General features: G+C 62.2%; 45 protein-coding genes and 1 riboswitch (1 of these 46 running past the window's edge). Of the genes, 22 read left to right on the top strand and 23 right to left on the bottom strand.

The window, feature by feature from the left end; translation table 11 throughout:
- Positions 1 to 650, bottom strand: the 5' portion of a protein-coding gene (rlmJ, locus tag MJ606_RS00225) for a 23S rRNA (adenine(2030)-N(6))-methyltransferase RlmJ (protein WP_243047338.1). Its footprint begins 232 nt before the window's first position; only the first 650 of its 882 coding nucleotides appear in the window; the start codon lies at positions 648 to 650; the stop codon falls past the left edge of the window.
- Between the two features lie 96 nt (positions 651 to 746).
- On the opposite strand from rlmJ, the gene MJ606_RS00220 reads away from it, so the two are divergent.
- From MJ606_RS00220 to MJ606_RS00210, 3 genes are all read left to right on the top strand, one after another.
- Positions 747 to 1,100, top strand: coding sequence for a hypothetical protein (locus tag MJ606_RS00220; RefSeq protein ID WP_243047336.1), 354 nt, complete (start codon positions 747 to 749; stop codon positions 1,098 to 1,100).
- Positions 1,101 to 1,182: 82 nt separating this feature from the next.
- Positions 1,183 to 2,916 carry a copper resistance system multicopper oxidase gene (locus tag MJ606_RS00215; protein WP_243047335.1) on the top strand — a complete coding sequence of 578 codons (1,734 nt, stop codon included), beginning with the start codon at positions 1,183 to 1,185 and terminating at the stop codon, positions 2,914 to 2,916.
- Complete coding sequence (locus MJ606_RS00210; protein ID WP_243047334.1) at positions 2,913 to 3,848, top strand: copper resistance protein B; 936 nt, start codon at positions 2,913 to 2,915, stop codon at positions 3,846 to 3,848. The genes MJ606_RS00215 and MJ606_RS00210 overlap by 4 nt, the downstream gene beginning before the upstream one ends.
- A gap of 59 nt (positions 3,849 to 3,907) precedes the next feature.
- Here the strand turns inward: MJ606_RS00210 and MJ606_RS00205 are convergent, their stop codons facing one another.
- Complete coding sequence (locus tag MJ606_RS00205; RefSeq protein WP_243047333.1) at positions 3,908 to 4,549, bottom strand: NAD(P)-dependent oxidoreductase; 642 nt, start codon at positions 4,547 to 4,549, stop codon at positions 3,908 to 3,910.
- Between the two features lie 168 nt (positions 4,550 to 4,717).
- Between MJ606_RS00205 and MJ606_RS00200 the strand changes: the two genes are divergently transcribed.
- Positions 4,718 to 5,617: a LysR family transcriptional regulator gene (locus MJ606_RS00200; protein WP_243047332.1), complete on the top strand. Its 900-nt coding sequence runs from the start codon at positions 4,718 to 4,720 to the stop codon at positions 5,615 to 5,617.
- Here the strand turns inward: MJ606_RS00200 and MJ606_RS00195 are convergent.
- The 6 genes from MJ606_RS00195 to MJ606_RS00170 form a co-directional block, all read right to left on the bottom strand.
- Complete coding sequence (locus MJ606_RS00195; protein ID WP_243047331.1) at positions 5,601 to 6,713, bottom strand: calcium:proton antiporter; 1,113 nt, start codon at positions 6,711 to 6,713, stop codon at positions 5,601 to 5,603. The genes MJ606_RS00200 and MJ606_RS00195 overlap by 17 nt on opposite strands.
- Positions 6,714 to 6,782: 69 nt before the next feature.
- The gene (locus MJ606_RS00190) at positions 6,783 to 7,712 is read right to left on the bottom strand and encodes a DMT family transporter (protein ID WP_243047329.1); all 930 of its coding nucleotides are present in this window, start codon (positions 7,710 to 7,712) and stop codon (positions 6,783 to 6,785) included.
- 61 nt (positions 7,713 to 7,773) lie between these two features.
- A complete protein-coding gene (locus MJ606_RS00185) occupies positions 7,774 to 9,942 on the bottom strand; it encodes an AsmA family protein (protein ID WP_243047328.1) in 2,169 nt (722 codons plus the stop codon).
- 112 nt (positions 9,943 to 10,054) lie between these two features.
- Positions 10,055 to 10,849, bottom strand: coding sequence for a siderophore-interacting protein (locus tag MJ606_RS00180; protein WP_243047326.1), 795 nt, complete (start codon positions 10,847 to 10,849; stop codon positions 10,055 to 10,057).
- Positions 10,850 to 10,884: 35 nt separating this feature from the next.
- Complete coding sequence (locus MJ606_RS00175) at positions 10,885 to 11,439, bottom strand: PadR family transcriptional regulator (RefSeq protein ID WP_243047324.1); 555 nt, start codon at positions 11,437 to 11,439, stop codon at positions 10,885 to 10,887.
- A gap of 154 nt (positions 11,440 to 11,593) precedes the next feature.
- Positions 11,594 to 12,541, bottom strand: coding sequence for a peptidylprolyl isomerase (locus MJ606_RS00170; protein WP_243047323.1), 948 nt, complete (start codon positions 12,539 to 12,541; stop codon positions 11,594 to 11,596).
- Between the two features lie 134 nt (positions 12,542 to 12,675).
- Here MJ606_RS00170 and MJ606_RS00165 point away from each other — a divergent pair, with 134 nt between their 5' ends.
- From MJ606_RS00165 to MJ606_RS00150, 4 genes are all read left to right on the top strand, one after another.
- A complete protein-coding gene (locus tag MJ606_RS00165; RefSeq protein ID WP_243047322.1) occupies positions 12,676 to 13,506 on the top strand; it encodes a plasmid replication/partition related protein in 831 nt (276 codons plus the stop codon).
- Positions 13,507 to 13,640: 134 nt separating this feature from the next.
- Positions 13,641 to 14,435: an SDR family oxidoreductase gene (locus tag MJ606_RS00160; RefSeq protein WP_243047321.1), complete on the top strand. Its 795-nt coding sequence runs from the start codon at positions 13,641 to 13,643 to the stop codon at positions 14,433 to 14,435.
- 143 nt (positions 14,436 to 14,578) lie between these two features.
- Positions 14,579 to 16,228: a M20/M25/M40 family metallo-hydrolase gene (locus tag MJ606_RS00155; RefSeq protein WP_243047320.1), complete on the top strand. Its 1,650-nt coding sequence runs from the start codon at positions 14,579 to 14,581 to the stop codon at positions 16,226 to 16,228.
- Between the two features lie 172 nt (positions 16,229 to 16,400).
- Positions 16,401 to 18,320: an AI-2E family transporter gene (locus MJ606_RS00150; protein ID WP_243047319.1), complete on the top strand. Its 1,920-nt coding sequence runs from the start codon at positions 16,401 to 16,403 to the stop codon at positions 18,318 to 18,320.
- Positions 18,321 to 18,422: 102 nt separating this feature from the next.
- Here the strand turns inward: MJ606_RS00150 and MJ606_RS00145 are convergent, their stop codons facing one another.
- From MJ606_RS00145 to MJ606_RS00125, 5 genes are all read right to left on the bottom strand, one after another.
- Entirely contained in the window at positions 18,423 to 19,253 is an 831-nt protein-coding gene (locus MJ606_RS00145) for an alpha/beta hydrolase (RefSeq protein WP_243047317.1), read from the bottom strand.
- 538 nt (positions 19,254 to 19,791) lie between these two features.
- Entirely contained in the window at positions 19,792 to 21,468 is a 1,677-nt protein-coding gene (locus tag MJ606_RS00140) for a hypothetical protein (protein ID WP_243047315.1), read from the bottom strand.
- 195 nt (positions 21,469 to 21,663) lie between these two features.
- On the bottom strand, positions 21,664 to 22,371 hold the full coding sequence (locus MJ606_RS00135) for a hypothetical protein (RefSeq protein WP_243047314.1): 708 nt from the start codon (positions 22,369 to 22,371) through the stop codon (positions 21,664 to 21,666).
- A gap of 262 nt (positions 22,372 to 22,633) precedes the next feature.
- Positions 22,634 to 23,518 (bottom strand): EamA family transporter, encoded by an 885-nt coding sequence (locus tag MJ606_RS00130; RefSeq protein ID WP_243047312.1) that lies wholly within the window; start codon positions 23,516 to 23,518, stop codon positions 22,634 to 22,636.
- Positions 23,519 to 23,671: 153 nt separating this feature from the next.
- Complete coding sequence (locus MJ606_RS00125) at positions 23,672 to 26,128, bottom strand: TonB-dependent receptor (RefSeq protein ID WP_243047311.1); 2,457 nt, start codon at positions 26,126 to 26,128, stop codon at positions 23,672 to 23,674.
- 348 nt (positions 26,129 to 26,476) lie between these two features.
- Between MJ606_RS00125 and MJ606_RS00120 the strand changes: the two genes are divergently transcribed.
- Positions 26,477 to 26,926 carry a DUF3574 domain-containing protein gene (locus tag MJ606_RS00120; RefSeq protein WP_243047310.1) on the top strand — a complete coding sequence of 150 codons (450 nt, stop codon included), beginning with the start codon at positions 26,477 to 26,479 and terminating at the stop codon, positions 26,924 to 26,926.
- 1 nt (position 26,927) lies between these two features.
- On the top strand, positions 26,928 to 28,520 hold the full coding sequence (locus MJ606_RS00115) for a hypothetical protein (protein WP_243047309.1): 1,593 nt from the start codon (positions 26,928 to 26,930) through the stop codon (positions 28,518 to 28,520).
- A 123-nt stretch (positions 28,521 to 28,643) separates the two neighbouring features.
- Here the strand turns inward: MJ606_RS00115 and MJ606_RS00110 are convergent, their stop codons facing one another.
- Positions 28,644 to 29,342 (bottom strand): MgtC/SapB family protein, encoded by a 699-nt coding sequence (locus MJ606_RS00110; protein ID WP_243047307.1) that lies wholly within the window; start codon positions 29,340 to 29,342, stop codon positions 28,644 to 28,646.
- Between the two features lie 729 nt (positions 29,343 to 30,071).
- Here MJ606_RS00110 and MJ606_RS00105 point away from each other — a divergent pair.
- The 3 genes from MJ606_RS00105 (at position 30,072) to MJ606_RS00095 (ending at position 32,720) form a co-directional block, all read left to right on the top strand.
- Positions 30,072 to 30,398, top strand: coding sequence for an RcnB family protein (locus tag MJ606_RS00105; RefSeq protein WP_243047305.1), 327 nt, complete (start codon positions 30,072 to 30,074; stop codon positions 30,396 to 30,398).
- Positions 30,399 to 30,795: 397 nt separating this feature from the next.
- Complete coding sequence (locus tag MJ606_RS00100) at positions 30,796 to 31,194, top strand: hypothetical protein (RefSeq protein ID WP_243047304.1); 399 nt, start codon at positions 30,796 to 30,798, stop codon at positions 31,192 to 31,194.
- A 212-nt stretch (positions 31,195 to 31,406) separates the two neighbouring features.
- Positions 31,407 to 32,720 (top strand): divalent metal cation transporter, encoded by a 1,314-nt coding sequence (locus MJ606_RS00095; RefSeq protein ID WP_243047302.1) that lies wholly within the window; start codon positions 31,407 to 31,409, stop codon positions 32,718 to 32,720.
- A 107-nt stretch (positions 32,721 to 32,827) separates the two neighbouring features.
- Here the strand turns inward: MJ606_RS00095 and MJ606_RS00090 are convergent, their stop codons facing one another.
- Positions 32,828 to 33,052 carry a hypothetical protein gene (locus tag MJ606_RS00090; protein ID WP_243047301.1) on the bottom strand — a complete coding sequence of 75 codons (225 nt, stop codon included), beginning with the start codon at positions 33,050 to 33,052 and terminating at the stop codon, positions 32,828 to 32,830.
- 91 nt (positions 33,053 to 33,143) lie between these two features.
- On the opposite strand from MJ606_RS00090, the gene MJ606_RS00085 reads away from it, so the two are divergent.
- Positions 33,144 to 33,506, top strand: a complete 363-nt coding sequence (locus MJ606_RS00085; RefSeq protein WP_343214796.1) for a DUF1428 domain-containing protein — start codon at positions 33,144 to 33,146, stop codon at positions 33,504 to 33,506.
- A 356-nt stretch (positions 33,507 to 33,862) separates the two neighbouring features.
- Here the strand turns inward: MJ606_RS00085 and MJ606_RS00080 are convergent, their stop codons facing one another.
- Together MJ606_RS00080 and MJ606_RS00075 are read right to left on the bottom strand one after the other, a co-directional pair.
- The gene (locus MJ606_RS00080) at positions 33,863 to 35,167 is read right to left on the bottom strand and encodes a voltage-gated chloride channel family protein (protein WP_243047298.1); all 1,305 of its coding nucleotides are present in this window, start codon (positions 35,165 to 35,167) and stop codon (positions 33,863 to 33,865) included.
- Positions 35,168 to 35,244: 77 nt separating this feature from the next.
- Positions 35,245 to 35,311, bottom strand: a riboswitch (Fluoride riboswitch).
- A 67-nt stretch (positions 35,312 to 35,378) separates the two neighbouring features.
- Positions 35,379 to 36,035, bottom strand: a complete 657-nt coding sequence (locus MJ606_RS00075; protein ID WP_243047297.1) for a nitroreductase family protein — start codon at positions 36,033 to 36,035, stop codon at positions 35,379 to 35,381.
- Between the two features lie 408 nt (positions 36,036 to 36,443).
- Between MJ606_RS00075 and MJ606_RS00070 the strand changes: the two genes are divergently transcribed.
- The gene (locus MJ606_RS00070; RefSeq protein ID WP_243047296.1) at positions 36,444 to 37,403 is read left to right on the top strand and encodes a carotenoid biosynthesis protein; all 960 of its coding nucleotides are present in this window, start codon (positions 36,444 to 36,446) and stop codon (positions 37,401 to 37,403) included.
- A gap of 134 nt (positions 37,404 to 37,537) precedes the next feature.
- Here the strand turns inward: MJ606_RS00070 and MJ606_RS00065 are convergent, their stop codons facing one another.
- The gene (locus tag MJ606_RS00065) at positions 37,538 to 38,485 is read right to left on the bottom strand and encodes an LLM class oxidoreductase (RefSeq protein WP_243047295.1); all 948 of its coding nucleotides are present in this window, start codon (positions 38,483 to 38,485) and stop codon (positions 37,538 to 37,540) included.
- A 112-nt stretch (positions 38,486 to 38,597) separates the two neighbouring features.
- Positions 38,598 to 39,800 carry an MFS transporter gene (locus MJ606_RS00060; RefSeq protein ID WP_243047294.1) on the bottom strand — a complete coding sequence of 401 codons (1,203 nt, stop codon included), beginning with the start codon at positions 39,798 to 39,800 and terminating at the stop codon, positions 38,598 to 38,600.
- 102 nt (positions 39,801 to 39,902) lie between these two features.
- Here MJ606_RS00060 and MJ606_RS00055 point away from each other — a divergent pair, with 102 nt between their 5' ends.
- Both MJ606_RS00055 and MJ606_RS00050 read left to right on the top strand, forming a co-directional pair.
- Complete coding sequence (locus MJ606_RS00055; RefSeq protein WP_243047293.1) at positions 39,903 to 40,805, top strand: LysR family transcriptional regulator; 903 nt, start codon at positions 39,903 to 39,905, stop codon at positions 40,803 to 40,805.
- Between the two features lie 139 nt (positions 40,806 to 40,944).
- The gene (locus MJ606_RS00050) at positions 40,945 to 41,232 is read left to right on the top strand and encodes a hypothetical protein (RefSeq protein ID WP_243047291.1); all 288 of its coding nucleotides are present in this window, start codon (positions 40,945 to 40,947) and stop codon (positions 41,230 to 41,232) included.
- Positions 41,233 to 41,532: 300 nt separating this feature from the next.
- On the opposite strand, the gene MJ606_RS00045 is transcribed toward MJ606_RS00050, so the two are convergent.
- The gene (locus tag MJ606_RS00045) at positions 41,533 to 41,832 is read right to left on the bottom strand and encodes a putative quinol monooxygenase (protein ID WP_243047289.1); all 300 of its coding nucleotides are present in this window, start codon (positions 41,830 to 41,832) and stop codon (positions 41,533 to 41,535) included.
- Between the two features lie 628 nt (positions 41,833 to 42,460).
- Here MJ606_RS00045 and MJ606_RS00040 point away from each other — a divergent pair.
- From MJ606_RS00040 to MJ606_RS00020, 5 genes are all read left to right on the top strand, one after another.
- Entirely contained in the window at positions 42,461 to 43,699 is a 1,239-nt protein-coding gene (locus tag MJ606_RS00040) for an MFS transporter (RefSeq protein ID WP_243047288.1), read from the top strand.
- A complete protein-coding gene (locus MJ606_RS00035; protein ID WP_243047287.1) occupies positions 43,689 to 44,891 on the top strand; it encodes a pyridoxal phosphate-dependent aminotransferase in 1,203 nt (400 codons plus the stop codon). Before MJ606_RS00040 ends, MJ606_RS00035 begins: the two co-directional genes overlap by 11 nt.
- A 454-nt stretch (positions 44,892 to 45,345) precedes the next feature.
- Positions 45,346 to 47,949, top strand: coding sequence for a TonB-dependent receptor (locus tag MJ606_RS00030; protein ID WP_243047286.1), 2,604 nt, complete (start codon positions 45,346 to 45,348; stop codon positions 47,947 to 47,949).
- A 1,215-nt stretch (positions 47,950 to 49,164) separates the two neighbouring features.
- Complete coding sequence (locus MJ606_RS00025; protein WP_243047285.1) at positions 49,165 to 51,480, top strand: ATP-dependent endonuclease; 2,316 nt, start codon at positions 49,165 to 49,167, stop codon at positions 51,478 to 51,480.
- A complete protein-coding gene (locus tag MJ606_RS00020; RefSeq protein ID WP_243047284.1) occupies positions 51,473 to 53,425 on the top strand; it encodes a UvrD-helicase domain-containing protein in 1,953 nt (650 codons plus the stop codon). Before MJ606_RS00025 ends, MJ606_RS00020 begins: the two co-directional genes overlap by 8 nt.
- Positions 53,426 to 53,470: 45 nt before the next feature.
- On the opposite strand, the gene MJ606_RS00015 is transcribed toward MJ606_RS00020, so the two are convergent.
- From MJ606_RS00015 to MJ606_RS00005, 3 genes are all read right to left on the bottom strand, one after another.
- Positions 53,471 to 54,579, bottom strand: a protein-coding gene (locus MJ606_RS00015; RefSeq protein ID WP_243047283.1) for an IS3 family transposase whose coding sequence is annotated in 2 segments (ribosomal slippage) — positions 53,471 to 54,318 and positions 54,318 to 54,579 — 1,110 coding nt in all. Because the reading frame shifts where the segments join, the coding sequence is not laid out codon by codon here.
- Positions 54,580 to 54,722: 143 nt separating this feature from the next.
- Entirely contained in the window at positions 54,723 to 56,444 is a 1,722-nt protein-coding gene (locus MJ606_RS00010; RefSeq protein WP_243047282.1) for a reverse transcriptase family protein, read from the bottom strand.
- A gap of 197 nt (positions 56,445 to 56,641) precedes the next feature.
- Positions 56,642 to 57,565: a hypothetical protein gene (locus MJ606_RS00005; protein ID WP_243047280.1), complete on the bottom strand. Its 924-nt coding sequence runs from the start codon at positions 57,563 to 57,565 to the stop codon at positions 56,642 to 56,644.
- Between the last annotated feature and the right edge of the window lie 106 nt (positions 57,566 to 57,671).

Here is a 57,671-nt window from a genome sequence, read left to right as displayed (position 1 = left end):
AATGGCTGCACCTGGCTGCGCAGCTTGATCGGATACCACACCGCGTAGACGCCGGTCGGCCAGCGCAGCATCGCTGCCTTGATCGCCTGCTCGATCACGCGATACTCGGCTTCCTGTGCCTCATAGGGCGGATCGATCAGCACCAGGCCACGCTTCTCCTTCGGCGGCAGCAGCCCCTTGAGCGCCTCGTAGCCGTTGCGCTGGTGCACATGCACGCGCGGGTCGTGGTGGAACAGCTCGCGCAGGCGCGTGGCTTCTTCCGGATGCAGCTCGCACAGCTGTGCGCTGTCGATGTCGCGCATGGCCTGTGCCACCTGCAACGGCGAGCCCGGATACAGCTTCAGGCCGTGCTCGTTGCCGGGCAGCTTGAGAATCGCGTCCAGCCAACGGCGCAACAGCGGCGGCAAAGCGGCGGTGTGCCCGCTGGACTGGTGCAGGTCGGGGAACAGCAGCCGGTTGATGCCATCCTTGTATTCGCCGGTCTTGCCCGCCTCGACGCCGTCCAGCGCATAGCAGCCGCTGCCGGCGTGCGTATCGACAAAACCGAACGGCGTGGGCTTGGTCTGCAGCGCTTCGATCAGCGCAAACAGCACCGAGTGCTTGAGGACATCGGCGAAATTGCCGGCGTGGTAGGCGTGGCGATAGTTCATGGCGGGCACCGGTGGGTGGGCAAGTATATAGGCGTAGCTTGCGTGGAGCCTGCTCCAGAGTTGAGCCGGGCTGCCTAGGCTGGCTATGCTCGGGGCATGTCCTGCCGCCTGTTCCATCGCCTGCGTCGCTGTCGCGCCCTGTTCGCGCTGGCGCTGTGTGCGTGGCTGACGCTGGCCGGCGTCGCCTGGGCGCAGCAGGGCTGCTGTGCATCGATGGGCGATTCGGCGGGCATGGGCATGGCTCACGCCATGGGCTCACCCGACCATGCGCCGGGCCATCCGGCCTCGCCGGCGTCGGACGGTGCCTGTGCCCACGTGACCGCCAGCGTGCCACCGCTGCTGGCGCAGCAGCTGCCGCCGTCGTCGCCCCCAGGCCCGCATTGGCGGGTCTATCGGGAAGCGGCGCCGCAACCGCTCTACGAACCTCCCTTGCGGCCACCGGTCGCCTGACGCTCCGTTCGCTATGAAAGGCCGACCTGTCGGCCGGCTTGACGTGTCCGCCTCGCGGGCGTGAATGACGGAGTCATCGAAGATGGACAAGCAAGAACCGCGCGGCTTTCAGCTGCCGCGTCGGCGTTTCGTGCAAGGGCTGGCGCTGGGTGGCGTGGCCGCCGGGCTCGGGTTGTGGCGTGGCAACGCGCTGGCCCAGGCCGCCGCACCGCGCAGCGAACTGCGCGGCAATGATTTTGAACTGGAGATCGGCGAGCTGCCGGTGGATTTCACCGGGCGTCGCCGCATTGCCACGGTGGTGAACGGGCAACTGCCCGCGCCGCTGTTGCGCTGGCGGCAGGGCGAGACGGTGACGATACGCGTGCGCAACCGCTTGCCGGCCACCAGCTCGGTGCATTGGCACGGCATCGTGTTGCCGGCCGACATGGATGGCGTGCCCGGGCTGAGCTTCGATGGCATTCCGCCGGGTGGCGAGTATGTCTATCGCTTCACCGTGAACCAGGCGGGCACGTACTGGTATCACAGCCACTCGCGTTTCCAGGAGCAGACGGGCCTGTACGGCCCCATCGTGGTCGAGCCGCGCGACGGCGAGCGCCATGCCGTGCAGCGCGACTACGTGGTGTTGCTGAGCGACTGGACCGATACCGATCCGGAAACCATCTACGCCAACCTCAAGAAGCAGAGCGGCTACTACAACGTCGGCAAGCGCACCGTGGGCGATTTCCTGCGCGACGCTGGCCGCGATGGCATCGCGCAGGCGCTGGCGCAGCGGCAGATGTGGAACCGCATGCGCATGGACCCCACCGACCTTGCCGATGTCTCCGCCGCTGCCTATACCTATCTGATCAACGGTCATGCGCCGGCGGCCAACTGGACGGGGCTGTTCGAAGCGGGCGAGCGGGTACGCCTGCGCTTTATCAACGGCGCGTCGATGACCTTCTTCGACGTGCGCATCCCCGGGCTGAAGATGACCGTGGTGGCGGCGGACGGACAGGCGATCGAGCCGGTAACGGTGGACGAATTCCGCATCGGCTCGGCCGAGACCTACGACGTGATCGTGCAGCCCTCGGCCGATCGCGCCTGGACCATTTTTGCGCAGAGCATGGACCGCTCCGGCTTTGCCCGCGCGACCTTGACGCCGCGCGTGGGGCTGGTCGCCGACGTGCCCCCCGTCGATCCGCGCCCGTTGCTCAGCATGGGCGACATGATGGGCGTGATGGACCACGGCGGGATGCATCACGCCATGCAAAGCATGGAGATGATGGGCATGCCAGGCATGGACGCGCTGCCGATGGGGCACGAGGCACCCGCGCCGGTGCTGAAAACCGGGCCGGAAGTGGATATGCGCGTGGCCACGCCGCGCAGCAACCTCGACGATCCGGGCGTGGGCCTGCGCGACAACGGCCGGCGCGTGCTCAGCTATGCCGACCTGCACGCAGTCGATGCGCCGATCTCGCCACGCGTGGATCGCGAGCTGACCTTGCGCCTCACCGGCAATATGGAGCGCTACCTGTGGTCGTTCGATGCCACGCGCGCATCCGCCGCCGAGCCGCTGCGCCTGCGCCACGGCGAGCACGTGCGGGTGGTGCTGGTGAACGACAGCATGATGACCCACCCCATCCACCTGCATGGCATGTGGAGCGAGCTGGAATCGCCCGACGGCGCCTTCCAGGTGCGCAAGCACACCGTCGTGGTGCAACCGGCGCAGCGCGTGAGTTACCGCGTGAGCGCGGACGCCATGGGGCGCTGGGCCTATCACTGCCACCTGCTCTATCACATGGAGGCGGGCATGTTCCGCGAGGTGGTGGTGGCATGAACATCCGCCGCTATCGCACACGCGCCCTGGCTATCGCGTGGCTGGCGCTGCCGTGCGCTGCTTTGGCGCAAAGCATGGGTATGGATGCCATGCCGGGCATGTCGATGCCCATGGGCAGTGCGCAGACCGATCCCCATGCGGGCCATGGCGACAACCCGCCGATGAATCATGCGGGTCACGACGCCGCCATGGATGGCAATACGCTGCCCCCCAATGACCATGTCCCGCCACCGCCGCCGCAAATGGCGCCGCCCGCCATGTCGCCGACGCAGATGGCCGACGTGATGCAGATGGATGATGCGGGAACGCGAAGCATGCTGTTGATGGATCGGCTGGAGCGCAGTGCCAGCACCTCCGGCGACTACGCGACCGCCTGGGAAGCCGAAGGCTGGTGGGGCAGCGACGTCAACCGCCTGTGGCTCAAGACCGAGGGCGAGCGTGGCAGCGATGGCACCCAGGATGGTCGCCTCGAAGCGCTATGGAGCCACGCCTGGACCAGCTTCTGGGATTGGCAGGTCGGCGCGCGGCAGGATTTCGGCCAGGGCCCCAACCGGTCATGGGCTGCGTTGGGCGTGGAGGGCCTTGCGCCGTACTGGTTCGAAACGCAGGCCACCTTCTACGTGGGCGAGCAAGGCCGCACGGCCGCCCGCTTCGAAACGAGCTATGAGCTGCGCTTCACCCAGCGACTGATCCTGCAGCCGAAGCTGGAGTTGAATCTCTACGGCAAGGATGACCCGCAACGCGGCATCTCGTCCGGCCTGTCGGATCTGCAGGCGGGCTTGCGGCTGCGCTACGAGTTCAGTCGCAAGTTTGCTCCCTATGTCGGCGTGAACTGGACGCGCCGTTTTGGAAGCCACGACAACGTGCCGGGTGCGCTTGACCTGCATGCGCGCGAGACGACCTGGCTGGCCGGCGTCAGGTTCTGGTTCTGAGGCGATCGTGCATGTCGCATGACGGACGGCCTCGGCGATCCGTCATGCGACGCCACCGATCAATAGGCAACCGTGATGCGGTGCCGGCGTGCGTCGTTCTTCTCGATGCGATCGAGCAGGGCGATGGCGTAATCCGGCACGCTGATCTGGCTCTTGCCGTCGGCATCGACCAGCAGCTGGTCGCCGCCCACGCGATACTTGCCGGTGCGCGGGCCGTCATCAAGCAGGGCGGCCGGACTGATATACGTCCATTCCAGCTCGGACTTGCTATCGCGGAAAACCTCCAGCGCCTTGGCCTGGCCGGTGGCTTCGGGCTTCCAGGCATCGGGGAAATGCGGATCGTCGATGACGCGCACGCCCGGAGCGGTCTCCAGCGAGCCGGCGCCGCCCACCCATAGCAGGCGCTTCACGCCCGCACGCGGCAGGTTGTCCAGCAGCGTGGAGGCATGGGCCGGGATGCCGTGGGGCGTGCCATCGCGTCGCGCCGACAGGCTGGCGACCACGGCATCGGCACCGCGCACCGCATCGAGCCAGCTCTCCGGCTTGGACACGTCGCCAGTGACGACCTTGAGGCGGGCATCGTGGGCCGCCAGGCGCGACGGGTCGCGCACGATGGCGGTCACGTCGTAGCCGCGCGCGAGGGCTTCGTCGAGGATGGCGTGGCCCACATGGCCGGTGGCGCCGAACAGGGCGATCTTCATAACGGTTGTTCTCCTTGGGGGGCGGGGGATATCGGCAGACGATGTCGCGGGGAACGTGAAAGCTTCGCCAGCGCCGTTGACAGGCGGCAAGCATGCGCCAATCGATAGGCGCGGATAAACGCATCAAATGGGAATTCACTGTAAAGTCTTGCTTGACAGTGAGGTGGTATGGCGAGCGAGGTCAATCTCAACCGCTTGGCGGTTTTCGTGGCGCTGGTGCGGGCCGGCTCGTTTACGGCTGCCGCCGAGACGCTGGGCATGACCAAGGCGATGGTCAGCCAGCACGTGGCGCGGCTGGAACGCGAGCTTGGCGTCACCCTGTTGTTGCGCAGTACGCGTCGCATGACGCTGACCGAGGCGGGCAATACTTTTCACGCGGCCTGCGTGCGCATTCTCGCCGAGGCGGAAGCGGCCATCGAGCAGGTGGGCCGCAGCCAGGAGATGCCCAGCGGCACCTTGCGGCTGACTGCCACCGGTGACTACGGCACGCCGGTAGTGGCGCCCGCGCTGGCCCAGTTCATGCGCATGCATCCGCAGCTGCAGGTGGATCTGGTGCTCACCGACCATGTGAGTGACCTGATCGCCGAGCGCTTCGACCTGGCCATACGCATGGGCCGACTGCGTGACTCGGATCTGCGCTCGGCGCGCCTGGGCGGATTCCGCCAGCTGGTGGTGGCCTCGCCGGCCTATCTGGCGCGGCATGCCGCGCCGCGCACGCTGGGCGACCTGGCGACACACGACTGGGTGGCGCTGACATTGCTGTCCTCGCCATTGCGCTGGACCTTCAACGCGCCCGACGGGTCGCGCCGCACGGTGCGCGTGCGCCCGGTGGCCCAGGCCAACAACGTGGCGGCGGCGCGTGCGCTGGTGCTGCATGGCGCCGGCGTGAGCATCCTGCCCGACTACCTGGTGACCGACGACGTGCGCGAGGGCCGGCTGGTCGTGTTGCTGGCGCAATACGCATTGCCAGAGTGCGGCATCTACGCGGTGTATCCCGGCCGGCAGCCCTCCGCGAAGGTGCGGGCCTTCATCGACTATCTGCGTGAATTCCTCAGCCCTGGAACATGAAGAACAGGTAGCAGAGGAACAGGATCAGGTGCACGCCACCTTGCAGGATATTGGTGTGGCCGCTGGAGAAGGTCACCAGGCACAGCGCGAGCGTCAGCAGGAACAGCACCAGGTCCGTGTGCTGCAGTCCCAGCGTGATGGGATGCAGGGTGGCGTGGCTGATGATCAGGACGGCAGGAATGGTGAGGCCGATGGTCGACAGCACCGAGCCGAGAAAAATATTCACCGATCGCTGCATCTGGTTTGCACGCGCCGCGCGCACCGCGCCGACGGCTTCCGGTGTGGCGACCAGCACCGCCATGGCCAGGCCGGCCAGGGCCGCCGGCTGGCCCATGGTTTCCACTACGTAGTCCACCGGATGGGCAAGCTTTTCCGCCAGAAACACCACCGGCACCATATAGGCGACAAGCAGCACGATATGCGTGGGCAGCCCGTGCAATGACGCTGGGCGAGGCGATGCGTGCAAGCCTTCGGCTGTTCCCGCGAAATAGGATCGATGGCGTTTGGTCTGCAAGGCCAGGAACGAGATGTAGAGCCCGACGGAGATGATCGACAGGAACGTTTCCTGGGCGAAGGAAAGCGTGGGGCCCGGCGTGGTCGTGGTGAAATCCGGCATCACCAGCGCGAGGATGCCGAGCGGGATCACCACGCCCAGGTACGCATTGGCGCCTTGCAGGTTGTACTGCTGCTCGTGGTGCTTCCAGCCGCCCAGCAGCAGTGACAGCCCCACCATGCCGTTGAGGATGATCATGGTGACCGCGAACAAGGTATCGCGCGCCAGCGTCGGGTTGTTGTCGCCGTGCAGCATGACGGCAGTGATGCTAATGACTTCGATGGTGGTGATCGACAGCGTAAGGATCAGCGTGCCGTAGGGCTCGCCCAGCCGTTCGGCGAGATGCTCGGCATGGCGTACCACCGCAAGCGCCGAGCCGAGAATGACCACGAACAGCCAGACGAAGACCAGGCAGAGCTGCGGCCACCGGTCGAGGCCCGCCAGCAACGGGGTGCCAAACCACAGGAAGGCCATGCAGCTGGCCAGGCTGAGCACGAGGAACCATTCGGCCCTGGCGAGCGACTGCACGTCACTTAGCTTCATCGCGTGCACCCCGGCAAGGTTTGAACAACCAGCGCGAATATTCCGGCGTACTTTAGGCTTTCGGCGGGCTTATTCCACCACGCTATGACTTTCGGCCGTACCCAGCAGCTCGGGCTGGGAGGGCTGGGCGGACGGGCGACCGAGCAGCGGATGCATGAAGACCGCCGCCAGGATCACCGCGACGCCGGCATAGAACCAGCCGTCCAATTCCCGTTGCTCGCCCAGCAGCACGATGGCCAGCACGATCGCATAGACCGGTTCGAGGTTGGTCACCATCTGGGTACCGAACGCGCTCAGGTGGCGCAGCGCCACCAGCGCCAGCGCGAACGGCAGCAGGGTGCAGCCGAACGACAACAGCGTCAGCAATAGCGCGTCGTGCGCGCTGGGCAGCACGAAGGCCGGGCCCACGTGCGGCAGCAGCGGTGCCAGCAGGGTGAGGAACACGGTGCCGGTGCCCAGTTCGATACAGGTCACGGTGAGTGGGTCGCCGTGCTCCACCAGCCGCTTGTTGTACGAGCTGAACAATGCCACCAGCAACGCCGACAGGGTGCCTACCGCGATGCCCAGGCGCATGGTCACCGGCACGCCGCCCACCACCATCGCCACCCCGGGCACCACCGCCACGCCGATCAGCAATTCGCGCGGATCGAACTTGCGGCGCGCGATCCATGGTTCGATCAGCGACAGGAACACCGGCCCCAGCGCGATGCAGGTGGCGCCCACCGAGGCATTGGCCAGCTTGATGGCGGCATAGAAGGTGAGCCAGTGCAGCGACACCAGCACGCCGATGCCGGCATAGGCCCAGCGCAATCGCCATGGCATCGCCTTGAGCCCACGCCACACCTTGGGCATCAGCAACAGCGCGGCCACCACCAGCAGCATGCGCCACCACACCAGCGGCAACGCGGGCAGGGTGATCAGCTTGCCGAGAATGGCGGTGAAGCCCCAGAGCAGGACGCAGAAATGGATCTGCCAGCGGGCTTGGGTGGCGGCTTGCATGGGGCGCATCGATGGGAAGGGGGCAGCGCATTCTAGCGGCGCCAACGCCCATCGATGCGGATCAGTGCCGCGTGGCGGGCCGTGGCGTGGCGATCGCGGGTGCGGGTTGGGTTTTGGGTGGCACGCGCATCTGCTGGAGCACCGTGGCGCAGGTGTTGTCGGGGTCGCCCTTGCTGGCGACGACCAACGGCAGCAAGGCGGCCACCGGCGCGACCACCGCCAGGGCCACGGCGCTGCCGCCGCGCAGGATCAGCGGCCCCGGCTGCACGCCCACGTCGGGGTTCTTCAGCGTGCCCTTGACGTAGAGCGGCGAGCGCAGCGACAGGACGCGCACCCCCTTGGAATGGGGCCGCACATCCAGGTCGAGTTGCTCATTGGCGAAATTGACCGTGCCATCGACATTGATTACCGCGTCTTCGGTATCGAAGACGAACAGGCGCGTCTGGAACAGGCCATGGCTGGCGGTCAGGTCGGAGGCCGCGCAGTTGATCTTCACCGTCTTGTCGCCGAACAGTTTGCCGATGATGATGTTGCCCACGTTGAGGCCGGCCGTTTCCAGCAATGTCTTGCTGATGGCGCCGTCATTCATCAGCAGCTTCACCTCGCCACTGGACGAGCCCAGCAACGCGCTGACCGAATTGCCATACGCATCGAGCGCGGCATCGCCGTTGATTTCGCCCAGGCTGGTGCGCATCGCCTCGAAGCCGGGGAACAACTGCTTGAGCTTGAGATGGCGCGCGCCCAGCCGGATCGTGCCCTGCATCGGCGACTTGCTGCCGTCCAGGCGCAGCTTGCCGTTGACCTTGCCGCCGGCCAGGTCGAAGGCGAGCGGGTCCAACTGCAGCACGCCGTTGTCCATCACCACGCGGGTCGATACGGCATCGATGGGCAGCTGCGCATCGCGCGTGATGCGCGCGGCATGCAAGGTGATGTCGGCGTCCATCGCGCGCCAGCGGTCGGTGCGGAAGGGCTCCACCGGCAGCACCTTGTCCACGGGCTGCGTGGTGACATCGCCGCGCTGTTGCTTTTGCGCGTTGGAGCCGCCGCCGATCAGTGGCGCCAGGTCGGTGAACTGCAGCAGCTGCGAGGTGACGTCGCCAGTCAGCTTGGGCCGCGGCCCGCCCGTGGCGAAGGCAAGGTCGCCTGCCAGGTCGCTGCCGCCCACGCGACCACGGAAGTGGTCATAGGCATAGTGGCTGTCGCCGGTCTTGAGTTGCGCGGTGAGATGGCCTTCGGTGGCGTAAGGCGGCGTATCGGGCAGGGTGATGCCGGTCAGCGGATAGAGCTTGGCCATGCTGGTGCCGGAGAACCACAGGCGAATATCCAGCGCCGCCAGATGCAGCGGATCGGTTAATGTGCCCACCAGCGCGATGTGATTGTCGCCCGCATGCACATCGGCCTGCACCGGGAACGGCTGATCGTTCTGCTGCAGGGCAAGCACGCCGCCGGTCTTGCCTTGGCCATGGATCGGGGCGCCCTGGTAACTGCCCTCGGCCTGCCAGGCAAATTGATAGACGGCGCGTGTGCCACGGAGCGTGTAGCGATTGTCGTTGGCTTCGCTGGCAAGCATCTTGCGGGCATCGGCGCCGACGGTCTTGCCGGCCTGTTCGCGGGCGTCGGACGACTGTTCGGCGACGATCTGGTCGTAGGCGATGGCACGCTGCAGCGGTTCCACCGCCACCTGCAATTGCATCCGGTCGAGGGCATCGTCCAGCGCGATATGGCCACGGTCGAAGCCGATGGCATGCAGGTCGAGTGTCCATGTCGACGGCTGCGTGCTGGTGGCGAGCTTGAGATCCCAGGTGGTGCGTCCCTGGGCGTCGCGCTCCAGGTCGATACGGGGATGCACCAGGTACAGCGTGGGAATCTCGATGTGGCGCCACAGCAGCGGCAACGGCGCCAGCTGGAAACGCACGGCGTCGAGCTCGGCGAAGCGGGGTTGTTTCGCCCAGTCGGGATTGGCCATGGTGACGTCGCGGGCTTCCAGCATGGGCCAGGGGACCCATGCAGCGAGGCCACCTGCATGGCGCTCACGCGCCCATGTCACGCTCAGCTCGCCCTGGATGACGAAAGGGCGCCCGATGGCCTGGCTGACGTGTTCATCGATAACGGGCTTGAGCCGGTTCCAGTTGAACGTGGCAATGACGACAAGCAGCACCACGATCAACAACAGCACGATGGCCAGCGGCACGTAGACAAACCACAACCATCGTCGGCGGGGCCATGCCATCGCCATCTCCTGCATGCACCGGCGCGGGCCGGTCGTTGTGTCCACTCATAACCGCGCCGATGGCAAATTTATGTGGTGATGGCGGTGCTTGCTCAGCAAGAATTCATGCCCGTCACGCGTCATCCTCGGTGCCATCGGCCTTCCAATAGCCGGTGGCGCGCAGCCAATCCTTGGGGATGCCGCGCTCGTCGGTAAGGTATTGGCGCATGCGGCGGACGCGGCCCGATTCGGCGGCAATCCACCAGAAGGTATCGCCCGTCGGCGTGGGCAGTTGTTCCAGCGCCTGTTCCAGGCGCTGGCTGGAAGCGGCATCGGCGTCGTTGCGTTCGAGCCAGGTGAAATCGACCTGGGCTTGCGAGCTCAGCGATTGCCGATCGCCGCTGCCGGGTATTTCGGCCAATACGATGGCGTGCGCGCCATAGGGCAGTTCGTCCAGCCAGCGACCGATGGCCGGCAGTGCCGTTTCATCGCCGATCATCACGTAATGATCGAAGTCATTGGCCACGATGAAGGAGCCGCGCGGGCCGCCGGCACCGATGCGCTGGCCGGGCCGTGCCTGTTCCGCCCAGCCGGAAGCGGGGCCATCGCCGTGCAATACGAAATCGATCGTCAGTTCATTGAGTTCGTCGTCGTAACGGCGCGGCGTGTAGTCGCGCATCGGCGAGCGTTCGACGCCCTCGGGAAATTCGAGTCGTCCCTCGCCCGGCGTGGGCAGCACCAGTTGCCCCTGGCTGTTGGGAAAGAACAGTTTCACGTGATCGTCCGGGGATGCGCTGAGGAAGCCGCGCAGGGCCTCGCCGCCGAAAATCACGCGCTGCATATGCAGCGAGAGGCGCTCCACGCGCCGTACTTCGATCTCACGCAGCACGACGGTGTGGCGCTGCATGGTGTGGACGTGTCGGGTCATGGGGCATCTCTCGACTGGGGAAAGGGCAGTGGGATTCAATCGTCGCTTGGGCTGGCAATCGCCTGGGCCGCGTGCTCCAGCAGGGCGGCCACGCGCCGTGCCTCGGCGGCATTCCAGGTGTCGCCGCGCGTGAGCAGGGCGTGTTTCACCGCATGCATGGCCTCGCGTACCGCCGGGGGCAAGGCCATCTTCGCCGCCGTGCGTGCTGCATGGCGTGTACGCAGCGTCATCGCCTCGACTGCATCGCGGTTGTCGGCAAGGAAGGCACGCCCCGGCGCGGTCATGGCGTAGAGCTTGCGGCTGCCTTCCTGTTCCACCTGGATATGACCGAGTTCTTCCAGCAGGGTCAGGCTGGGATAGATCACGCCGGGGCTGGGCGTGTAGCGGCCGTGGAACATCCTGGCGATCAGGCGGATCAGTTCGTAGCCGTGGCGCGGCTGCTCGGCAATCAGCGCCAGCAACAGCAGCTTGAGGTCGCCATGGCCGAGCAGGCGGCCGCCACCGCGCCGACCGCCGCCGCTGGCGCCATCCCAGCCGGCGAAGTCGCCGCCGTGCGGGTGTCGTTGGGTATCTCGATGGGATGGACGCATTCGCGGGTTTATTTAGATATATCTATTTGTAAAACGATATATCTAAATGCTGGGCGCCGGCAAGTGCGTCCCATGAGGGTTTGCCGACAGCAGCCGCCAACAACGCGAACGCCGGCACGAGGCCGGCGTCTGCAGGTCGAGTGGGGGCGGCTGCCTATGGCTTGGGCTTGGCTTCCCGCACCGGCACGTTGATGCTGCACAAGTCGATCTTGCCGGCCGGCTGGCGATAGAAATCGTCGCGACGGTTGCGCTTGGCATCCACCAGTGCCGCAAACGTGGCGCTATCCGTGCGCAGCACTTCGATGGCGGGACGCTTCGCCGCGGGCAGGTCGGAGGCCAGTTGCACCGAGTGGATCGTCACGCGCTGCGCCGGCTTCTCATAGAAACCCAAAGGCCCGGTGCCACGCGGCAGACCGGAGAGATACTCCATGCCCTGCAGCACGCGACCGACCACGGCGAGGTTGCGGTCCAGCCCGCGCGGGGCCTGGCCGATCACTGCATAGAGCTCGCTGCCGCTGCCGGTCTGCGGATCGATGTCGCGGCCCACGCCGACCATGCCGTAGCAATGCGCCAGCCACTCCTGTCCGCTGGCTTGGTCGCGTCCCACCGGGAAGCCTTCGGAGAAGCCCACCTCGGGCGCATATACGTCGCCGTCGGCGAGCGCCGTGAACGGCAGCCTGGCGTCGAAGGGGCGCGTGTACTCCGGCGGCAGCGTGGCCTTGGCGGTGCCCAGCGGCTTGAGCTTGTTCTTGTCGCCGTTGTCGTCGCTCTGCGGGTCGCCCCACTGGGTCACGAAGTTGTCCTGCACGCGCACGATCGCCAGGCCGTCGAAATAATGCTCGTGGGCCAGCGTGCGGATGTTGGCGACATGCAGTGGCGTGAAGTCCGGCGCCAGTTCGATCAGCACCTGGCCTTGCGGCAGCTGCATCACCAGCAGGTTCTGCGGGTCGGGCGTGCGCCATTCCTGCGCGGTGGACTTGCCCAGCAGTTCCTTCGGCGTGGGCGTGTTTGCCGAGGCTTGCGCATGCACGCCGGACAGGGCCGTGGCGCCAAGCAGGGTGAGGCCGAACAGGGCGGCGATAAGGCGAGGCTTGGTTTCCATGGGCATCCGTCCAAGGCAAGGAAGCCGCAACTTAGCAGACCGGTGCGGGCCCGACGCAAGCCCATCGTCATCGGATGGGGCACTCGTGGCGCGGCTTCTCTACAATGCCGCCCCCTTTCCGTGACCCCGCCCACATGGACATTGTCGTCAACGAAGAACTCAAGGCCTATATCGATCCCCTGACGCCGGACGAGTACGAGGCGCTGGAACGCAGCCTGCTCGCCGAGGGCTGCCGCGATGCGCTGGTGCTGTGGGGCAATATCCTGGTGGATGGCCACAACCGCTACGGCATCTGCCGCAAGCACGACCTGCCGTTCCAGACGGTGCAGAACACGCGCTTCCAGTCCATGGAAGACGTGCATCTGTGGATGATCGAGCAACACCTGGGGCGGCGCAGCGTGTCGGACTTCCAGCGTGGCGTGCTCGCCTTGCGCAAGCGCGAGATCCTGGCGGAGCGTCGTGCCCGTGCGCAGGAGCTGCAGCAGACGCCAGCCCTCGCCGAGGAGGCCGCGCAAGCAGCCGATGAGGCCAGGGTGGAGGCAGCGGCGCCCGCCGCCACGGCGTCTTCGTCGCTGCCCAGCCGCCAGGCCATCGCCCGCGAAGCACGCCTGAGCAACAACCAGGTGGTGCTGATCGAAAAAATCCACAAGCAGGCCGCGCCCGAAGTGGTGGCCGCGGTGAAGTCCGGCATGCTTTCCATCAATGCCGCTGCCGTCGTGGCCACGCTGCCTGCGGAGGAGCAACGCGCCGCCGCCATGGCCGGCAGCGACGAGCTGAAGCAGGTGGCCAAGCGCGTACGCGAGTCGCGCCGCAAGCCGCCCAAGGAACCCGCCGCGCAGGAACCTGCGGAGGAAAGCGAGCTGGATCGGCTGCGCCGTCGCGTAGCCGAGCTCACCGCCGAGAACGAAGCGCTGCGCCAGCAGCTGCTGGCGCTGCAGGAGGGCATGGCAACCGCGGACGCCTGACTCGGGCCGGTCGCCTGGCAGCCCATCGGTAAAGTGACTCTTTTCACCTGACGTACCCTTGGATCGGCGAGCCGCTGCCGCCACGTCAGCTGAAGTGTTTCAACGCATCCCCGGATGCCACCTGGAGAATGTGCATGCATATCGACCTGACCGGCCGCACGGCCATCGTTACCGGTTCAACGGCGGGCATCGGCCTCGCCATCGCCAGTGGTCTTGCCGCAACCGGCGCCCATGTCGTTGTCACCGGCCGTACCCAGGCGCGCGTCGATGAAGCCATGGCGACGGTGACGGCAGCGGTGGCCGGCGCCAGGCTCAGCGGCGTGGCCGCCGACCTGGGCGCGCTCGAAGGTGCGCAGCAACTTATCGCACAGGTTCCCGAGGCGGACATCCTGGTCAACAACCTGGGCATCTTCGAGCCCAAGGCGTTTTTCGACATTCCGGACAGCGACTGGCTGCGCTTCTTCGAGGTCAATGTGCTGAGCGGCGTGCGCCTGTCGCGGCACTACGCGCAAGGCATGGCCAAGCGAGGCTGGGGACGCATCCAGTTCGTGTCGAGCGAGTCGGGCGTGCAGATTCCTGCGGAGATGGTGCATTACGGCATGAGCAAGACCGCGCAACTGGCGGTGTCCCGTGGCCTGGCCGAAACGCTGGCCGGCACCGGCGTGACGGTGAACGCCATTCTGCCGGGGCCGACCCGCTCCGAGGGCGTCAACGAGTTCTTCGGCAAGATCGCCACCGAGCAGGGCGTGACGCAGGCCGAGGTGGAGCGCGACTTCATCCAGACGCATCGCCCCACCTCGCTGATCAAGCGCCTGGCGACCGTGGAGGAAGTGGCCAACCTCTCCGTGTACCTGGCGTCCGAGCAGGCGTCGGCCACCACCGGTGCCGCCATGCGCGTCGATGGCGGCGTGGTGCGCTCGGTGGTCTGATCGCGGCATGGGGAAGCACGGCGCATCTTCGAGCGCCGTGCGCCCGTCCGCCGGCATGTGGGTTTGCCCTGGCGATGCCCGCATGGCACCCTCGGAGCGTTCGTCATGTAGACGTCCGCGCTTCCGCGCCACCTGGAGTAGCCATGCATCGTACCTTCCTCGCCATCGCGTTTGCCGCGAGCGTGTCCGCCACGGCGCTAGCCGCCACGCCTTCCGCCGAGCAGCCCGGCCTGGCGCAGATTCGCGACGCCGACCTGCGTGCCGACATCGGTTTTCTTGCCTCCGACGCCCTGGATGGCCGCCTTTCGCTGCAGCCCGGTGACGACGTTGCCGTGCAGTGGATCGCCTCGGAATTCGCCAAGGCCGGACTCAAGCCGGTGGCTACCGATGCCCAGGGCAAGCCCAGCTATCTGCAGGCGGTGCCGCTGGTCGAATACCGGCCCGATGCCCAGGCCACCCGGCTTGCACTCAAGCGCGCGGGCAAGAGCATCGAGTGGAAAAGTCCGGAGGTATCCGGCGCATTCCCCGAGGATCGTGATGTCGAGGCGCCGGTGGTGTTCGCCGGTTATGGCATCACCGCGCCGGAACTTGGCTATGACGATTACGCCGGCCTGGATGTCAAGGGCAAGGTGGTGCTGGTGTTCGATCATGAGCCGCAGGAGACCGATGCCGGTTCGATCTTCAACGGCACCGGCAATACGCGCTATGCCACCGGCTACGTCAAGGTGCTCAACGCGCAGGAGCACGGCGCCGTGGCGGTGTTGATCGCGCCCGAGCCGTCGCATAACCATCCTTCCGCGCAGGAGGTTCGCGCCCGCATTGGCCACCAGACCGAGCACGCGGCCCATCCGATCCCGGCGCAGGCGCTGGTCGACAATCCGCTGCATATCCCCAGCATGGTGATCTCGGCCGATGTTTCCAGCCAGCTGCTGGCGACCAGCGGCAGCACGCCGGCGGCGCTGCAGCAGTCCATCGACAAGGACCTCAAGAATCATTCACTGGCCTTGCCCGATACGGCCATCAGCCTGCACCTGCACAACAGCTCGCGCCGCGAAGCGGTGACGTGGAACGTGGTGGGCCTGGTGGAGGGCAGTGATCCCAAGCTGGCGCCGGAAACCGTCATCATCAGTGCGCACCACGATCACGATGGCGAAAGCGACGGCAAGATCTGGCACGGCGCGGACGACAATGCCTCGGGCACGGTCGGCGTGGTGACCCTGGCCCGCGCGTTCGCGGCCAACCCCACCAAGCCCAAGCGCTCGATCCTGTTCGCGGTATTCGCCGCCGAGGAACGTGGCCTGTTGGGTGCGTACTACCTCGCCGCCCATCCGTTGCGCCCGCTGGACACCACCCGCGCCATGATCAATTTCGACATGATCGGCCGCGACGAGCAGCCCAGCGCCCAGACCGATGGCCTGATCCAGGTGCCGGCCGATACCAGCAATCGCCTCAACCTGATTGGTGCGGCCTATAGCCCCGACTACCAGCACACGGTGGCCACGGCGAACCAGCAGGTGGGCCTGGTGCTGGACGACCGCTTCGATCACGAATACGCGCTCAACGTGTTCTTCCGCTCCGACCAGTTCCCGTTCGTGTTGCACAACGTGCCGGCGTTCTGGTGGTTCACCGGCTTCCATCCGGATTATCACCACCCCAGCGACACCGCCGACAAGATCGACTATCCGAAGATGGCCAAGATCCTCAGGCTGGCTTATCTGAGTGCCTGGCAGTTCGCCGACGAGGCCACGCCGCCGCGCTTCGTGTCCCATCCCGGCAGCCAGAAAACCAACTAGGCGACACCGCCCACGGCCCGGGCGTGCAGGTCACGCCCGGGCCGTGATGCGTCTGGCGACTGGCGGCAGGCCATTCGTCCACACAATGTCGACCGCGCAAGGCTATGCTCTGCCCAGCCCGGCGGCTGCGCCGCTCTCATCGGGCTGACCGCCATGGGCCAGGGGTTTATCCATGTCTTCCGAAATACACGCGTCGCCCGCCAGTTCGCCGAGCCAGCGTCCCATCATCATCGTGGCGGCCGGCACCGTGCTGGCGTTGCTGTACTTCGGGCGCGAGGTGCTGGTGCCCGTCGCGCTGGCGCTTTTCCTGAGCCTGCTGATGGCGCCATGGATCCGGCTGTACCGGCGCATCGGTCTGGGGCATACCGGTTCGGTGATGGTCACCGTGCTGGCGCTGGTGGTCATCGTGAGCGGGTTGACCACGGTGATTGGCTCGCAGATGGTGCACATGGCCCGCAGCCTGCCGCAGTACGAGGCGACCATCCATGCCAAGGTGCAGACGCTGCGCGCGATGACGCTGGGGCGCATGGAGGCGATGCAGGGCGAGGTCGGCAAGGTGATCAGCCAGGCCGAGGTGCACGACACCTATCCGCCGCTGGCAGCGAGCAGTGCGCCGCCATACCTGGTCGCCCCTGCGGCAAATACAAACAACCTAACGACGGAAGCGCATGCGCCGACCACGCCGATGGCGGTGGTCACGCGCATCCTTTCCACCGCGTGGATTCCGCTGCAGACCGCGGGCATCGTGCTGGTGGTGCTGATTTTCGTGTTGCTGGAGCACGAGTCCCTGCGTGACCGTTTCATCCGCCTGGCGGGTGGCACGGACCTGCGCGCCACCACCGCGGCGATCAACGATGCGGGCGAGCGCCTGTCGCGCTTTTTCGTTTCCACCTTCTCGGTCAACGTTGGCGTTGGCGTGGCGATCTGGCTGGGCCTGGTCCTCATCGGGGTTCCCAATGCGCCGCTGTGGGGCGTGCTGACGGCGGCGCTGCGGTTTGTGCCGTATGTGGGGGTGTGGCTGGTGGCGGTGCTGGCGGCGGTGTTCGCGGCGGCGGTGGTGCCGGGCTGGACGCTGTTGCTGATGACGCTGGCCTTGTATGCGGTGGTCGAAGTGGTGGTGTCGCAGGTGGTCGAGCCGCTGCTTTATGGTCACACCACCGGCCTGTCGCCGTTGGCGGTGGTGGTGGCGGCGATCTTCTGGAGCTCGCTATGGGGGCCGGTGGGACTGATCATGTCCACGCCGCTGACGCTGTGCCTGGTGGTGGCGGGCCGGCACGTGAAGGCGCTGGACCTGCTGAGCATCCTGCTCGGCGATGCGCCTGCGTTGACGATGCCCCAGCGGCTTTATCAGCGTGCGCTCTCCGGTGATTCCGAAGAGATCATCGCCGAGGCCCGCACTTTCCTGAAGCGCAAATCCTTTGCGGCTTATTGTGATCTGGTGTTGCTGCCCGCCATGCAGCTTGCCCGCATCGACCTGGCGCGCAGCGCCATTACCCGTGAACAGCAAATGGGTGTTCGCAGCGCCATCGTGGCGGTGATCGAGGCGTTGGGCAGCGAGGGACGCAAATGGTCCCGCTGGCACCGCCGCACCTCGGTGCTCGACGATGCCAGCATTGGACGTCGCCTGCGCCAACATCGCGAGGATGTCAGTGGGCGTTGGCAGGGGCCGCTTGAGGTGGCGCCGGAGTCGGTGGTGCTTTGTATCGGGCTAGGCTCGATGGCTGACGAACTGGCCACGGAAATCCTCACCCGCATCCTGCGCGACCTGCATATCGATGCGCGTCACCTTTCCATCGAGGACCTCGCCGCCTTCGCGGCCGAGCCGCATCCGGAGCTGACGCCCAACGCCGTTTCCATGCTCTACATCGTCAGCGCCGATCCGGCCAGGGAGAAAGCTGGCGACGACCTGGCGCATGACATGCGCAAGCGCTTCCCCGGCGCATGCATCGTGGCCGTATTGCTGCCGGAACTGCTGGCCCCACGCGAAGAACCCGTCGCCATCAAGGCCGACGTCAATGAAGTGGTGGGTTCGTTCGAGGCGGCGGCGCAGCAGGCGATCGCACGGTTTCCCACGGACGCGGCGAAACCGTAGGTGAGCCCTTGACAGGGCCGGTGTTTGCCCGTCACGGCCGGGGTACGCGGGAGCGATGGCCCCTCCGCCGCTGTGGGCGGAGAGGCCAGGATGATCACATCGTTAGCTCTTGAAGAAGGCGAGCATGTCCGCGTTGATGACATCGGCGTGGGTGGTCAGCGCCCCGTGGGGGAACCCGGGGTAGATCTTCAGCGTCGAGTGCTTCAGCAGCTTGGCCGACAGCACGCCAGCGTCCTTATAGGGCACTACCTGGTCATCGTCGCCATGCAGCACGAGTGCCGGTTGCGTGATCTTTTTCAGATCCTCGGTGAAGTCGGTTTCCGAGAATGCCTTGATGCAGTCGTACTGGGGCTTGGCGCCGCCCATCATGCCCTGACGCCACCAGTTGCGGATGATGCCTTCGGATACCTTCGCGCCGGGCCGGTTGAAGCCATAGAACGGGCCGGTGGGGATGTCCAGATAGAACTGCGCCCGATTGGCGGCGAGCTGCGCGCGGAAGTTGTCGAACACTTCCAGCGGCGTGCCGTCCGGGTTGTCCTTGGTCTTGACCATGATCGGCGGAACAGCGCTGATCAGCACGATCTTGGCCGTGCGCTCCATGCCATGGCGGGCCACGTAGCGCGCCACTTCGCCGCCGCCGGTGGAATGGCCGACATGGATCGCATTGCGCAGGTCCAAGGCTTCGGTCAGTGCGGCGAGATCGGCGGCGTAGTGGTCCATGTCGTTGCCATCGGCGGTCTGGGTCGATCGACCGTGGCCACGCCGGTCATGCGCGATCACCCGATAGCCGTGGCTGAGGAAGAACAGCAGCTGGGCATCCCAGTCATCGGCCGACAGCGGCCAGCCATGGCTGAACACGATCGGCTGCCCGGTGCCCCAGTCCTTGTAGAAAATGTCCACGCCGTCTTTGGTGGTGATTTTGCTGCTGCCCATATGCGCGCCTCCGGAGGCCGTGTGTGAACCTGTTGCTGAAGCAGTGGCGCCTGCATGGCTGGCTGCCGATAAAAGCGGCATGGCCACCGCGGCGGCGGCCGCGGCAGCCGTGCCCACTACGACCTTGCGGCGGGACTGGCTAACGTCATCACTCGTTACGATGTTGCTCATGGCCGTGCCTCCTCATGTGGACTTGATCCGGAATGTCGTCTTGCTGTGCTCACTTCCTGCCGGTCGGGCGCGCTGCGCCTGTGCTCGATGGAGATCGCCGTTCGCTCCAGCCAACCCGGCCGCCGGAGGAAGAAAACGAAGGCAGCGCCATTGGCGGGTGTCCTTGTTCACGCCGAACACTTCATGCGGCATGGTCGGCGTTGGTGTCGGGAACGGTGTAAGCCATGCGACCTCGGCCTGACTGTGCAGGCTAGACAGACTTGCGCGAAAACGCTTCCCCTAAATGGGTACTTTTACCGAAATGATGTCTATATCGAATGAAGCGGCCCGCGCCGCCCGGCCGCTGCCCAGGGCTGTTACTGGTTTGCTACAGCTTGCTGTGCTCCACCTGGCGCTCGCGGTGCATCAGGGTCCATTCCGCATGTTCGGTGAGCGCGGCATCACCCAGTGAGCGCAGGATGTCGCGCTGCTCGCTGGGGTCATTGGTGCGGTCGAGCGCGGCGCGCGCGCCGCTGAAGATGCGCTGCATAAAGCGATACTGCCGAATCAGTTCCTTGTCGGCCTTCCGGTAGGCATAGGCCTCCCTGACGGCGGCAATGATGGACAGCACCGCCATGACCAGGACCAGCGTGGTCTTGGTGGCTTCCGCCAGCCTTAGCGCAAAGATGGCCAGGAACACGCTGATGGCGATGCCCACCCATAGGCTGATGGAGCCGATGGTTTCGGTAATGTGGTGCAGGCCGGTGCGTTCGATGGTCTTGCGCTCGAAGTAGTGCAGCTGCCCGCTCTTGCCCGATTCGCCCACCCATTCCGCAATCACCTGGGGCAGCGCATCGGGCGCGGGTCGCGGCGGCGGATGCAGGCCCACGGTACGCATGACGTTGCGGATCCAGCCAAGCTCGATGTTCTGCTTCTGCAGAAAATTGTCATGGGCGAATTCATGCTCGCTGTGGGTCGAGATGCCCGCGCGGCGCCAGTACGACTGTATGCGCAAGCCCTCCGCCAGCGCGCGGTAGTCGAGGTATTTGCGATGCCATTGGCGGCGGCGGGCGAGCAGGGCGACAAAGCCACCGGTCGCAAACAGCACGAGGAACATGTAGATCAGGTTGTTCTGTTCGGACAGGTGCGCATAGAAGGTAAAGGCGATGCCCATCAGCGCCGCCAGGGTGTAGGTCGAGCGCAGGGCCAGCAGCACGCGTTTCTGGAAATGGATGGCCAACCAGTCGGCCGCACGGAACAGGCGATTGACGTCCTCCGCCGTATGAGGCTCATGATGCGCACGCGCCGCCTCCGCTATGTCGTCACTGTATTTGTCGCAATCGGCATTGAACTCGGCCATGTGCTCGAACATCTGCCGGAATTCCGCAGGCATGGCGGGGTCGGGCGAAACGGTGTCGCCGGTGCGCCACATGGTCTGCAAGGCGGACAGGCCGGCGGCAACGCTGGCATCGGCGCCCTCGCGCGAGCAGACGATGTGATAGAGCAGATGCTCGTCGCCCACGCCGAGCACATGCCGCGCCTCGCGATGGCGTTCGATCAGCCCTGGCATGGAGCCGCTGAGGTAGTACCTGACGATCTGCGCCGTGCCGCCGAGCCGGCCCGAATCCTTGCCGTCCCAAATGGCCATCAGGATATGGCAGTGGCTGGCGACAAAGACGCCGGCCTTCGCGTATTGGCGGTCGCGCGCCAGGCCATGGGATGCGATGGTGGTACGCGTCTGTCCTTTCAGCAGCGGCAGCGGGATGAGTTGCGCGCGATCGCATAGCGCCTCGAAGCGGCCGCGCACGGCCGGCTCGGCGAAATCATCGAGGTACAGATCCTTCGGCAGCGGCAACGGCACCACCAGCTGTGCGCCCGCGGCCAGCGCCTCGATGGCAAACAGCTGATCGCCGCCCTCGGCCAGCGACGACAGCGCCACCAGCGGCAGCGAGGGAAATTCGCGTTTCAGTTGGGCAAAGAAGTCCCGCACGCGTTGCCGGATCGGCTCGATCTCGGCGGCGGCAATATTGCGATGGCTGGTGACGCCGACAACCAGAGGAGTCATGGCAGCCTCCGAGCGAACCTGCACGAGGTCACGCATTCCTTTGCCGGGAAATCCCCATACACCGGTCTGAAGATCAAGCGCCGCTGGCCCGGGCGCGCAGGCCCGGACCGGCCAAGCCTATCACGCAAAATGTGGCGCGAGTCATATTTATTGAGCTGTCGCGCCACCCGCGCGGGAGTGCCATGCGTTCACAGCTCAGGCCCCGGCGGCATGCGAAACCGCCGGCCTGGGGGCGACGGCCAGTCCAATGATCCAGCCCAGGTAGAAGCGAACATCGATCACGTATTCGATCCGTGTGTAGACGTACATGCCCTTCGGCGCAAACAGCGAAAGGATGAGTTGCAGCAACCCCGCCGAGACCAGCCATATCAATGCGATGGCGGCCGTCAGCAGGGCGCAGCGGGACAGCACCTGCTGGTCAAGGTGCTTGCGCATATGGACAAAGCCGACCAGGAGAATGCACGTGCAGGGAATGGCGGTGGTGAGGATGTCCTGGATGTCCCACTCAAAGACCACGCCCACCAGCGCGATGGCCAGCAAGGCCAGCAGCAGTGCGAGCAGGCCGATCCACCACCGGCCATAGGCGCAGAACCACGCGATGGTTGTCATGAACGGAATGCACGCCCACTGGAAGACCACCGATATCGCCGAAAAGAGACTGTCGCTGGCGTGTTCGCTGGTCTTGGCGGCCAGCACGTAGCTGGTGATGGCCTCATGCACGAGGACCGCCAGCACGGCAAAAGCGAAAGCCGATAGGGTGGCGTGCGTGGCAGTTTTATGTCGGTGCGAGAGTTGCAGGCTCAGGTTTCGCAGGCGCTCCGTCAACGGCTCCACGAAGAAGGCCACGATGGAACCGACCAGAACCGCCGACCATACGGTGATCCAGCTGAAATGATGGATCACCGTAAGAAAGCCCTGCCAGATGAGTTCCGGCGCGGCGGAGCAAACAGCTACCCAGGTCGAAAAAAAGAAGATGTTGATGACGCTCGCACGCGGCGTGTGAAAGGGGCTGCGCCGATATCGTCGCCATCGGTACAGCCGGTTTCGCGCGATCGAAGGTTCATCGAAGCCTCCATCCCCGGGCGCCTGGCCCGAACGCCACCCGCGCTACTTTAACCCCACTCCCAGCCGGGCGCGTCGCTGCCGCCGCACTTGTGGGCGACGCTCAGTTGGCCAGCGGCTCGGTCAACGTGGGGCGACGCACGCTCAATGCGGTGCCGGCCGCCGCCACCATGATCGCCACGATGGCCAGCCATTGCAGCGCGCTGAGCTGCTCGCCGAGCAACACCACGCCGGCAATCGCCGCGATGGCCGGCTCCACGCTCAACAAGGTGCTGAACGTGCGCGCGGGCAGCCGGGTCAGTGCGACCATCTCCAGCGAATACGGCAGGGCCGAACTGAGCACTGCCACGCCCAGCGCATAGGGCAGCAACGCTGGCGACAGCAGTGCGCCGCCGGCATGCGCGACACCGAACGGGATCGCCAGCAAGGCGCCGATCGAGGTGCCCAGCGTCACGGCATCCGCGCCATAGGCAGCACCTGCCTTCTTCCCCAGCACGATATACAGCGCCCAGCCCACGCCCGCGGCAAGCGCATACAGCACGCCGGCCGGATCGAGTCCATGCATTTGCTCGCGCAGCGGCAGCAACAGAGCCAGTCCGGCCACCACCAGCGCGATCCAGACGAAGTCGAGCAGCCGGCGCGAACCGAGCAGGGCGAGCACCAGCGGCCCGGTGAATTCCAGCGCCACCGCGATGCCCAGGGGGATCGTGCGCAGCGACATATAGAACACCAGGTTCATCGCCCCCATCGCGAGGCCATAGCCCCATAGCACGCGCCAGTCGCGCGGGCTGCCCAGCCGGCGCCATGGTCGCCGCCACATCAGCAGGATCAGCGCGCTGAACCCCAGCCGATAGGCGGTGGCGCCCTGCGCGCCGACCTGCGGAAACAGGTGCTTGGCCAGCGATGCGCCACATTGGTACGAAACCATGCTGATCAACAGCAGGCCGACCGCAAGCGCGACCGGAGCAACGATGGAGCGTGATGACATGGACGCAGCCGGGGCAGGGGAACGATGCATCCATGATGCCTGCGGAAGCCGGCGAAACCTACCCGGCGGACCGCTTCGCGTTCACCTGTGCTGACAACCGCTGGCAGCAGTCGTTGATCCGGTCCGCAACGAGGGCAACGGCCGGCGCCGCTTTCAAAATGTGTAGCGCACCCGTCCGTACCAGTACGCGCCGTTGCTGCCGATCGGCGAGATCACGTCGTACGGAAAATTGCCGCCGTAGTTGATGTCGCTGTCGGAGCGGGTGGGGTACTGGTTGGTGATGTTGTCGCCGCCCAGCGCAAAGCTGAGCCGATCCGTCACGCGATACTCGACCTCGGCATCCAGCTGGAAGCGTGGCACGTAGGTCTGCGTCGGGATGTAACCGTCGCCAAAATCGAACACGCGGGTGGTGGCGCCCTGGCGGGTGACGCGGGCAAGCAGGCCCCAGTGCTTGTTGTCCCACTTGGCCGTAAAGCTGCCGCGCTGGCGCGGTGCGGCATCGGTCAGCGTATTGCGCGCTTCGACGCCGAACAGCACGTTATCCGCGCCGGCCGCGATGAGCGCCGCCGGCGTGGCCTCCACGCTGCGGATCTGCGTGTTGTTGTGGCTATAGGCCAGGGTAAGCAGCAGGTTGCCATCGACGACCAAGGTGCGGTAATTGCCTACCAGTTCGGCGCCGCGCGTGATGGTATTCACCGCATTGGTGAAGAACTGCACGCTCTGCACGCCGGCCACGCCGAAATTCTGCTGGATGTACTGCTCCAGTCCATCGTTGTCGATCGTCTCGGACAAGGTGACGCGGTGATCGATGGCGATCTGATAGGCGTCGAGGGAGAAGTCGAACGCGCTGCCCAGCTGGCCGGTGATGCCCAGGCTGAAGTTGCGCGATTTCTCCGGTTTCAGCGGTTGCGCGCCCAGGTCGCGCGCCAGTGGATCGTTGACCGACAGGATGCGACCCGTGACGAGCTTGCCATCGGCGCCATAGCCGGTGGTGGTGGCCTCATAGCCGATCTGGCTCAGCGATGGCGCGCGAAGGTTGTTGGAAGCGGCGCCGCGCAACGCGAAGCCGGGCGTGAATTCCCAGCGCGCGCTCAGCTTGCCGCTCCAGTTGCCGCCGAAGTCACTGTAGTGCTCGTAGCGTCCGGCGGCGTCGGCAAAGAAGGCGTCGGTGATATCGCTGGACACTTCGGCATATGCCGCCTGTACGCGACGCGAAAGATTGGCCGCGTCCTGCGGCTGCAGGCCGCCGCCGGCCTGCGCCCCGGCGGGTGCATCGATGGGACCCACCGCGTAGGACGCTGGGTCGCCGGCGCCGGTGCTGAAGTTTTCATAGCGATACTCGCCGCCAAGCGCCAGGCTCAGCGGTCGTCCCGCCACTTCGAACTGTCGACTGGCATCCAGGTTGGCCGTGCCCTGGTTGAAGGCATAGCTGCCGATGTGAAAGTAGGTGGGGCTTGCCGCGCCCAGCGAGGCATTGAGCGAATCCCTGAGGTCGTAGTCGAAGGCGTTCCTGCCCCAGTTCAAGCTGCCGTCGTAGCTCCACTCGCCCAGCGTGCCGCGTATGCCACCGGCGGTCTGGGCGTCGCGGTTGTGGCCAATGGATTGCGGAAGATAGCCATCCGGATAGATCGACGGCACGTTCGCATCGCTGTCGGGATAGCGGAAATAGTTGTCGCCGATGGTATGCCGCTGCGTATAAGTGCCGAACCAATACAGGCTGGCATGCTCGTTCAACGGCAGTTCGCTGTTGAGCCAGCCGTTGTAGCTTTCGTTGGGCGGATCGCCGGCCGCATAGTTGCGTTGTCCCCGCAGGGCGAGGTTGGCCGGGGTCGGATCGGCGATGAAATCCGGCACGGTGTCGTCACCCGCGCGATTGGTGCCGGCGTGGTGGCTCGTTTCCACGCCGGCATGGAAGAAGCCGGTGCCGCCCAGCGTGGTGCCGAAGTCGGCGGCCGCATAGCCGCCCTGGCCATCGGTGATCTCGCGGTCGGTCGGGCTGAAGTGCGTATGGTAGGCGCCATAGTCCGCCGTCACCTCGCCGCCCTTGGGCGTATCCTTGAGGATGATGTTGATGACGCCGGCAATCGCATCGGAGCCGTATTGGGCACCCGCGCCATCGCGCAATACCTCGATGCGCTTGATGGCGCTGATGGGGATGGCATTGAAGTCCACGGGCGTCGTGCCGTTGCCGATCTTGGTGTCGGTGTTGACCAGCGCCGAGGTGTGAAAGCGCTTGCCGTTCACCAGCACCAGCACTTCGTCCGGCGACAGGCCGCGCAACTGCGCGGCGCGCACATGGTCCGATCCGCCCGAGTTGGATTGGCGCGGGAAATTGAACGACGGCAGCAGCACGGCAAGCGCGGCGCCCAGCTCGCCATTGACGGCACCGGCGCTGCGCAGGTCCTGCTCGGTGAGTACGTCCACCGGCACCGGCGAGTCCAGCGAGGTGCGGTTGCTTGCCCGGACGCCGGTGACCACGACCTGGTCCAGGGTCGTGGCCTGCTTATCGGCGGGCAGCGACTGTGCCTGGGCCGGTGACGCAGCAAATACGCTGGCGACGGCAACAGCAAGCAGGCGGGCGCGCGGCCATGCATCGTGACGAAGCGACATGTTTGGTTCCTTATGCGTGCAACGATCCGTCGCGCAAGCCGCCATGGCTGCGCCGAACGTGATAGGGGATGAAGACGGACGGAGGGATGAAGCGGCGGCTAGGGGCTCAAGCCCAGGCAACATCGCCGCATGGTGATGCCATGCGGCGCGTGCGGGTTCTCAAGCGTGTGGTGCGTCATGTTCAACTAGCCTGGTCCCCAGGGTACTGCTGGCAGTGGGCGCAGCCCGAGTCGCGGCCGGCAGTTATTTGTTGCATTGCGCAATATATGTTGTCAATACTTTGCGAACGTCGAAAGATGTTTTTTGCTTTATGCGTATAGATGTCCAAATAATCATAAGGAAATAGCCATGGGGCATTTGCGTTTTGCGCCGACCGTGCTGGCGGTAGCGCTTCTTTCGGGTTGTGCGGCCGCCGTCGCGCCGACCTCGGCTACCTTGCAGGGTGATGTGGCGCATCCCGCCCAGGCGCAGGGCTGGGTGGATACGCGGTTGTATTTCGGACTCGGCATTGCCGATGACCCGGCCAACGGCGTCAGCGAGCAGCGTTGGCGCGACTTTCTCGATACCGAGGTGACGCCGCGTTTCCCGGATGGGTTGAGCGTCGTCGATGTATACGGCCAGTGGCAGGGCAAGGGGCAGGCAGCACCGGAGCGGCTGCGTTCGAAAATGCTGGTCGTCGATTACCCGGATACCGCCGCCAATCGCGCCAAGGTGGAGGCGATACGCGCGGCCTGGAAGCAGCGCACCGGCGACCAATCGGTACTGCGCGTTACCCAGCCCGCTGAGGTGTCGTTCTGAGATGAGTGCAGTGCGCCCGCAACGCTGGTTTTCGCCTGGTGATCTCAACGGTTTTCTTGGCCTGCTGGTCGACAACTTGTCGATCATGGCTTTCCTTGCCACGGCATTGGTCGGCATCTTCGGCTTTCCCGCCGATATCGTATTCCTGCGCATGTTCCCGGGAACCACGTTCGGGGTGCTGCTAGGCAACCTCGCCTATACCGCGATGGCGCGTCGGCTGGCCAGACGCGCTGGCCGCGATGATGTCACGGCCATGCCGTTGGGCCTGGATGCACCCACCAGCATAGGCATGGCGTTGCTGGTGCTCGGCCCGGCCTTTGTGCATTTCAAGCAGGGCGGCCTGGGCGAGCATGACGCCGCCATCGCCACCTGGCAGTTGGGCATGGCGTCGCTGGTCATCATGGGCGTGCTCAAGTTTGTGCTGTCGTTCTTTGGTGGCATGGTGCAACGACATGTGCCGCGTGCGGGGCTGCTCGGTTCCATCGCAGGTATCGCGTTGGTGCTGATGGGCTTTTTTCCGCTGATCGAGATACTCAAGGTGCCGCTGGTGGGTTTTGCCGGCCTGGGCGTGGTGCTGTACGCGCTGGTGGCGCGGGCGCGCATGCCGTTGGGGTTGCCCGGAGTGCTGGTGGCATTCGTGGTCGCCGCGCTGTTGTACTACGGACTCGGCCCACTGGGTTGGCTGGGCCATGGCTATCACCCGCCGGTCGCCTGGCAGTGGCGTTTTGCGCTGCCGTGGCCGACCTTGCAATGGCTCAACGGGTTGGCGGCGGCCACGCCGTATCTGCCGTTGATCCTGCCGTTCGGTCTGCTCATGGTGGTGGGCGGTATCAACGTCACCGAAAGCGCACGCGCCGCGGGCGATGACTACCGCACGCGGGACATCCTTCTGGTGGAGGCCTTGGCCACCCTCGTGGCGGGTTTTTGCGGCGGCGTGGCGCAGACCACGCCTTATATCGGCCAGCCGTCCTACAAGGCGATGGGCGCGCGCAGCGGCTACACCTTGCTGACCGGGCTGGTGATTGGTCTTGGTGGCGTGTTCGGTTACCTATCCAATCTGGTCGAGCTGCTGCCGTTGTCGGTGCTGGCGCCGATCCTGGTTTTCGTGGCCATTGGCATCACCGTGCAGGCATTCGAAGCCACGCCGATGCGTTATGCGGCTGCCGTGGTGTTCAGCTTTTTCCCCGCCATTGCACGCATGGTGACGATCAAGCTCAGTGATCCCACCTACGTGGCGAGCGACCGCTTCGCGGCATTGTTCGCCGACCGCAGCCATGGCATGTCCGAACTGGCGGTGATCACCGTCCTCGGCAACGGCTTCATCATTACCTCGATGATCTGGGCCAGCTTCCTGGTGGCGTTGATCGATGGCCGGCCCTGGCGCGCTACCGGGGTATTGCTGCTGGGCGGCGCGCTGAGCGTGTTCGGCATCATCCATTCGGTGCAGCTGAGCGGCGGCGTTTATCTGCCGTGGTCGCTGGATGAGGCGCAGCGCCAGCTGGTCTGGCAGTTCACGGGGGCTTACCTGGTGTTGGCCATCGTGCTGGCGTTGCTTGCCGTGGCCTCGCCGCGTACCGCGGCGGACAACCTTTGAGGGTTTGCGCAGGACATTGATGGGGCGCGTGCGCGGCATCAACTCCTGGCCACTGCCATGGGCGCGCAAGCCATGGCAATGCTGGCCCACCCGCACGTTTCCTGCCGCAGGCGCTGGCCTGGCTTATGGCTGCCGGCCAGGCAGGGTGATTTGTACCTGCGTCACGCCGTCGACCTTGCGGCAGGCATCGGCCATGTCGGTCAGCTTGGCCGAATCGACCTGCAAGGCGAATCGAACGTCGACGCTGTCCAGGCCATCGGGGGCACGGCGCAAGCGCATCTGCCGGATAGGTACATGGAAATCGTCGAGGACATGCTCGATGGCGGCCAGCGTGGCGCCCGAGCCCAGTTCGATCATGATTCCCGTGTGCTGGCCGCGCGGGCGCACGAAGCGATGCTCCAGCGGCTTGAGCAAGGCCAGGATGATCCACAAGATGGCTGTGGTGGTGAACGCCGCCGCAAACAGCCCGGCGCCAGCGGCCAAGCCCACGGCCGCCACGGCCCACAGGCCCGCGGCGGTAGTGAGTCCTCTGACCACCTGCTCTCGCTGTAAAAACAGGATGGTGCCGGCGCCCAGGAAACCGATGCCGCTGATCACCTGCGCGGCGATGCGAGAGGGATCGAGCACCACGTGTTCATAGGTCAGTGCGTGCTGGAATCCATAGGCGGAGACGATGATAGCCAAGCTGACCAGCATATGGGTGCGCATGCCGGCGGCCCATTCCAGCCGGCTCCGGTTCACCCCGATGACGGCGCCGCACAGGGCCGCCGCGAGCAGTCGCAAAACCGTTTCGTAGAAACTGATCACGTCTGACACCCTCATGCTCGGTGGTTCATGTCAGCACGACGGACTATGCAGCCGCCCTATGTGCACAGAATGCATAAGCGGAAACGTTGGCCGTATTCGACCCAGGGCAGGCGACGTGATGAAGGCCATGGTGGACTTTGTCAGTGGCATCCGCGCACCGCCGGCGGCCGCCCACTGAATAAGTAACGGATGCGGTCGTATGATGAATGCCTATCTGAGGGGCTTCCTATGACAGCGCATTCCGAGCCGACCGGCGAAGGCCAGCTCCGCTATCCATCAACGGGTGGCTACTTCGATATCGCCGACTTCTTTGTGGTGCGCAAGGGTGCATCCCGGCTTGTGCCGTGTCGATGCAGGCCTGTCTGTGTCGATCCCTGCGCGGGTGGGTGCGGCTGCCAGGCGTGTGCCTGGCGTTCGGCGGCTGAAGGGCAGCCGCTCAAGAGAGACCGCTTGCAACATTGAGCGGTGGGTCTGTCAAGTACGGTAGTTCGCCAGCCAGCGAGCGCCTTCGACAAGACGCAGGCGTTACGGCGATTCCGGCGTTTCGACACAAAGGCGGACCGCGACGGTAAGTCCTGTGTTGTTCACCGCACAGATACGCAGGCACTGCACGCCCATGCTGAGCAAGCAGCAGTCATGCCTTCGGTACGGTCTAGCCTCCGAGCAGGCGCGTGCTCCGACATTTGCCGCTGCCCTTGACTTGTGGCCTCGCTACAAGTCCGGCTTTGACAAAGGACACACATCATGAAAACGAAACTCGCTCTCGCTCTATGTGCCGCGCTACTGCTATCCAGTACGGCTTTCGCACAGCAAGATGACCACCGCGGCGATAATGAACAGCATCAGGGCAATGCCGTGATGCATGACCGGGGCGCTCATGAAGGTTGGTATAGGAAGGGCGGCACCATCCCCGGCGAATATCGTGACAACCGCTATGTCGTGTCGGACTGGCGATCCGAGCATTTGCGCGAGCCGCCGCGCGGTTATAACTGGGTTCGCAGTGACAATGGCGATTTCTTGCTGGTTGCAATCACTACTGGCGTCATCACGGGAATCGCGCTCAGTCATTAGGCGTCCATGGATCATCTTCAGGATGGCTATCGATCCGTCCTGAGGACTCTCGTCGCGGTGATTCGCTTCTTCCCGTCTATGCGCATCGATTCACGTGGGCCGCGGTATTGGCCTGCGCGCCGATCGGCATGATGTGTGTTGCATCGTACATACAGATGGGACCTGCTGGTCAATCATGCATGTACCCGCTCCCTGCGTTGGCGATATCCGACTCCGTCCTTTGAGAGGCGGGCATGGGTGTGGCCCTTGGGCCTCACCGGCGGTCGTCGCCACGGAGGTGGCGCCGAGTATCGCAAGCGTCATCGGACTTCCATGTTGATACGCGCTTCAGCGACATGGGCGTGGTGACGGCCGCGGCGTAGTCCTGGAGCAATCACGTGACTTCCGGAGAACCATCATGAACAAACTTGCCCATCTCATCCTTGTCGCGCTTGCATCGAGCATCGCTGCCGCAAGCATCCAGGCTGCACCGCAGCGTAGTGACGCCGGCCCGCCGGTCCGAATCTCATCGAACGCATCGGGCAACGCGATCGATCTGTCCAATCCGCAGGCCGATGTCGTAGCCGTCGCCCAAGAGAATGACGGAGCCGGCAGCCAGTTGACCGTACGCTCCGTGCAAGCGCCCGCGACGCCCGATGCCCCTCGTCCATCATTCAACGCCTTGGACACCAACCATGATGGCGTTATCAGCGAGTCCGAAGCGGAAGCGTATTCGCCCCTGGCCAATGACTATCTTCATCTGGCGCACAAGGGAAGCCGTGGCGTAACCCGGGCGGAATACGATCATTGGCATTGAGCGCGTACCTACCCTGAGAAGCCCGTGACGTGGCCGGTGCGCCTTGGCGACGCCGTGTGGTTTGCCGATCGGCAAATTCGAGAGAATATTGATCACGCTCTGTGAGCCTTTGATGTTGCCCTTGAGTACTTGGTGCATACTCTGATCGAGCAGGAGGGCAGCGGCTATCCAGCCGCTGGGGCAACGATACGACTGTAACCAGGTAATTGCTGATGTCACTGGGCACCGAGAGAACGGCCGCCGTCGAGCCTGTGGTCGCGCAGGAAGGCGGCCCAGGGACGCCGATATGGCGTCGCCTAAGCGCCGGATTGATTACCGGTGCCGCCGACGATGATCCCAGTGGTATCGCCACCTACTCGCAGGTGGGGGCGGCCTTCGGCTATGGCATGCTCTGGTGCATCCTGCTGACCATACCGCTGATGATCGCGATACAGGCCATCAGCGCGGGCATCGGCCGGGTGACTGGCCAGGGCTTGATGAATGGGATACGCACGTACTATCCCAAGGCCCTGGTTTACGGATTGGTTGTTTCCATCGTTGTCGCCAACGTCATCAACCTCGCGGCGGATATCGGTGCCATGGGCGCGGCCTTGACGTTGTTGATAGGTGGCCCCGCGCTGGTGTACGCGGCGGTATTTGCGCTGGTATCGCTGCTGCTGCAGATATTCATTCCGTTCTCGCGCTACTCGCCCATCCTCAAGTTCCTCACCCTCAGCCTGTTCGCCTATGTGGCAACGGTGCTGGTGATCCATGTGCCATGGGGGGCTGTTCTCAAGAGCATCGTCATCCCGCCGATCGAAAAGAATGCCACGTATGCCGTTGGCATCGTGGCCTTGCTTGGCACCACCATCAGCCCCTATCTGTTCTGCTGGCAGGCCTCGCAGGAGGTTGAAGAGATGGGGCCGCAGAGCGGACGAATACCGTTGAAACAGATGCCATCGCAGGCGCGTGCCGCGCTGCAGCGCATAGGCATCGACACCAGCGTGGGCATGATCTTTTCGAATGCGGTCGCCTTCTTCATCATCCTCACCGCCGCCGTGGTGCTTCATGCGCACGGCAAGACCGATATCAAGTCCTCCGCCGACGCCGCCGAGGCGTTGCGGCCATTGGCCGGAAGGCTCGCCTTTGGTCTGTTTGCAGCGGGCATCATCGGTACCGGTCTGTTGGCGGTTCCCGTGCTGGCAGGCGCGACGGCGTATGCGGCGTCCGGCGCTTTTGGCCAACGCGCGGGGCTGGAGAACAAACCGGGCAAGGCGAAATTTTTCTATGGCGTGCTGATTGTGTCGAGCGTTGCCGGCATGGCACTGAATCTCACGCCGCTGGACCCCATCAAGGCGCTGTACTGGAGCGCCGTGATCAACGGCGTGGTCGCCGTGCCGTTGATGGTGGTCATGATGTTGATGAGCTCCCGGACCAAGGTGATGGGCGAATTCACGCTACCCTGGTTTCTTCAGCTCTTTGGTTGGCTGGCGACGGCCGCCATGGGGGCGGCGGCGATCATCATGTTCGTTACCTGGGGAAAGTGATCGGCGGGTGAATCCGCGCCGTATCCGAATTTTCATTCGGCGCATCTGCACCGGCTGGCTCGAACACTTCCGGCATGGCGTGGCTCAAACCGGGGATGGCTTCGGCATCAAAGGTAGTTCTTTGGCTCGGGGGAAAGCACTTGGTGGCGTGTCGCCGCATCCCAATAGCCATCCCGGCCATAGTGCCTGTAGATCTCTTGTTCCCGCTTGCGATCAAGCGCCGTCGTTGAATCGTAGGCTGGGGCATCCTTTACCTGCTGTCGCGTCAGGCTGACAAACACCCTGCTCTCGGCCCAGGAGACGCCCGTAATCCATTGCGGAACGATCAGCACCTGATGTCCACCCCGCCAGTTGCGTGTACTTGCGATGAGGTATCGAAGGGACCATGTGTCTTCGTCGACCAGTAGGTCGTGTACGTGATCGATATCCCCATCCGTCGCCGGCCTAGTTATACCCGTGCCCGAAGACAAGATGGACGCCTATCGCAGGTGGGCCGAGAACGGGGCGAAGATCTTCAAGGACCATGGCTGTCTGGAGATTGTCGAGTGTTGGGAGGATTTCGTCCCCGATGGCAAGCAGACCGACTTCCGGCGCGCCGTCGCGGCGAAAGGTGGCGAGAAGATCGTCTTCACCTGGCAAATCTGGCCAGACAAGGCGAGCTTTTACGCGGCCGAAGCGAAGATGCACGAGGATGGGAGTCTGGACACTTCAGACGAACCACCGTTCGATGCCAAGCGGCTCATCCTCGGCTGCTTCGAGCCGATCTTTTCGATGGGAAGAGGGTGATGCCTAGCCTTGGCAAGGGATGCAAGATGTATCCCCTGCGCAAGCGCCTGCCGGAAACGTCCTCGTATCAAGGCGGCCAAGCCTCATGCTTAGGCTGACTTCATCGCTGCCTCGCAAGGCATAAATAGCGCCCTGACATTTTCGAGATGTGCGCAGCGATTGGTCGATAAGCCACATAGCTTGCTCTTCCTGTCCACCGGCTCAATGCCTTCCTGATGCGAGCTTTTTAGTAGATGCGAGGCAGCTGTGGGCTTGCTCAGGCGATGCCTGAACGTACGTGGCGCGACAGTGGCCGAATGGTGAAAGGACAGGCGTAGGGCAGTGAGTTTCTCCGTGGTGTCATTCATGGGCTGGCATCACGGTTGTCTGGTTGCGGAGGCGCGGTCAGCGCGCCTTTGAGCGGGGATGTCGGCCAGGCGAATGCCTTCTGGCCAGGAGGCATGCTTTGCATGGCCCACGCGCTGGGCGCGATAGATGCCCGTGTGACCGGAGAAGAGATACGCGATTGCGCAGGCCATGCCGGCATACACCCCGATCTGCGGCCCAAACAATTCGATCGCCATCACCGTGGATGCCAATGGCGTATTCGCGGCGCCGGCGAATACAGCGACAAACCCCATGCCCGCCAGAACCGGAATCGGCAGGGGCAGGACATAGCTCAAAGCGTTACCCAATGTGGCTCCCATGAAAAACAGGGGTGTGACTTCGCCGCCCTTGAATCCCGAGGCCAGCGTCACGGTGGTGAATGCAAACTTTCCGCCGAAGTCGTATGCCGGCAAGGGATGCTCAAAGGCAGCCTGGATGGTCGGTATGCCCAGCCCCAGGTATTGGCGGCTGTTGAGCAGATAGGCCGCCATGGAAACGATGGCGCCGCCGACGAACAGGCGCAGTGGCGGATACTTGATGCAGCGCTTGAATGCCGCGGCCAAGGCATGGGTCGTGTTGGCGAACAGCATCCCGAGGATGCCGAAGCAGATCCCGGCAAAGGCGGTCGAAAGCAGACCGACTACTTCGAGAGGTGGCACATGAGGGATGACGTAGACCGTGTGGTGAATACCCCAGTGGCGGGTTACTTCGTCGGCCATGATTGCCGACAGGATGCATGGCAGTAGAGCGTCGTAACGCAATCTACCGATGGCCAGCACCTCCAGGCCGAAGATGGCGCCAGCCAACGGCGTGCCGAAGACGGATGCGAAGCCGGCGCTGATACCTGCCATCAGCAGGATGCGACGGTCGTCCTTGCCCAGGCCCAGGCGGTGGGTGACCTGATCCGCCAACGCACCCCCCATCTGGACGGCGGTTCCCTCTCGCCCGGCGGAGCCACCGAACAGGTGAGTAACGACAGTGCCGGCAAAGATGAGAAACGCCATCCGTTTCGGCACGATCGTCTTGGGGTCGTGAATTTCGTCGATGAGCAGGTTATTGCCGCCTTCGACATCCTTGCCGATGCGGTGATAAACCCAACCCATGACAAGCCCTGCGACAGGCAGGAAGGCGAGCATGTAGGCATGGCTGGTCTGTTGCTGCGTGGCCCAATCCAGCGTCCACAGAAAAAGTGCCGAAGCACTACCAGCCAAGCCACCGACCACGGCCGAAAGCATCAGCCAGCGTCCAAGCAGGGGCAGCATGGCTGCCTGCTCGGGTAGAGAAACGCGTTTCATAGCTTTCCAGATTTGAAGTCATCAAACCTGGACCGGGAAAGCGTACGCAAAAAAATGCCTACGGCATCCCTGTCCAGGGGCTCGTAGGCATCATCAGCCGATCTTGTCGGCGGTTCGCGGAGGAATGCCATCTCCGTGGCGCGAAGGTTAGCGTGTGCGCCTGGTGCGGCGCAATGGCGGCTGCTCCAGGGCCAAGCCGGATGGCTGTCGATTATTTCTTCGCATATCCCACAGTCTGCGCGAAAGTCACGAATTGCTGCGCTTGCAGTTGAAGTGCGGCGGCGAGTTTCGAGCAGTCCACGCTTCCTCGAAAAACCGAGGCGAGCCCCTCCGAGGCACAGAAGAGATAAACATTCTGGCCGATGAATCCCGCATCCACCGACGCGTAGAGATGGCGCTCCTCGGGATCGATCTCGGTCATGCGTTCGCCATGAGCCACATAAACCAGGTCCAGGGGCGCCGAGGCGGCGAAGTCCTGCAGGCCGGTTTGTCCGCGTAGATCGCCTTTCAGGACCGGGGCGAGCGCATGGTTGGGTGCGTCATAGATCCATACGCCGTCAGCTGTTACGACATAGAGGTCCAGCACCATGACGTGGCGCCAATAGGCTGCGGTACGCTCGCCGCCCGGTCGATTCACCCCAAACGCCGCCCATAGTAAGTTCGACAGGGTCTGCGGCGACAACGGCTGACTGGTGTATTCACGGGTGGAGTGGCGAAGCATCAGCGCATCGAACAGCGGCATGCCGCCTTGCTTTTGTGGCGGCGGCAGAAGAACAGGCGACTGTTCCGGCGGCACGTTGGAAAAGGGCGTGGCGGATGGATGAGCGGCTTCGGACGGTTCGGTTTGGTTTTCGTGTTGCGTGTTCATGCCGGCCCTTTGCTTGTGGGTGGGGGAGTTGATGGGATATCCCGTGGGCGTCGAGCCAATATTGATGCGTATCAATGGCTACGCTGATGCGTGCATGGTCGGCGTAGCCTGTTCACGAAATGGCTTCATGGTTGTTTTGCGGGCGTGAAGATTCGCGGCGCCTTGGCGCGCGGCTTCGCTGTCCATCATGGGGTGGCGTGATGGTTGGTCGCAGTCGGCGTCGATGCGGTTGACTCACGCTATATCATGCTCCGCGTCTATAGTCGCTGCGGGTCACGCTGCCCAAAGCACCTACGTCCTGCCTTCGATTCAGATGCAATAAAAGAGTGCCGCAGTTCGCGCGTGCCAATCCCTGGCCACGCGCCGAACCCCGATCCTCAGTTGTAGCTGCCGCGACTGGAGTTGCCCATGATCCCTGCTTCGTTACCGTATCCCGGCATTCCCTACGGTATGGCGCCCGCCTGGCTTTTCCCGGCTACTGAAATAAGCATCTACGTCTTGATGATTCTCTGCCTGCTTCATGCGCGGAGAATCGGGGGGCAGGCGTTCTCGTATCTTTTCGGCGGACTGATCTTCGGCCTTTTACTGGAATATTTTGAGGTTCTGGGCGGCGACTACACCTATGGCCAGTTCTGGGTGATGCTGGGTCGCGCGCCGTACGATGTGCCGCTATGCATCGGGTGCGGCTGGGCGATCATCATGTACACGGCGCGGCTCTTCAGCGATGGAGTGGGCCTGCCACTATTGGCCGCCGCGGCTCTCGATACGCTGCTTGCCCTGAACATCGACCTGAGCATGGATGTAGTCGCGTACCGCGTCCACATGTGGCATTGGCACTGGAACTTGCAGAGTGAGAATCCCCTGACCGCCCAGTGGTTCGGGATTCCTTATGGCAACTTCGTCGGTTGGATCACGGTAGTCTTTTGTTACTCCGCCTTCAGTAGGCTTTTCGAGCGTTTGATGGGCCGGTACCGAAGGGGGGCGTTGATGAGGTTCGGCGCAGTCGCCATGCTTGCCGTCGCCTGCTCGCTGGGGGTTCTTGTACTGACCGAAACCTTCGTATTTCCCTTCCTCACCAAGTATGCCGGCCTCACCTCGGGGCGCCGGCTGATTCTCCTCGCGCTGGCGCTTATCGCGTGGGTCATCTTCAGCCGGAAGCGGAGGCCTGCGAGTGCCGGGCGGCAGGCTCCCATTACCAGCTTGGTACCCTACTGGTTCCATTTTTTCTTCTTTTCCTGCTTCCTCGTGTTTGGTTTTTACCGCGAGAACCCATGGATGACGGCGGCCGCCGTTCTCAATGTCCTGATCGGCATCACGGTTCATCTATATCCCGGCTCGCGGCGCCTTATGGGTAAGGCCTATAAATAAACTGATTCCATGGCGATTCATGCGAAACCGCAGGCATGGACAAAGAGGATGAGATCGGCGTCGAAAACGGACCTTTCCCGATTGCCAGAGGTGCCCGGGGGGCCTTGGTTCCCGGATCTTGGGTGCTGCACGCGTTAAACCAACGGTTTAATCGCATCACGATGAAATAGCGGCAGCACGAACTCGGCGATTTCCTGCATCGTCTCGGCCAGTGGGCGTGCGTTGCGGCGAAAGTGCAGGCCGATGTGCTGCACGCCGGCATCGCGCATGGCGTGCAGTTCCGCGATCAGTCCGTTGCGACCCACCCGCGCGCCGAAGCGCTGCCGTTGCAGCGGCGCATTGGGATCGTCGACCAGGTCGAGATGGATGAAGCTGATATACGGCTTGTCCGCGCCGGCCGCCTGACGCCACAGTGCGACGCGGCGGACGTGATCGTCCGGCGTGCCGGGGTAGGCCAGCCAGCCGTCCATGTGCTGCCCCACCCATGCAGGACTCTGTTGCGCCAGGCCGGCCACCAGCAACGGTAGCGGGGCCTGCGGGCGCGGCACGATCTCGATGCCGGCAGGCAGCTGCGTGGCGCCCCAGTCGCGAAGCATGGCGATCTGCTCGCGGAAAGTTTCGCCGCGTCGCTGGAAATCGCGGCCGAAGAGCGGGTACTCCACCGGGCGATCGCCGCTGGCCACGCCCAGCAGCAGGCGGCCATGGCTGAGCCGGTCCACGCTGGCGGCCGACTTGAGCGTCAGCACCGGTTCGCGGATCGGCAGTACGACCGCGGCAGTGCCCAGCAAAATACGTTCGGTAATGCCGGCGAGATAGCCAAGGTAGGTAAAGACCTCGAACACCTGCGCCGCATCGCCGAAGGCCGGATCGTAGACCGGCACATCGCGCACCCACAGCGCGCGGAAGCCGAGGCGGTCGGCCAGCCGCGCCCGCTCGGCATGCTGCGTGATATCCGGGATGCCGAAAGCGCGACCGGCATCCCGCCGACGCTTCTCGCCATCGGGCGACCAGTCGTTATCCAGCGGGAGCTCCACACCAATGCTGAAACCACCGTGGGTCAGTTGCTTGATCTGCGAATGCATCGTGCTTGCCTTGGGTTATCGGGGATGATGTTGGCGCGTCGCGCGAGTGGGTGCCGTGCCGGCCATGCGGGGGAATGCGTCAACTCAGTCCCAGGCGGACGCGCCATACGTCTCAGTGGCCGACCACTACCGAACCGCCGGCACGCGGGTCGAAGCCGTTGCGCTTGTCGAGCACGCCGCTCCAGGTGGTGATGCCCAGCGACACGAGCACCACCAGGGCGCCGATCCATGGCGTATACATCAAGCCGAGGTGCGCGACGATCAGGCCACCGACCCAGGCCGCGCCGGCAATACCGAGGTTGAAGGCGGCGATATTCAGGCCCGAGGCCACGTCCACCGCCTGCGGCGTGTAGCGTTCGGCCTGTTTCACCACGTAGACCTGCAGGCCGGGCACGTTGCCGAAAGCCACTGCCCCCCACACCAACACCGTGGCCAGCGCCAGCCACTGGCTGTGGGCGGTGAAGGTCAGTGCGAACAGCACCGCGGCCAGCAGCGCGAAGATGATCTTCAGCGCCGGAATCGGACCGTGGCGGTCGGCCAGCTTGCCACCCCACAGGTTGCCCACCGCCACCGACACGCCGTAGACCAGCATCACCCAGCCCACCGAGCTGGCGCTGAAGCCGGAGACATCCTGCAGGATCGGCGCGAGGAAGGTGAACGGGATGAACGAACCGCCGTAGCCGATCGCGGTCTTGGCGTAGACCATCAGCAGGCGCGGCTGGCTGAGCACCTTGGCCTGCTGCGCCAGCGAGGCCGGCGCCGACTTGGCGATGTTGTTGGGTACGAAGATCAGGCTGCCGATGAAGGCGATCACACCCAGCGCAGACACCGCCAGGAAGGTCTCGCGCCAGCCGTAGTGCTGACCGATGAACGTGCCCAGCGGCACGCCGGTGACCAGCGCCACGGTGAGGCCGGTGAACATGATCGCAATCGCGCTGGCGGCCTTCTCCTTCGGCACCAGGCTGGTGGCGATGGTGGAGCCGATCGAGAAGAACACGCCGTGGGCCAGGCCGGTAAGCACGCGCGCCGCGATCAGCGACTCGTAACCCGGCGCCTGCCACGCCACCAGGTTGCCGATGGTGAACAACGCCATCAGTCCCAGCAACAGCGTCTTGCGCGGCATGCGGCCGGTGAGCGCGGTGAGCACCGGCGCGCCGATGGCTACGCCCAGCGCATACAGGCTGACCAGCAGACCCGCCGAAGGCAGGGTAATGGCCAGATCCGTGGCGACGGTGGGAATCAGGCCAACGATGACGAACTCGGTCGTACCGATGGCGAAAGCGCTGAGGGTCAGCGCCAACAGGGCAATAGGCATGACAGGCATCCAGTTAAAAGGGGAGAGGATGCGAAGTGTGGTGGCCTTACATTTGCCGAAAAAGTCGTCTATAAACAAAACATATTTGATCTCAATTCAATAATGAAAACGACCCTGGATGAATTGCAGACCTTTATCGCCGTGATGGACGCGGGTTCCATCACGGCGGCGGCGGAGCAGCTGGGCCAGACCGTCTCCGGCGCCAGCCGGACCCTGGGGCGGTTGGAGGAGAAGCTGCAGACCACGTTGCTGCGACGTACCACACGTCGCCTGGAGTTGACCGAGGAAGGCCGCGCCTTTCTTGAGCGGGCCCGCCAGATCGTGAAATCGGTGGAGGATGCGGAGGAACAGATGGCCGCCCGCCGGGAACGCCCCGCCGGGCGCTTGCGGGTGGATGCGGCCACGCCGTTCATGCTGCATGTGGTGGTGCCGATGGTGGCCGGCTATCGCGCCCGCTACCCGGACGTGGAACTGGAATTGAACAGCAACGAAGGCATCACCGACCTGATCGAGCGCCGTACCGATGTCGCCGTGCGCATCGGGCGGCTCAAGGATTCCACCCTGCATGCGCGACCGCTCGGCAGCAGTCGTATTCGCGTGCTGGCCAGCCCGGCCTATCTGGAGAATCGCGGCAAGCCCCGGCGCGTGGATGATCTGGTTCATCACGCCTTGCTGGGCTTCAACCAGCCCGAATCGCTCAACGACTGGCCACTGCGCGACCGCAACGACGACCAGTTGCACATCCAGCCGACGGTATCGTCGTCCAGTGGCGAGACATTGCGTCAACTGGCGCTGGCTGGTGAAGGCATCGTCTGCCTGGCCGACTTCATGACCCGCGAGGACCGACGGGAAGGTCGCCTGGTGCCATTGTTCCCGCGCGAGACACTGGATATCCGCCAGCCAATCAACGCGGTCTACTATCGCAATACCGCGCTGTCCTCGCGGATCACCTCCTTCCTGGATTACCTGGTCGAATCATTGGGCGAGCGACCGTTCCAGGAGTGAGCTTGGCAGTTGAGTGGTATGGATCATGTGCACCCTTGATTAGCGCCACAGGCGTCACCAGCTCTTGAATTCTTGAGTATGCGAAGCTCGGCTCCGCCGTCTTTGGGATAGCTGGAAGAATCGAAGAGGGAATGCATCGATGCCCGACATGTTTGTGACAACCGTTGCTGCGGTCGCCTTGCTTCTGTTGGCGCAAGCCTTCCGGATCGCGATCAGCAGAATCAAGCTTCACAACTCGATGCGGGTCTATCGGCGAAAAGCCATCGCCGAAGACATCTATCATTCGTATGAGCGCATTCTAGGTGGCTCTTCCCGCCGGATATCGAAGCCTTGGTGGAGGAAAGTCGATCCAAGGATTCCTGGGCAGGCCTATCGTGAGGCGCTCCGTACCGTGGCGAACCGCCGTCAAGTGGAGTCTCATAGGTAAGGCTGGGAATGTTCGCTTCCTACCCAAGGCTGGCATTACAGCCCCCACGAGAGCTTACGGCGAAGATGCAGCTGACATATCGCGAAGCACGGTTGCCGGACTTATGGCGAGACGCGCATGGCGACGAACCCGTGCACGCCTGCGTCGCGAGCGGACGGATAGCCTGTGCAACATGCCTGACGGGTGTATGGCGTCAAACCGCACCAAGCCGGGCCGATCCATTGAACGGACCGTTCATTAGGGTATGAGCAGCAGCCATGGATGGTCTCCAGCGTGAGGTGAAGTTGATGCCGCCGCCATTCAAGCAATGCGCTCCATCAGGTTTAGCTCCCAGGCTTCTATCATGCCTTCCACCTTGCGCTGATAGTCTGCGAGATGCGGGGTAGCCAAGTGCTCATCCAGCAGTGACTTGCTTTCCCAGCGCTCGACAAACATGAACGCATGGGGTGCTTCGGTGCTGCGGTGCAAGTCGTATTGCAGGCAGCCTGGATCACGGCGCGAGGGTGGGATCAGTTCGATAAGCGCTTGCTCCACCTGGGCCTCGAATCCGGGGGCGGCGACGATCTTTGCGACCACTGTGATTTCGGTGGGGGAATTCATGGCATCCTCATTTGCTTCTAAGATGTAAAGGTCAGTGATGGGTTGAGTGGAATCCTATGCTCAACACTGTGCCAGTCAGCTCGAGGTTTGTCTGCCATGCGCTGATGGCGGTTCGGTACGCCGGTCCGGTCAGTCGCCAGAAGTCCAGGAGCATGAGCGACGCCCGCAGGGTGAACACGGCCAGCCCGAGGGCAGAGAAACGAACGTTCACCTGAACAGCTAGCATCAACCCGGCGATGATCTGAAAGATGAATCCGCAACCCGCGACGGACATTGCAATTTTCACGTGGGGACGGCAGATGATCGACCGGGACGCTTTGCATCCTCGACGACCGCTTCCGCCCGTACTACGAGCATAAGGTGGTGGCATAGCCATGGTTATTTCCCGGCTTCCAACGGCGGAAGGCAAGCGACGCCATCCAGGCACGAACATCTACTTGGACGCTGGTACGAAGCTCCGGCGCTTCCCTCATGTTGATGTGTCCACGCACTCCGGCCCGGGCCTGAGTCTCAGGTTCGGCCACTTGGCCGCGATGGCGATCGGCTGATGGCGCTATCGGTAGACGTCGCCGTTCCCCGGAAAGCGAATCGCTATCCTGGCGTTGTATCACGTTGGTTCATCGTTGCGATGCTGTCGCTCGCCGCTCTCCTGTCGTATGGAGACCGTTACATCATCAACCTGGTCGAGGGCAGCATCCTGGGCGATTTTGCCCTGACCGATGGGTCTGTCAGCCTGATCATGGGTGGCGGTTTTGCCGTGCTGTATGCGTTTTTCGGCGTGCCGCTGGGCCGCGTTGCCGATCGCATGAATCGACGCAACCTGATCATCGCCGGCATGGCGTTGTGGTGTGCAGCGACGGCAGCCTGTGCGGTAACCACGACCTTCGCACAACTGCTTGTAGCTCGCATGTTGGTCGGGCTGGGGCAGGCCGTGCTGATGCCGGCCGCGACGTCGCTGATCGCCGATAGCTTTCCGCCCCGGGAACGCGGACGGGCGTTCAGCGTCTTTCATATCGGTGCCGTGCTGGGCGGGGGACTGTCCCTGAGTCTCGGGGGGCTGCTGCTGGCCGGTGTAGAGCATGGGTTGCTGACCAATATGCCATTGCTGCAGGAGTTGCCCGCCTGGCGCAATGTCATGCTCTTGGCTGGATTTTCCGGGCTGCCGCTATGTCTGTTGTTGCTGAGCGTCCGCGAGCCTCCGCGACACGGCTTGCGTGGCGCGCGGCGTCTGATTACGTTGGCGCGCGTCGGCGTGGCGAATCGGGCGCGCGTGGTGCGAACCTGTTTGGCGGTCGGTGTGGTGGCGGCCGGCGACTACGGATTGTTGTCATGGCTGCCAGCCGACCTTGAGCGAGCCTATGGCATTCACCCCGACAGTGGCGGGCAACTGATCGGCTTGATGTTGGCGTGCGGTGGACTCGCCGGCTGTCTGTCGAGCGGTTGGCTGGCCGATTACTTCGCGCGTCGGCGTGGACTGCCCGCGCGCATCTGGGCGATGCGTCTGAGTTATGGCGCCTGTTTGCTGAGCCTGCCGTTGTTCCTGGCCGGCTCGTCGAGCGCCTTGTTGGCTGGCACGGCCCTGTGGGTCTTCGGTTCCGTATCCGCTTTCGTCGCCGCGAACGTCTTTTTGTCCGAGGCCGTGGCGAATGAATACCGCGCCACGATCATCGCGCTTTGCAACATCTGTAGCGCCGTCATCGGCATGGGGCTGGGTCCGACATGGGTGGTCGCGCTGTCGCGCCTGATGCCGGGCGGCGGCGATGGCGGGCTCGGACTTGGCATCGCCAGCCTGTGCGCCCTCGCCATAGTCGTGGCGCTCGGCCTGCTGTCATGGCGGGTTGAGCAGGAGCCCATCCGTGACCGATAAGACCCCCATCGCGCGGTTGAACCCGCATTTCGCCTCCGTACTGCGCGCTGACTACAAGACGCTCCAGGACAGAATGGCCGAAGGGTATGTGATGTTGGGTTGGGCGGATCCGTTCTTTCCCGACCCTTGTCTGCCTGAGCATGTCATTGCGGCTGCCAAGACGGCATTGGACCAGCACGGCGCGCACTACAGCCTGCCCATCGGCTCGCCCGTTTTGCGGCGGGAGATTGCCGCCAAACTCGCCGCTCGCAACGGCCTTGAAGTCGATCCGGACCGCGAGGTGATCGTTACCCCAGGTTCCGATGCCGGCCTCTGGCAGGCCATGCAGGTGATCCTGTCTCCCGGTGACGAGGTGCTCAATCCCGTTCCCAGCTATCCAAGCAACTTCCGCAACGCCGAGCTGATGGGCGCCATTAGCGTGCCCGTACCGCTCGATCCTCATCGTGATTTCGAGCTGGACGTGGCAGCGGTGCGGGCGCGGATCACGCCCAAGACGAAGCTGATCATTCTCACTCAGCCCAACAATCCGACGGGCACGGTTCATCGCCGGGAAACGCTGGAACGGTTGGCCGCGCTCGTACTGGAGCACGACCTGCTGGCCATCGTCGACCAGGCGTTCGAGGACACCGTCTACGACGCCCGGGAGTTGGTGACGTTTGCCACATTGCCAGGCATGCGTGCGCGCACCATAACGCTCTTTTCCATGTCCAAGGGAATGGCCATGAGCGGCTTTCGTGTCGGGTACTCGGTGGCCGCGCCCGAGATCATGGAGGTCATGCACGCAACGGCGGTCAATATCCTGGGGGCGACCAACACCGCTGCGCAGGAGGCGGCCATCGCTGCCTTGCGCGATCGCGATTTCGTCGCCGGGTATATCGAGAAGTATGAGCGACGGCGCAAGTATGCTGCCGACATGCTTGGTGCGATTGCAGGAGTGCGTTTTCGGCCGCCACAGGCGGGACTCATGATCTGGCTCGACATCTCGGGCCTGGGCACTTCCCGGCAAGTCTCGGACCATCTGCTTCAGGACGCGAAAATTTTGGTACATCCCGGAGCGTTATTTGGCGGGGTCGGCGCGAACTATGTCCGCCTGGCGCTGAGCGCGCTGCACGATGATGATGCCTTCTGCGACGCGCTGGAACGCACGGCCGTATCCCTGCGCAGGTTGCCGGTGAAAAGTGGCTGGGGTTGAGACGTCCCCATATCTCCTGCCGTTCCATCAACGACTGGAAGTGCGCGGGTGTCGCAGTCTTCAAGGCGAAAAAACCGCAAGAGAGCCGCTGCTCGGTGATCATGGCGGAAGCGGTAGTCGCCTCTTCTGGGGCGGACGGGGCCGAGGTGCAGGAAGTGACGTCGGCGCAGCTAGCTATGGCTTGCCGCCACGTCATTCTCTATTACTCGCCCTCTGGCAAGCTGCTCCGGCAACGCGCCGCGATAACTAGATCAAACACTTAGCCAAATAGCCTCTTCTGCGATAGAAGCACTTTGACAAGCAAAGTGTGTACCGAGGTGGGGCATACGACCGGGCTACTCAAAAATGGGGGCATCGGGTTTTACGAAGTAATTACGCTGCACCGATACTGTGCTGCAGCAACTTTACAGCTCGCTACTTTAACTTCGATCCAGGTTGACATGGGGAGAAGGGGATGAGTGGGCGGGTTGATTCAGCAGTCCATTTGAAATCGACCAGTGATGGGTGCAGCGATTTCCGTGGTGTCTTGAAGGGCAGTGAGGCATCCGTTCTGGTGCCTTCAATCGCGTTGGGGAGCCGGAAGCAGCTATTGGCTTCCCATACGGCAATGTGGCGACACGATCGAGCCGTGCGAACCGGAGGATGCACGCGTAAACCCAATGCGCGATCGAGTAAAAAAATAGTGGCGGCCACTTTATTGTGCGTTACGGCAGCAGGTTTCTCTCTGAAGGCGCATGCTCAGTCGGCCACTGTCCCGACTACCGATGGTGCGAAAACGCTCGATGAAATGGTGGTAACTTCGCAGAAGCGTGCTTCCACACTTCAGACGACGCCAGTCAGCATCACGGCCGTCAGTGGCGACGACTTGCAGGACCGCGGCATCACCAACTTCAGTACTCTGGCGCAGTCGACGCCCGGCGTCTCGCTGAAGAGCGAAGGACCTGGCCAAACCGAGATCGAACTACGCGGGATGACATCCAGCGGCGGAAATTCGCCGACGGTCGGCTTTTATCTCGATGACATTCCGTTGACCGCTCCGGCCGCGGCGCAAAACGGCAAGGTGGTGATCGATCCCACGCTGTATGACTTGAGTCGCGTCGAAGTGCTGCGTGGACCACAAGGCACACTATATGGCTCGGGATCGATGGGTGGCACGGTGCGATTGATCACCAATCAACCCGATCTGACGGCGTTCGGTGGCTCGGCGCAGAGCACGCTATCGGGAACCGACGGGGGAGGTTTCAATCACAATGGCAATGTGATGCTCAATATTCCGTTGATGCAAGACAAGCTCGCGCTTCGTCTGGTGGCGACGGAATCACACACCAGTGGCTGGATCGATCGGATCGTCGCCAACCCGTTTCCGTTAGTGAGTACCAATGGCGCGATACGCGGCGATGTAGAAGCCGCCCCCATTGAAAAGGAATATCCCGGCTCGAACGCCCAACAGCTCGATGGATTTCGGGCCACCTTGCTTTGGAAGCCGACCGACCGTTTGTCGATCACGCCTTCTTTCTTTGTCGAGAACAGCCGGCAGGATGGCATCAGCGCCTATGACAGCGTTCCGGGTACCGAAGCGCATTATCAGCCCTTCGATATCGCTGAACCGCTGACCGACAAGATCAATATCTTCAGCCTCAACGTCAATTACAGCTTCGACGCCTTCGACGTGACCTCGAGCACCGCGTATTGGCACCGCCGATCGACACAAACCGAAGATGCCAGCGAGGATTTCAATAACCCGAATACGGGGGCGACCTATGCTTCAAACTATGGCCTCCCCAATCCTGGCTATTACGGTCCTACGGGAAGCGGTGCGGTCTACGGCCACGAAGATGATCCCTCTGAGCAATTCAGTCAGGAATTTCGCTTCGCATCCAAGGGCGACGGCAAATTGAACGAGGTTGGCGGCGTCTTCTTTAGCAATTACTCCGCCACTTGGAATTTCAACGGAACAACCGAGAATCCTTCGACCTACATGGACGTCGGTACTTTCGCGCCGGCGACGACGCCTCATTGGTTCGATGCGCAATCCCCGACCCGACTCATCCAGTATGCGATCTTCGGCGATGCGACATACGACTTCAGTAGTCAACTCAAAGCCGATGTCGGCGTGCGCTTCTACCACTACGATTATCGATTCTCTTCGGTAATCAGCGGCTGGGGATCGGCCTTGGGGGCAGCGACGCCATCCGACTCTGGCCTTATCACGCAGTCAGGTGAGGGCTTCAACCCAAAATTCAATCTTGCCTATCAGTTCAACAACGACCTGATGGTCTATGGGACTGTGGCAAAGGGCTCACGGCCGGGCGGTGGCAACGCCCGATATCCGACCACTGGGGCCTATTGGAGCGCGGTGTTCGCCCCGTATGACTTTTCCGGAGGTAAATGGCCATCCAGTTACCAACCTGACTCGGTGTGGAGCTACGAAATCGGCGAAAAGGCTCGGTTCTTGGATCGCCGACTGACCGTGAATGCGAGTGTCTATTACGAAAACTGGCGTGATATCCAGCTCGAAGCGCTCCCTGGTGACTGGGCCTTGAACATCAACGGTAATCGCGCGGAAATCTATGGCGGCGAAATCGAAACGCGCGCCATTCTTGGGGGCGGCTTCGAAGCGGCGATCTCCGGCAGCTACACCCACGCATGGGTGGATCCGGGTGTGCACTGGCAAATCACGCCAACGCATACGCTATCCGACGTGGCACCCGTGACTGGAAACGTCATCCTCGACTATTCCAAGAATCTCACCAACGTCTACACCTTCAAGGCGCTGCTGGAGACTGCATATGTCAGCCATCGATATTCCCTGGCTTTCCCTTATGGCTACTCGTTGAATGGCAAGTTCATCCGCCTGCCGGCCTATGATCTGACCAATATGCGAGTGGTCATTGAATCCAGTGCCGGCTGGGACGCTGCCTTGTTCGCCAATAACGTGTTCAACAAGCGCGCTCAACTGGAAAGCCTGTTTCAAGAGTGCCTGCCAAGCGCGGCATTCAATCGCATCGTCACCAACCAGCCGCGCACGGTTGGTGTCGATTTGACCTACCGCTTCTAGCCCGTACCATAGCGAGCTTCCAGCCACCTGGAGCTCGCTGTGGTCCTCGTGAGTAGATCGTTGTCCGTGCACGAAGGTAGTCGGTGAGATAGGGCGATGAATAAGCCAGTTCGCTGGCAGAAATCCGGCAATGGCCACAATCAATAGCAAAAGTCCTGCTGTCGCTGGGGCGTCATAAGGGATGCGGTCCCCAATCGCAAGGTGTGATCTTGGCAATATCGATCGTTGCAGTGAGTAGGGCATCGGTGTCATGCCCATCATGGGCATGACGGCAAAGTATGTGTGGCTTTGAAAGCCAAAGTCTGTGCAGCAAGGACAGGTCATGTACACACGTTGCTTGCGGCCGAAGATCAGAGTACGTGTGCCCATAGCAGGATCAACGATTTAGTCGTTGTCTTTATAAAGAGTGACCTCGCTTTGGCAAGCAAGGTGTGTACGCGTGCGGGGCGTCCGCTCTGGACTGACAGCAAATTCTGGCCTGGTGACCACCTAGACGAAATCTCGGAAACGCTCTTGCCCGGACGTTAATAAATCTGCGGTGCTGCCGAAAAGATTGGCAGAACCACTGAAGGGGGCGAGGCTTGGAGAACGAAATACCGCACAACGAGGGGGCTCGTAGCTTTCTAAAGAATCTGCGGGGGGCTCTGGCCGCCTCCCCGGGACTCCGGCATAGGTGGATCAGAACAAAATCCAAGGACTTCCTGGATTTTACGCGAAGCTGCGTTTCAGGCTTGACTTTGATTGCTGGCAGCCTCGCTACAACGTCGTATTACACGTGTGGAAATCACTGGTGGCGTCTCATGGTCACGCTCGGCCTGTGCTCGTCTGGCCTCGGAGTCTGCTACGCAGCTATTGCAAGTTGGTCATTGACCTTCCGTTGGCGGACAGCTCAGCTCGTTATTCGACGGGGGCTTCTATGTGTGCTTCCACTGATCTTCTTCTTTTTCTTGGACATTTCCGTTTGGGGTAGATGGAAAGAACGCGAGCCGACAAGCCATTGCAATCCCAATGCCACGATATTTTCGTGGTTGTCGAACCAATAGCTACCTGACGAGCAAATTGGGGTTGGGCTTCGTCGAGAGCTTGTCGCCGCAACGCCGCCATAATCCCGGGCAGCCTCGACTTCTTCGGAGACGCACGTAGACCCCGATTGATATATCGACTGCGCCGAATGGTCGTTGTACGTTAGAGAAAATAAATAGCAAGGAGGCTGCTTTGCATATTCACTCTTATCGTTTAAGAAACTTCAGGCGCCTCAAGGACGCTCATATCGAGCTGGATGGGGACATTTCGATTTTCGTAGGATCCAACAACAGCGGTAAAACGTCAGCAACTCAAGCCATTCATGCGTTCATGGCAGCTGGAAAAGATCGCTTTAACCTCTACGATTTTAGTTCATCATGTTGGAAAGCATTCGATGACGCCGGAAATTTCAATCTGGACGACCCGATTCCAGAGGGCTTTGCGCTTCCGAGCATAGACCTTGACCTCTGGTTTGAGGTTGCGGCAGCCGATCTATATCTGGTGATCCCCTTGCTCCCAAGTACGGCGTGGCAGGGTACCAAAGTCGGAATCCGTGTCTCTTTGGCGGCGCGCGACTTCGTCGAGCTTATCCGAACCTACCAGGAGGCCAAGGCTAGCGGCGCTCAGCAGATTGCTGAACTACCCCAAGGGTCGAAGTATGTTCCTTGGCCGCGATCCATGACGGACTATCTCGAACGAGAGTTTAAGAGCGCATTCGAGCTGCGCTACTTCATATTGGATCGCACGAAGTTTGACCAGGGCTTCCGTGAAATCGGTGACTACGTCCCTGATGAATTGGGTGGAGAACCCGGCGGCGGCGCGATCCTAAAGTCACTTATTCAGATCGACAATCTGGGGGCACAGCGACACCTCGCGGACCCCAATCCAGAGGCCGGAGGCAGATCGGAGGACCTATCAAAGCGTCTGAGTCGCTTCTACAAGCGTAACCTCAGTCAGCGGCAGGACGATCACACGGTCCTCAAGGCGCTATTCGAATCAGAGCAGGCGCTGAACTTACACTTGGATGAGGTATTCAAGCCAGTTCTTGATCGACTCGCCAAGCTGGGCTATCCCGGGATCAATAATCCCCGGCTGAAGATCATGTCGGCGCTGGACCCTGCCCACGTCATGAGCCAGGACGCTCGGGTTCACTATCAACTTGGCGATGGCGACGACGCTGCCACACTTCCCGATAGTTACAACGGGCTCGGATTCAAGAATCTCATCTATATGGTTGTCGAGATCCTGGACGCCCAAGCCAGATGGGCGTCCACGGAGAATCGGCCGCCATTGCATCTGATTTTTGTGGAGGAACCCGAGGCTCACCTGCATGCGCAGCTTCAACAGGTTTTTATTCGCCAAATTCTGGAGCTGTTGAAAATTGAAGGCGATGACGGAAGTATTTTCAGTAGTCAAATAGTTATCACAACACACTCGCCGCATATTCTTTATGAGCGAGGTTTTAGGCCGATACGTTACTTCAGGCGCAAGAAAATTGGCACGGAGCAGTTGACTGAAGTGCTCAATCTGTCTGCATTTTACGATGCCAAGCCGGACGATCGAGACTTTCTGGAGCGATATCTAAAGCTCACCCATTGCGATTTGTTCTTCTCAGATGCGGCTATCTTGGTCGAGGGTAATGTTGAGCGCTTGCTCCTGCCAGTCATGATTCGGAAGGTAGCAAAGACTTTGCGTTCCGCTTGTCTCTGCATTTTGGAAGTCGGAGGCGCCTTCGGACATCGCTTCCAGTCTCTCATCGAGTTTCTGGGCCTGACGACACTCGTTATCACCGACATAGACAGTGTCGCTCTAGTTGTTCCTGCGGAGGGTGTTGCCGTTGATGATGACGGCGATGTCGACGAGTTTGAGGTTCCAGCTGATGTGGAAGAGGGTGCTCCTGGGCAAGCTACACCGGAGGCAGAGGGCGGAGTTGAAGGGTCTGTAGCTCCAGTGCGAAAGACAAAGTACGGCAAAGCTTGTTTGCCGCAAGAGCAGGGAGCTGTGACGTCAAACCAGACGCTCATCAAATGGCTCCCCGGAATGCTCATAGTTGAGCACCTGCTTGGCGCCTCGGAGGCAGAGAAAACGCACGATCTTGAAGATGGCGCGAAGGTCCGAGTGGCTTACCAGACTGCGCGTGCAGTTACGTGGAACGGAGCAACTGAAACACTGTGTGGACGTACTCTCGAAGAGGACTTTGGTCTTGAAAACCCTGGATGGTCTCAAGCGGAGGCCAGGAAACAGGTGGGTTTGATTGTAAAGGGGGGCGCTGCCGATCCTCACGCTCTAGCCAAAGGTCTTCATGAAAGGGTGTCTAGGAAGAGCTTCGACAAAACACGATTCGCGCTTGCTGTCCTTACCGAAGACGAGGATGACTGGCTTGTCCCGACTTACATTCGTGATGGACTCGTTTGGCTGAAGGACGAAGTACGGATTGAGCTGGAGCCAGCGCTGCTCGGTGTTGGCCCTGTTGTTGAGGAAGTTGAACAGGGAGATGCGCATGATTAGCCGTGCAAACAAGCCGGACACTCAGGCTGACATTGATCTCCGAGGCTACCTCGGGCAGGTTCCACCCCGCAGCTTCATAATGAAAGCCGGCGCGGGCTCCGGTAAAACTACTTCTTTGATCAAAGGACTGTCGTCTGTCGTCAAGTTGCACGGCGATCGTTTGAGGAAAATGCGCCAGCGCATCGCCTGCGTAACCTATACGGAGATTGCGGCTGAGGAAATTTGGAAGGACGTAGGCAACGACCCGCTAGTTCATGTCTCGACGATCCATAGCTTCATGTGGCTCCTGATCAAACCCTTCCAAGATGACATCCGCATATGGGTAAAGGGGCGCATCGTTGAAAAAATGGAAGCGCTTGCTGAGAAGCAGGCAACCTACGGGCCAAGAGTCCAGCAGCGGACTAAGGAAAAGGATGCTCGGGACTTGGAGCGACTGCGTCGCCAGTCTCAACGAATCGTCTCGGTCAAAAGCTTTCGATACGGGACGGGCAGCGACTACGCAAAAGGAATCTTGGGTCACGACGACATACTTAAGATCGTGCCGCATTTCGTTGCCGAACGGCCCCTCTTTCGAACTCTTCTCGCATGTCAGTTCCCTTTCGTGTTCGTTGACGAAAGTCAGGACACAACTGTCGAAGTCGTCACGGCGCTAAAGATCGTCGAGCGGGAGGTGGATGTTTCGTTTTGCCTCGGTTTCTTTGGAGATCCGATGCAGCGAATTTACGCGACCGGAATTGGATTAGTTGAGGGCGACCCTACTTGGGCTGACATACCAAAACCAGAAAACTTCCGGTGCTCAAAGAAGGTTTTGTCTCTCGCAAATGCTATCCGCCGCGCCGGTGATGATCTTGTTCAAGTCCCTGGTCAGCGTCTCGGCCCTGAGGGTGTCGTTGGGACGCCTGAAGGCTCCGCGCACCTTTTCATTTTTCCCGCGGACGATACACGGGATGCCAACCTTGCTAAGGTTCGAGAATGGATGGCGGTGCGAACGGGGGACGATCATTGGCGTCCCGGAGTCCATGATCACGAACGTGTGAAGCTCCTCGTCATTGTTCACCAGATGGCTGCAAAGCGGTTGGGATTCGGAGATCTTTATACCGCTCTCAATTCAAAGGCCCCGTCGGCGTTTAAGGATGGCTTTCTGGACGGCACGGCATGGCCCATCTCGCCCTGCGTTAAGTTTCTTATACCCGTCGCCATAGCTCATTCCAGCGGACGGCAGCTCGAAGTGATGCGGTTGATCAGGGCGCACTCACTGCTTCTCGACAAGAGTTCGCTCTCCCAAGTGAACGTATCTGGACGACTGAAGGATCTTGGAGATCTCGTTGCCTCAATTTCGGCAGGCATAGTTGGAAATTCTGGAGCAACGATTGGTGATCTTCTGAGGAAGGTGTACGCCTCGGAACTATTGACCCTCGACCCCAGGCTTGTGTCCTATTTGGATCCGGCCAACGTCACGCCTACACAAGCCGCGCCTGCCGATGACGATGCGATCGACGATACGCCGGAAGATGATGAGACCGAAAAGGAAATGGCCTCAATGGATGCGTTCCTGGAATGCGATGCTAGCCAGCTCTTGGCGTATCAGTCCTATATTTCGGAGCGCTCGCCATTTGGGACCCAGCAAGGCATCAAGGGAGCGGAATTCAACAGGGTGCTTGTCGTCCTTGATGATGCTGAAAGCACACACTTCCAATTTTCATACGAAAAGTATCTCGGTCTCAAAGTGCTTTCTGACACTGATGTAAAGCACTCAGAAGCAGGCGAAGAGACCGTCGTAGACCGAACGCGTCGTCTCTTCTATGTGAGCTGTACAAGGGCATTGAAAGATCTAGCTGTTGTTCTCTTCACAGGTGAGCCTGCGCGAGCAGAGCAGCACATACGCGGGCTGGGCCTTTTTGAAGGCGATGCCATTCACACCAGTTCGATCTTCGATGTTGCCTAGCGACCGATACTATCTCTAGGAGTCTGTGTGTCGACTACCCTCAGATCAGTGCCACGAATAACTGGAGGTGGCCGGGTCGTTCTGGATACGAAATTCGGCGGGCGTCAGCCCGCCGAGGCTGTCATGGGGAATCTCGCGGTTATAGTCGGCTAGCCATTGCTCCGTGTGTTCGCGAACCTCGCTGAGGGTGCGGAACACATGCATGTCGAGTACGCCCCGTCGGTAGCTGCCGTTGAAGCGCTCGATGAAGCCGTTCTGCATCGGGCGGCCCGCCTCGATGAAGTCCAAGGCGATGCCTTTGCTCTCCGCCCATTCGGCCAATGCCAATGCGACAAACTCCGGGCCGTTGTCCAGGCGTAGCTTGGCCGGATAGCCTCGCCACGCCGCGGTGCGCTCCAACGTGCGAATCACGCGGGTCGCCGGCAGGTTCAAGTCGACCTCGATCGCCAGCGCTTCGCGGCTGAAGTCGTCTATGACGTTGAACGTGCGGAAACGCCGGCCATCCCATAGCGCGTCCGACATGAAGTCGATCGACCAACTGCCGTTGATCTGTTCGCCAGCGACCAACGGCAGCGGGTGCCGGTTGGGCACGCGCTTCTTGCCGCGCCGACGACGATTAAGCTGCATCAGGCAATACACGCGCCATACCCTCTTGTGGTTCCACACCAGGCCACGGCGTCGAATCAGCTGGAACAGCTTGTCAAAGCCACGTTCGGGAAAGCGTTCCGCCAACTCAGCCAATAGCGCAATGACCTCCTCGTCGCGATCCGGTCGACGCCGATAGCGCACCGTCGATCGCGACAAGCCGATCACCATGCAAGCCCGACGCTCGCTCCAACCGTGCTGACTCATCAACCAAGCCAGAAGCGGGCGCTTGTGCGCCGGGTCTACAACTTTTTTGCAATGAGATCCTTCAGCGCGTGGTTCTCCATCGCCAGCTCGGCATACATCCGCTTGAGCTTGGCGTGCTCCGCCTCGACATCCCGCAGCCGCTGCACATCCGAGGCTTCCATGCCGCCGTATTTGGACTTCCAGACGTAGTACGTCGCTTCGGAAATACCGAGCTCGCGGCAGACGTCCTTGACCTGCCGGCCGCCTTCGACCTGCTTCAACGTCGTGACGATCTGGCTCTCAGTGAACTTGCTCTTGCGCATCGAGGGTCTCCTTGGGGCTAGTTTGCCCGGAGACCTCTGGTTATAGGTGGAGTGAGCTTACGGGAAGGCGACAAAGCAAAGCGTGTACTTCAGCTTTGGTGCGCCAGTCATGTGGCGGCTGAAGGTTCGTGATCGAGCGAAGATCATGCGCTGCCGATACCGACAAATGGCTTCTTGCGGGTGTAGTAAACGCCTCGGTCAGCGTCGTGTATATACCGAACACGATCACGAATGCGCTCAAAGTCAAGTACGCGGTCATCCGGTACGAGCTGCGCATAGTTACGAAAGGTGGCGAGAACGAAGTCAGGTAAAGTAAGTGATGATGTACTGGCCTTCTCAACGCGTTGAACTGAAGGCAATGAACTTGGACGGCGTGCGCCATCGGTCGCCGCGCGCTGGTATTCGGCTTCCATGACCCGAGTTAATGAAGGAAGCTTCACCTTGTCGTTTCTCTCGACAAGGATATGTAAGGTCCACTCGTCAGAAGTGATGAGCTCCTGTCTGATTGAGTCGGCGAAGAGCTTGAGGTAGGTATCTTTGTATTTGCTTGAGCTATCCAGGCGCGCGAAATGTATTGATGCACTCCAGGAAAGGAAATCAGTCATCAAATCGAGGGTTTTTGTGCGAAGATCGAAGTGCGCATCCGTGTAATGGATGCCCACCGCCTGCAGTACATCTAAATCACCCTTTGCTCCTGGCTTGGTGAGGTAGTCACCCAGAAGGATTTGTATTGCCTCCTCAACTCTTTCCAGGTTGGCGATCCGGACACAGCAGAATGCTAGGTACTTAACGCCATCAACAGTGAATTCAGTTTCGTCTGCGATAACGAACCGATCGTCACGCTTCCTGGACTCAATCTTGGCGTGCGAGGTTGGACCACGATGGACTGCAAGAACGCGTTGCCATTGGTCGTTTATCTCCTTCGACTTCCTTCGCTCGATATAAGCTACGTACTTGACCATGCCCTCCAGGCGAAGATAAGTTTTGCGGAAATCTTCGTTGATCTTTTCTGCATGAAATCCAATGCCAAATCGCTCGCAGAAATGTAGTTCCATTCGAAGCATCCGCTTTAGCTTACGCGGCACATGCGGATAGTCACGCTCCGATATGCTTAGTCCAGTGACAAAGTGAGCCTGGCCGCGCTTGGATTTCCTGAATTTTCGCTCGGATAGCCGAAAGCCATGCTTTGCGAGAGTGGCGCGAAGCTGTTCCCTGCTTGGAAGATTTGCGTCACCAGAGAAAGTGATGTCATCGGCGTAACGCGTATACCTCACGCCACGTTCTTCCGCCAACGACTGCAAGTCCTTGTCCAGTCCTAGGCATACAAGATTTGAGATCACCGGACTTTCTGCAAGTCCGAGTGGGAGTGCGCCTTTGATTGTCACGAAGCGCGCAAGCGCCTTGGCGGGAGCAGCCTGCATACCGATAGTACGCAGCATTGCTTCAATTCTCTCAAGCGTAATGGTCGGAAAGAAGTTCTCAATGTCGGCGCGAATAGCTACACGGGCGCCGCAGTGCGGCTGGGCGTTGCTTCTTGTCGAACCACCTCGCACGTAGCCGTGAACAGCCGCATGCGGATAGCTGATCGGTCGGCGTCTAGCAAAGTCATCTAGCCTTCGCGCCACAGCCTTATGAGATCTAGCCACGGGTTCTTGCCGGCACTCCCACGCGATGCGGTAATCCTCCGGGTTTCGAGGATGGCGTTTGGGTATGGCGTGTAGGGCATAGATCTGTTGGGGATCTTCGCACGCAATGACGTCCTGAAAAATTTGCAGAGGAACGCCGAGCGCACGTGCTAGCTGGTCAATTGTCCTGACGTCAGCCAGACGGAAGAGCTGTTGTGACCCTGGGGGCGCTGTATTCATAAGGGGAGGAAGGGCGGCCTTGTTCAGAAAGCAAGTGGTCACTTTACAGCGGACGCGAAATCACGCCCCAAAACCATGAACGCTGCCGCCCTTCCTCCCCTTCATCATATTCGATTGCCGGCTTGGATGTGGAAGGTGTAACCAGACATTGGTGCCGCGCTGCCGATCGCGACCGGCAGCGCGTTCCCGCCAACCAACTACCTTGCCTGACCTTTCCGACCCAGCGCTGCCGCGGCGCTTGTAGCAGGCGCCGGGAACGTTGATGGCTGCGAATGGACTCGGTCGTCACTCGACCCAGCACTCGTCCCCTGGGTTTGTTCGGGAGGCGTCTGCGGCACGTTTTGCTTTACAGGCTCCGGGCATTTGATATCCGGCAGCTGCAACGAATTGACCGGAGTGCCAGAGCACATCGTTACATATAGGGCTCCCTTAGCGTACTCGGCCTGTTTATAAGCAAAGTAAGCCTGTAAGCCGTATGCAATGAGGGCCAGTGATGCAATCCAGGTTGTGGCCTTAGTCAGGTTCTTGGTCGCAGCTGCTGATCGGTCCATGCTTTGAGTTGCTAAGGTGGTGGCGCGACTTAGCTGAAACTGCGCCCTTTCTCTCAGGATGGCCTCAGCTTTGTTGCCAAAGTCAACGCGCTGCCAGGAAGCCGCCTGGAGCATGTGTGCCTCAAGATCAGAGGATCTGGCTGCGAGCACTTCCTTTCGCTGGTCGTCTTGCTGATAGACCGCCTGCGTTAGTAGATAAGTCTCGACATTGGTAGCCCAATGAGCGCGCACGAAATTCGTTACTGCATCTAAACGCGAGGCGAAGGCCGACCGCACTTCGGTCGAAGCCGGCCGGCTGTCCACCTCCGGGTCGGTCAATAGGAAGCTGCTCAGGACAGACATCTCTTCTGCTACAAGCCGCTCATACATCACGTTGTATGCATGAACGACCTTCGGGAGATCTTTGAAGGTGGCCAGAAGTTTGATTGCCTCAACAGTCTTCTTCGCGCTGGCGAGGCATGTGCTCTGCGCAGTTGTGCAACGCAACTTGAATCCTTCCTCGGCAGCGGCCTCAAGACGAAGTTGAAAGGGGTTGTGTTCACTTGGGTTAGTTGGAGTAGTTGGGGTCATGTCCGCCTATTGGTGTTGGTTATAGTTCGTGCCGGGGTGATCCGGTAATCCCCCCGCTTTTAGCGGACGTAAAAAGTGGAGCTAAGCAGCCAAGGCCAATTTCTGC

The organism is Dyella sp. RRB7 (genome assembly GCF_022761115.1).
In the GTDB taxonomy this organism is placed as follows: domain Bacteria; phylum Pseudomonadota; class Gammaproteobacteria; order Xanthomonadales; family Rhodanobacteraceae; genus Dyella.
The sequence above is the reverse complement of the archived record's forward strand: the minus strand, read 5'-3'. Positions and strand labels throughout refer to the sequence as shown.

Excerpts from the sequence above, each read along its gene's own strand:
- MJ606_RS00220 (WP_243047336.1), top strand. The coding sequence starts at position 747 with ATGTCCTGCCGCCTGTTCCATCGCCTGCGTCGCTGTCGCGCCCTGTTC.
- MJ606_RS00215 (WP_243047335.1), top strand. The coding sequence starts at position 1,183 with ATGGACAAGCAAGAACCGCGCGGCTTTCAGCTGCCGCGTCGGCGTTTC.
- MJ606_RS00210 (WP_243047334.1), top strand. The coding sequence starts at position 2,913 with ATGAACATCCGCCGCTATCGCACACGCGCCCTGGCTATCGCGTGGCTG.
- MJ606_RS00205 (WP_243047333.1), bottom strand. The coding sequence starts at position 4,549 with ATGAAGATCGCCCTGTTCGGCGCCACCGGCCATGTGGGCCACGCCATC.
- MJ606_RS00200 (WP_243047332.1), top strand. The coding sequence starts at position 4,718 with ATGGCGAGCGAGGTCAATCTCAACCGCTTGGCGGTTTTCGTGGCGCTG.
- MJ606_RS00195 (WP_243047331.1), bottom strand. The coding sequence starts at position 6,713 with ATGAAGCTAAGTGACGTGCAGTCGCTCGCCAGGGCCGAATGGTTCCTC.
- MJ606_RS00190 (WP_243047329.1), bottom strand. The coding sequence starts at position 7,712 with ATGCAAGCCGCCACCCAAGCCCGCTGGCAGATCCATTTCTGCGTCCTG.
- MJ606_RS00185 (WP_243047328.1), bottom strand. The coding sequence starts at position 9,942 with ATGGCATGGCCCCGCCGACGATGGTTGTGGTTTGTCTACGTGCCGCTG.
- MJ606_RS00180 (WP_243047326.1), bottom strand. The coding sequence starts at position 10,849 with ATGACCCGACACGTCCACACCATGCAGCGCCACACCGTCGTGCTGCGT.
- MJ606_RS00175 (WP_243047324.1), bottom strand. The coding sequence starts at position 11,439 with ATGCGTCCATCCCATCGAGATACCCAACGACACCCGCACGGCGGCGAC.
- MJ606_RS00170 (WP_243047323.1), bottom strand. The coding sequence starts at position 12,541 with ATGGAAACCAAGCCTCGCCTTATCGCCGCCCTGTTCGGCCTCACCCTG.
- MJ606_RS00165 (WP_243047322.1), top strand. The coding sequence starts at position 12,676 with ATGGACATTGTCGTCAACGAAGAACTCAAGGCCTATATCGATCCCCTG.
- MJ606_RS00160 (WP_243047321.1), top strand. The coding sequence starts at position 13,641 with ATGCATATCGACCTGACCGGCCGCACGGCCATCGTTACCGGTTCAACG.
- MJ606_RS00155 (WP_243047320.1), top strand. The coding sequence starts at position 14,579 with ATGCATCGTACCTTCCTCGCCATCGCGTTTGCCGCGAGCGTGTCCGCC.
- MJ606_RS00150 (WP_243047319.1), top strand. The coding sequence starts at position 16,401 with ATGTCTTCCGAAATACACGCGTCGCCCGCCAGTTCGCCGAGCCAGCGT.
- MJ606_RS00145 (WP_243047317.1), bottom strand. The coding sequence starts at position 19,253 with ATGGGCAGCAGCAAAATCACCACCAAAGACGGCGTGGACATTTTCTAC.
- MJ606_RS00140 (WP_243047315.1), bottom strand. The coding sequence starts at position 21,468 with ATGACTCCTCTGGTTGTCGGCGTCACCAGCCATCGCAATATTGCCGCC.
- MJ606_RS00130 (WP_243047312.1), bottom strand. The coding sequence starts at position 23,518 with ATGTCATCACGCTCCATCGTTGCTCCGGTCGCGCTTGCGGTCGGCCTG.
- MJ606_RS00125 (WP_243047311.1), bottom strand. The coding sequence starts at position 26,128 with ATGTCGCTTCGTCACGATGCATGGCCGCGCGCCCGCCTGCTTGCTGTT.
- MJ606_RS00120 (WP_243047310.1), top strand. The coding sequence starts at position 26,477 with ATGGGGCATTTGCGTTTTGCGCCGACCGTGCTGGCGGTAGCGCTTCTT.
- MJ606_RS00115 (WP_243047309.1), top strand. The coding sequence starts at position 26,928 with ATGAGTGCAGTGCGCCCGCAACGCTGGTTTTCGCCTGGTGATCTCAAC.
- MJ606_RS00110 (WP_243047307.1), bottom strand. The coding sequence starts at position 29,342 with ATGAGGGTGTCAGACGTGATCAGTTTCTACGAAACGGTTTTGCGACTG.
- MJ606_RS00105 (WP_243047305.1), top strand. The coding sequence starts at position 30,072 with ATGAAAACGAAACTCGCTCTCGCTCTATGTGCCGCGCTACTGCTATCC.
- MJ606_RS00100 (WP_243047304.1), top strand. The coding sequence starts at position 30,796 with ATGAACAAACTTGCCCATCTCATCCTTGTCGCGCTTGCATCGAGCATC.
- MJ606_RS00095 (WP_243047302.1), top strand. The coding sequence starts at position 31,407 with ATGTCACTGGGCACCGAGAGAACGGCCGCCGTCGAGCCTGTGGTCGCG.
- MJ606_RS00080 (WP_243047298.1), bottom strand. The coding sequence starts at position 35,167 with ATGAAACGCGTTTCTCTACCCGAGCAGGCAGCCATGCTGCCCCTGCTT.
- MJ606_RS00075 (WP_243047297.1), bottom strand. The coding sequence starts at position 36,035 with ATGAACACGCAACACGAAAACCAAACCGAACCGTCCGAAGCCGCTCAT.
- MJ606_RS00070 (WP_243047296.1), top strand. The coding sequence starts at position 36,444 with ATGATCCCTGCTTCGTTACCGTATCCCGGCATTCCCTACGGTATGGCG.
- MJ606_RS00065 (WP_243047295.1), bottom strand. The coding sequence starts at position 38,485 with ATGCATTCGCAGATCAAGCAACTGACCCACGGTGGTTTCAGCATTGGT.
- MJ606_RS00060 (WP_243047294.1), bottom strand. The coding sequence starts at position 39,800 with ATGCCTATTGCCCTGTTGGCGCTGACCCTCAGCGCTTTCGCCATCGGT.
- MJ606_RS00055 (WP_243047293.1), top strand. The coding sequence starts at position 39,903 with ATGAAAACGACCCTGGATGAATTGCAGACCTTTATCGCCGTGATGGAC.
- MJ606_RS00050 (WP_243047291.1), top strand. The coding sequence starts at position 40,945 with ATGCCCGACATGTTTGTGACAACCGTTGCTGCGGTCGCCTTGCTTCTG.
- MJ606_RS00045 (WP_243047289.1), bottom strand. The coding sequence starts at position 41,832 with ATGAATTCCCCCACCGAAATCACAGTGGTCGCAAAGATCGTCGCCGCC.
- MJ606_RS00040 (WP_243047288.1), top strand. The coding sequence starts at position 42,461 with ATGCTGTCGCTCGCCGCTCTCCTGTCGTATGGAGACCGTTACATCATC.
- MJ606_RS00030 (WP_243047286.1), top strand. The coding sequence starts at position 45,346 with ATGAGTGGGCGGGTTGATTCAGCAGTCCATTTGAAATCGACCAGTGAT.
- MJ606_RS00020 (WP_243047284.1), top strand. The coding sequence starts at position 51,473 with ATGATTAGCCGTGCAAACAAGCCGGACACTCAGGCTGACATTGATCTC.
- MJ606_RS00010 (WP_243047282.1), bottom strand. The coding sequence starts at position 56,444 with ATGAATACAGCGCCCCCAGGGTCACAACAGCTCTTCCGTCTGGCTGAC.
- MJ606_RS00005 (WP_243047280.1), bottom strand. The coding sequence starts at position 57,565 with ATGACCCCAACTACTCCAACTAACCCAAGTGAACACAACCCCTTTCAA.